The following is a 57,189-nucleotide window of genomic DNA, read 5'->3' as shown; positions in this document are numbered from 1 at the left end:
TGGCCGAGATCGTCGCCGCCTTCTCCGACCGCGTGCTCGGCCCCGACGGCGCGCTCGACCGGGCCGCGCTCGGCGCGGTGGTCTTCGCCGACGACGGAGCCCGCCGTCGGCTGGAGGCGATCACCCATCCCCGGGTGCGAGCGCGCTCCGCCGAGCTGGCCGCCGCCGCGGCCCCGGACGCCGTCGTGGTCAACGACGTGCCGCTGCTGGTCGAGGTCGGGCTCGCCCCGACGTACCACCTGGTGGTCGTCGTGGAGACCGCGGTGGCGACCCGGCTGGCGCGGCTGGAGCGCGACCGGGGGATGGACCGGGCGGAGGCCGAGCGGCGGATCGCCGCGCAGGCCGACGACGCACGCCGCCGGGCGGCAGCCGACGTGGTGCTGCGCAACGACGCCAGCCTGGACGAGTTGCACGCCGCCGTGGACCGGCTGTGGCACGAACGGCTGGTGCCGTACGAGGCGAATGTGCGCCACGGGCGGGCGGCCCGCCCCGACCGGGTGGTGCTGACGGGCCCGGACCCGAGCTGGCCGGAGCAGTACGCCCGGCTGGCCGCCCGGATCCGGCACGCGATCGCCCCGGCCGACCTGCGGATCGACCACATCGGGTCGACGGCCGTACCCGGCCTGGCCGCCAAGGACGTCGTCGACATCCAGCTCACCGTGCCGAGCCTGGCGGAGGCGGACGGCCCGCTGGCGGAGCGGCTCGCCGCCGCCGGCTTTCCCCGGCTGCCCGGGGACTGGTGGGACAACGCCCGCGTGGCTCGGGCCGGTGGCGCCGGATTCGCTGGGCCGGGCGAAGGATCGGCGGACGCGGTCGGCGGCCGGTGGGAGAAGCGGCTGCACGGCAGCGCCGACCCCGGCCGCCCGGTGAACCTGCACCTACGCCCGGCCGGCTCGCCCGGCTGGCGCTACGCGCTTCTCATGCGCGATCACCTGCGGGCCGACCCGCAGCAGCGGGAGGCGTACCTGGCGCTGAAGCGGCGGCTGGCTGCCGGCGGGCCGGGCGTCGCTGGGTACGCCGACGGCAAGGAGCCGTGGTTCGACGAGGAACACCAACGGGCCGAGGAGTGGGCCGCCCGTACCGCCTGGCGGCCCTGAACCCGCGCCGGCCCTGATCCGCCCCGGCCCTGATCCGCCCCGGCCCCGGCCCGCCCGCCCGGCCTGGCGGCCCTGACCCGCGCCGTCGCCGGCCCGTCCGGGTGTGCCCCCGTCAGCGGGCGGGGGCGGCCACCGGCGGCAGCGCCGGCGTCGGGCCCGGGACCAGATCGAGCTGGGCGTACGTCCCGAGGCGGGTGCGCAACTCGAGGCGGCGGAGCAGGCCGTCCCGGTCGATCCAGTAACGCAGCAGCCCCGGACGGGCGGCCACCTCGACCACGTCGACCGTCCGGTCAGCGACGCGGTCGCCCCGGATCCGGCGCGCCGACGTGGGCGGCACCGCCGCCTCGCCGGCCTGGAGCGCGGCGGCCAGCAGGGCGTCCACGTCGTCGGCCCCGGGCGGGTGCCGCTGCCAGGCGTCGCGCGGGGGCGGCAGCGGGGGAGGGCCGGCGACGGGGTTGCGGGTGTTCGCCGCCGCCCACACCCCGGCCGGGTCGTAGCGGCGCAGCGTCCGTCCGTCCGGCGCGTCCGGGTCGCCGACCGCCAGGTACGCCGCGCGGGCCGTCCAGCTCACCCAGCCCGTACCGCGCGGCGTGACCCCCGGCGCGACCGGCGCGGTGAGCGTCACCGCCGCACCACCCTCAGCCCGTAGCCGGGCCGGCAACCGGGCGAGCCGGTCCTCCTCGGGGCCGGTGAGCGCCCGGGGCAGCCCCGGCCGCCCGCCCAGGGCAGCCGCCGGCCACAGCGTCGGTCGGTTGGTCCGATGCAGTTCCAGGCTCACCGGTACGCCGCCGGGCAGGCGTCCCTCCAGCCGGTGCAGGCGCGCGTCCCGGTCGACCCACCAGCGGGCCGGCCCGTCCAGCGCCCGTGCGGCGGCGGACGGCCTCGGGGCGGCCGGCAGGCTGGGCAGTGGGCCGGGCCAGGTCGGGCCGGGCGCAGCCGTCCCCGGGCCGGCGGTGTCCCGCCGACCGGTGGTGTCGGGCAGCGGGGCCTGGAGGACGTCCACCGGCTGGCCGCCGGCCTCGGCGCGGCCCAGCCAGCGGCCTTCGCCGGCGGGCAGCGCCCCGGCCGGCTCCGGGCGGGGCGCGGCGAGCGCGAAGAGCAGGTCGAGCGCGGGGCGCAGGGCCCGGGTTGAGGGGTCCCGCACCCGCCATCCGTCGGCCGGCGGCACCAGTGGCGGGGGTGCCGGGGCGGGCACCGCCGCGGGGTCGGGCCGGGCGAGCAGCAGCCGGGGAGTGGCCTGGACGAGTCCCCGGTCCGCCCCGGCCCCGGGGCCGCCGACGTCGACGTACGCCAGCGACCGGGACCAGTCGATCCAGCCCACGACGTCGATGCGCCCGCCCGCGTCGCCGAGGGTGAGCCGCAGTCCCGACCGGACGTCCCGCTGGTTGGTGACCCGCACGGCGGCGAGCCGCTGCGCCTCGGCGTCGCTCAGCGGCCGGGAGGGCTCCGGCTCCGCCGGCGCCCAGGTCAGCAGCACGGCGGCGAGCCCCGCCGCCGAGGCGACGGCGGCCACGCCCAGCGCGACCCGCAGGGCGCGTCGGCGGCCGGCGGCGGGCCGGTGGGCCGGGTTGACCAGCGTGTCGGCGGGGGGCGCGTCGATCTCGCCGAACCTGGTCGTCGGGTCGGCGTGGTCGGCCACCGGATCGTTGGGAGTGGTGCGGTCGGCCGTCGGGCCGGCGGTGCGGTTCGGCCGGGACGAGTTCTCCACGGGGGGATGAACTTGCGGCGCGCCGGACAGGTGACGCCCGTGCGGCGGGGCGGAAGCCGGCGGCGCCGCCGACACGCGGCGGTGGGACGGTGGGTGGCGCTCGCGCCCGTGGGCGGGCCGTGCCGGGCGCCCGCGCGGCGGTGGGACGATCGGCGGCGCTCGCATCCGTGGGCGGGCCGCCGGACGCCCGCGCCGCGGGCGGCGAGAGGGCCCGCCACGGGTGGGTGACTGGGGCGCTCGCGGCGGCCGGTCTGCGCCTCGGCGCGACCACCTCGGGTGCGCACGCCGGTCGTCCCGGGTGCTGCGACCTCCTGTGCCGGGGGCGCGCCGGCCCTTCGAGGGGCTCGGCCGCCGGCCCGGACGGCCGCCGCGAGCGGCCTACGGAAGCACACTAGCGCGGTGAGATGTGCCACACAATGCGAATATTGAAGCCGATCACGGACTGTCCGTAGTCGGTCCGGGTTGTCGGACCCCCGGCGTACCGTGGAGGTCATGGCGCTCGACATTCCCCGGCTCGACGGCCGCTTCCAGGTCGTCAGTGAGTTCCAGCCGGCCGGCGACCAGCCGGCCGCCATCGACGACCTGGAGCGTCGGGTGCGTCGCGGCGACCGCAACACCGTCCTGCTCGGCGCCACCGGCACGGGCAAGAGCGCCACGACGGCCTGGCTCGTCGAACGGCTGCAGCGGCCGACGTTGGTGCTGGCCCCCAACAAGACGCTCTGCGCCCAGCTGGCCAAGGAGTTCAGCGAGCTGCTGCCGCACAACGCGGTGGAGTACTTCGTCTCCTACTACGACTACTACCAGCCCGAGGCGTACATCCCGCAGACCGACACCTACATCGAGAAGGACTCCTCGATCAACGAGGAGGTCGAGCGGCTGCGGCACTCGGCGACGATGTCGCTGCTCACCCGCCGCGACGTGGTCGTCGTGGCCACGGTGTCGGCGATCTACGGCCTGGGCACCCCGGAGGAGTACCTCGACCGTGCGGTCCGGGTCGCCGTGGGGCAGGAGCTCGACCGGGACCAACTGCTGCGCCGCCTGGTCGACATCCAGTACACCCGCAACGACGTGGCCTTCCAGCGGGGCACCTTCCGGGTGCGCGGCGACACGCTGGAGATCATCCCGGCCTACGAGGAACTGGCCGTCCGGATCGAGCTGTTCGGCGACGAGGTCGAGAAGCTCTACTATCTCAACCCGCTCACCGGCGACGTGGTCCGCGAGGTCGACCACCTGCTGATCTTCCCGGCCACGCACTACGCGGCCGGCCCCGAGCGGATGGAGCGGGCGATCCGCGACATCGAGACCGAGCTGGCCGAGCGGCTCGCCGAGCTGGAGCGGCAGGCCAAGCTGCTGGAGGCGCAGCGGCTGCGGATGCGCACCACCTACGACATCGAGATGATGCGCCAGGTGGGGTTCTGCTCGGGCATCGAGAACTACTCCATGCACATCGACGGCCGGCTGCCCGGCAGCCCGCCGCACTGCCTGCTCGACTACTTCCCCGACGACTTCCTCACCGTTGTCGACGAGTCGCACGTGACGATTCCGCAGATCGGCGGCATGTACGAGGGCGACGCGTCCCGCAAGCGCATGCTGATCGACCACGGATTCCGGCTGCCCAGCGCCGCCGACAACCGGCCGTTGCGCTTCGACGAGTTCCTGGAGCGGGTCGGCCAGATGGTCTTCCTCTCCGCCACCCCCGGTCCGTGGGAGCTGGAGCAGGCGCAGGGCGAGTTCGTCGAGCAGGTGATCCGGCCGACCGGGCTGATCGACCCGGAGGTGATCGTGAAGCCCACCAGGGGCCAGATCGACGACCTCATGCACGAGATCAAGCTGCGCACCGAGCGGGACGAGCGGGTGCTGGTCACCACCCTGACCAAGAAGATGGCGGAGGACCTGTCCGACTACCTGCTGGAGAACGGCATCCGGGTGCGCTACCTGCACTCCGAGGTCGACACGCTGCGCCGGGTCGAGTTGCTGCGCGAGCTGCGCAAGGGCGACTACGACGTGCTGGTCGGCATCAACCTGCTCCGCGAGGGCCTGGACCTGCCCGAGGTGTCCCTGGTGGCGATCCTCGACGCCGACAAGGAGGGCTTCCTGCGCAGCGGCCGGTCGCTGATCCAGACGATCGGCCGGGCCGCCCGGAACGTCTCCGGCCAGGTCCACATGTACGCGGACAAGATCACTCCGTCGATGGCGGACGCGATCGAGGAGACCAACCGGCGCCGGGCCAAGCAGATCGCGCACAACGAGGCGCACGGGATCAGCCCCGAGCCGCTGCGTAAGAAGATCCACGACATCCTCGACGACATCTACCGGGAGGCGGAGGACACCGACTCCCGGATCGGCGGCGCGGTGCGGCAGCTCTCCCGCGGCAAGGCGCCGGTCAAGGAGACCCGCAGCCGTGGCCGGGCGGGGGCGACCGGCCCGTCCCGGGAGGGCATGGCCCGGGCGGACCTGGCCCAGCTCATCCAGGAGCTCAACGACCAGATGCTGGCCGCGGCGCGGGAACTCCAGTTCGAGCTGGCCGCGCGCATCCGTGACGAGATCGCCGACCTCAAGAAGGAGTTGCGGGGGATGGACGCGGCCGGCGTGAAGTGACGCCCCCACGTGCGCGGCGAGGCCGGGCCCTGGCACCCGGGGAGCGCCCCGCCGCCGCTCAGCCCGGCGCCCCGCCCCCGCCGACCACCGCGGGCCGCCGCCTCACCCCGCCGCCACTCAGCTCGCCGCCGCGCTCCCGCAGGCCACCCCCGGCCGCCGTGTCACCCCGCTGCCGCGCCTGCCTGCCGACGGCGGCCGGCATAATTGCGGTCAGCGAGCAAGGTATTGCACACAGTGATCGAGGTGCGTAGTCTCCGTCCTGGGGAGGCGGGGATGCCGTTGCCAACGAGTCCGGTGATCCGACGTGCGCGGCTGGGCGCTGAGCTGCGTCGGCTGCGCAGACGCGAGGAGCTCACGCTGGAGCAGGTCTGCGGCCGCCTCGGCTGGGCCTCCACCTCGAAGCTGTCCCGCATCGAGCTGGGCCAGAGCCGGCCCGACCTCGCCGACGTGCTCGATCTGCTGGACGCCTACCGGGTCGCCCCGCAGGAGCGGGACATGCTGATCGCCATCGCCCGGGACGCGGCGACCGGCCGGGGCTGGTGGAAGGCGCTCGGCGGGATGGGGGAGCGGCAGCGCGCCTACGCCGAGCTGGAGGGCGGCGCGGCGACGGTGGTGGAGTACCAGCCCGCCGTCATCCCGGGCCTGTTGCAGACCCCGGCGTACGCCCGGCTGCGGCTCGGCGTCGCCCGGCTGCTCGACTGCGACGTGGACGTCGAGGCGGACGTGCGCGCCCGGCTGGTCCGGCAGGAGGTGCTGCACCGGGTTGATCCGCCCCAGTACACGGCACTGTTGGAACTGGCCGCGTGCGACCCGGGCGGGGTGCCGGACGGGATCTGGCGCGAACAGCTGCGGCACCTGGTCACTCTGGCGGCGAAGCCGCACGTGACGATCCGGATGATCCCGCCCGGCGTGACCGCGGGCGGTGTCCACCCCCTGACCCCGTTCTCCCGGTACTCGTTTCCGGACCCGGCCGACCCCCGCACCGTCATGCTCGAGGCGTTGACCACCGACGTCCGGCTGGGCTCGCCCACCGACCTCGCCTGGTACGACGCGGTGGTCGATCGGCTGCTCGACGCCGCCCTGCCGGCCGCCGAGACGGTGGCGCTGCTGGCCCGGCTGGTCGAGGACCCCGGGCTGTTGGGCCGCACGGCCGACGATCCGGCGCCGCCCGTCGTGGGCCGTTCGGGCGGTCACCCGCCGTCGGGCCGTGCCGAGGACCCGGCGGCGTTGCCCCGCCCCCGGCCGTCGACCGACTGAGGGCCGGCAGCCGGGGCGTGCGGGCACGGTCGTCTGTCGGCGGAGCGGGAGCCGATGGTGTCGCGCCGCCGCCGGGCCAGGCGCCCCCGAGCCCGCCGGGACCGGCGGCCGGCGCGTGCGCGCGTACGGTAACCGGGGGGTACGACAGCGAGGGCTGGACGCGGAGCCGGGGGGCCGGAGGGGCCGGCGCCGGGCTCAGGCCGGGACGTCGACGAAATGCTCGACCAGCGGCGGGCCGGCGAAGTGCGGGCCGATCAGCGCCCGCCACTGCTGGAACCGCTCGGTGGCGCGGAAGTTCTCCTCGTGGGCCGCGACGGAGTCCCACTCGACGAGCAGCACGAACCGCGACGGCGACTCGACTCCCCGGGTCATCCGCACCGACCGGCAGCCGGGCGTGCCGGCGAGGACCGGCCGCCCCTTCGCGTACGCGGCGGCGAAGTCGTCCTCGTGTCCGGGCGTCACGTCGATCAGCGCGACCTCAAGCACCATGCCGGAGAGCCTGCCATGTGCCCGTCGACGCCCGACGCCCACCCGAGGTGAACTGGCCTCCTAGGAAGCCTCGTCGGCAGAGACATCCGTCACCATTTCCGAGGTGGAACGCCCGGGCGAGGAGACGGGGATCTCAAGCCGCGGGAGGCGGAGGTGCGGTCCGGGCAGGTCATGGTGAACAATGGGGCCGAAGGAGGGGAGTATTCCCCCGCGACGGAGTCGTCAGCACGGTCGACCGCCGACCCCCTCGGTGGCGCGACCCGGCTCCGTCGGTCACCGGCCGGCTCGTGGGGCGGTGGCGGAAGAGACCTCCGACAGTCACCACTGTCCGCGTCGCCGCACCACACGCCCCGTACGGAGCGTACGGTGTGCCCGACGCCGCGTGTCTGCCGGAGGATCAATTGAACGTGTCCGGATTGGTGTGGGCGGGAACGCTCGTCGCGCTGACGGCTGTCCTGCTCGTCGACCTGCTCATCATCGGTCGGCGACCGCACGAGCCCAGCGTGCGGGAGTCGAGCCTCTGGGTCGGCTTCTACGTCGGGCTGGCGCTGCTCTTCGGGGTCGCCGTCTGGCTCACCGCGGGCCCCAGCGCGGCCGGCCAGTTCTACACCGGCTGGCTCACCGAGTACAGCCTCTCGGTGGACAACCTCTTCGTCTTCGTGATCATCATGGCCCGCTTCGCGGTGCCCCGGCAGTACCAACAGAAGGTGCTGCTGATCGGCATCGTGCTGGCGCTGGTGATGCGCGGCGGGTTCATCGCCGCCGGCGCGGCCCTGATCTCCCAGTTCACCTGGGTCTTCTACATCTTCGGCGCGTTCCTCATCTACACCGCGATCAACCTGATGCGGCAGGGTGAGCCGGACGAGGACGAGTTCAGCGAGAACGTCCTGATCCGGTGGAGCCGCCGGGCGCTGCCGATCTCGAAGGACTACGACGGCGCGAAGATGACCACGCACGTGAACGGCCGCCGGCTGTTCACCCCGATGCTGATCGTCATGATCGCGATCGGCACCACCGACCTGATCTTCGCGCTGGACTCGATCCCGGCCATCTTCGGCATCACCCAGGAGCCGTACCTGGTCTTCACCGCGAACGTCTTCGCGCTGATGGGGCTGCGCCAGCTGTACTTCCTGCTGGGCGGGCTGCTGGACCGGCTGATCTACCTCAGCATCGGGCTGGCCGTGGTGCTCGGCTTCATCGGGGTCAAGCTGGTGCTGGAGGCCCTGGCCGACAACCACCTGCCGTTCGTCAACGGCGGGGAGCCGGTGGGCTGGGCCCCGCACATCCCGATCTGGCTGTCCCTGGTGGTCATCCTCGGCACGCTGTCGGCGGCGACCGTGGCCAGCCTGCTCAAGTCGGCCCGGGACCGGCGGCGGGAGCTGGCCGCCGCCCGCTGACGGCCCACGACGCGGAAAAGGGGCGCCCCCGGGGCCGGGTGGCGCCCCTTTTTCAGACCCGGTGCGCGCCGACCAGGGTGGCGCTGCGCTCCTCGGGCAGCGCCTCCTCCAGCACCTCGCGCTGCCGGTAGCAGGCGTGCAGCATCCGCCGGTCGTCGCCCTGCGGTGCGGCGCTGACGATCCCGATGTGGTGGATCTTCCTGCCGGGGCGGGCGAAGAAGTAGAGGTCGCCGGGACGTTCGGCGCCCGGCGGCAGGGGGGTGGTGGCCCCGGCCTGGTCGACGGCGTCGCGGGGCAGCATCACCCCGAACCGCCGCCACGCCAGGTGCACCAGGCCCGAACAGTCGATCCCGTACGCCGACACGCCGCCCCAGACGTACCCGACGTCGCGGAGCCGGGCGGCGACGGCGAGCACCTCCGCCGCGGACGGCGGCGCGGCCGGCAGGGGCACCACGTGCCCGTCGGGCAACCAGAGCGGGCGGTCGTACCCGGGGGCGCGCACGGGACGCCAGCCGTCGACGGGCGGGCCGGCCGGGGTGAGCCGGGTGCCGAGGACGACGCCGGGCAGGAGCGGCTCGCCGCCGGGCGCGGCGTGCAGGGCGGTGACGGTGGCGTCGACGACCAGCGGGGTGTCCGCCGGGGTCGGGGCGTCGTCGGCGGGCGGGGCGAGCTGTGCCGCCGGCAGCCATCCCGGGTAGCCGCGGGCGTCGAGCCTCGGCGCCGGCTGCTCGACGGCCACGACGTGCGCCCAGCCGTCGGGGCGCAGCTCGGTGACCAGCACCCGCTCGCCGAGCAGGAGTTGGCTCAGCACGCACTCGCCGACCTGCTGGTCGGCGTCCATTCCGGAGATCCAGGCGGTCACGTCGGCGTGCGCGTCGAGGGCGGGACGGTCGACGGGGCGGACCGTCTCGGGGGCGGTCCAGAGGGTCGCGACCGCGACCCGGACGACGGCCTCGCGGCCCGGTTGCAGTTCCACGTCCACCCCCAGCGTGAGGCGTCACCCTCAGGCGAGGGTATGAAACTTTTCGCCGCTACTCAACTCGCTGGCTGCATGTTTGCTTCGGTCAGGGCGGTGACGCCGAGCCCGGGCGCGTCGGGCAGCACCACGGTCGCGCCGTCGTACCGGATGCCGCCGCGCACCGGCGACCACGCCAGCCACCAGGCGGCGTCGAGGTCCGACACGGCGGTGGTGCCGTAGGCGGCGACCAGGCTGGCGGCGGCGCCCAGCCCGATCTGGCTCTCCATCATCGACCCGACGATCGTGCCGACGCCGTGCGCGGCGGCCAGGTCGAGCAGCGTGCGCGCGGCGTGCAGGCCGCCGCACTTGGCCAGCTTGACGTTGACCATGTCGGCGGCCCGCCGCCGGATCACCTCGACCAGGTCCCGCACTCCGAACACCGACTCGTCGGCGAGGATCGGCAGGCCGACCCGGTCGCTGACCCAGGCCAGGCCGTCGAGGTCCCAGCGGGCCACCGGCTGTTCCACCAGCTCCACGTCCAGCCCGGCGTCCTCGATGCCGCGGATCACCCGGACCGCCTCGCGGGGCGTCCAGCCCTGGTTGGCGTCCAGGCGGATGCGCACCTGCGGGCCGACGGCGGCGCGGACCGCGCGGACGCGCTCCAGGTCGCCGGCCGCGTCGGTGCCCACCTTGAGCTTCAGCACGGAGAAGCCCTCGGCGCGCCGCTTCCGGGCGGCGGCGGCCAGGTCGGTGGCGTCGCCGGCGGCCAGGGTGACGTCCGTCGGCACGCGCAGGGCCGTGCCGCCGAGCAGCCGCACCAGGGGTACGCCGAGCCGGCGCGCCGCCAGGTCGTGCAGGGCGGTGTCGACCGCCGCCTTGGCGGCCTCGTTGCCGGCGACCGCCCGGGACACCTCGGCGCAGCGGGCCACCAGGTCGTCGGCGTCCCAGCGGACGAGGGCCGGACCGAGCATCTCGCGGACGCACGCCTCGGCGCCGGCCAGCGACGCGCCGGTCACCTGCCACACCTGCGGCGCCTCGCCGAACCCGGAGCGCCCGTCGTCGTCGATCAGCTCCACCACGAGGGTGTCGACGGTGGTGGTGCGGCGCAGCGCGGTCACGAACGGGGTGTGCAGGGGCGCGGAGAGCCGGTGGGTGCGTACCGCGGCGATCGTCATGTGCGGCACCCTATACGGGTCGGGGCGAGGGCAGGGGAGGCCGGATGGCGGGGCGGGACTGGACGCTGGTCGGGGCGCCGAACGCGCGTGACCTGGGAGGGATGGTGGGCGCGGACGGCCGGCGGGTGCGGGCGGGTCGGCTGATCCGGACGCCGGCGCTGGGCCGGCTGACCGACGAGGATCTACCGGTGCTGGAGAAGCTGGCGCCGGCCTGCGTGGTGGACCTGCGCGACGACTCGGAGATCGTGGCGGGTCCGGCGGACCGGCTGGTCGGCGAGCTGCGGGTGGTGCGCCTGCCGGTGTACGACGCGGCGCATCCGGTGTTCACGGCGGTGGCGGAGGTGCTGCTGGGGCACGACCTGGGCGCGGAGGCGACGCTGGCCGTGCAGGGCAGCCCGGCGGCGATGGCGGCCATCTACCGCTGGTTCGTGACGGGGGAGGGAGCCCGGGCGAGCTTCGGGGCGGCGGTCCGGCTGGCGGCGGAGGCGGAGAACCTGCCGCTGCTGTTCCACTGCACGGCCGGCAAGGACCGCACCGGCTGGCTGTCGGTCGTCCTGTTGACGGCGCTGGGGGTGGACGAGGCGGCGATCCGGGCGGACTACCTGCGTACCAACGCGCAGACCGAGAGCCTGCGGGAGGTCGTCCTGCAGGCGATGCAGGCCCGGCAGCCGGTGTTGGCGGAGGCCGCGATCCGGCCGCTGCTGGAGGTACGCGGGGAGTACCTGGACGCCGCGTACGACGAGGTGCGGCGGGTGCACGGGTCGTTCGACGCGTACCTGCGGGACGGGCTGGGGCTGACCGGGGCGCACCTGGCGGCGCTGCGGGACAACCTGCTGGACTGAGGCGGGGCCGCCGGGCGGCCCCCGTCAGTCGGCGGCGGTCAGGTCGTGGCGGGCGGCCCAGACCCGGGCGGAGATGTCGGCGAGCAGGCGGCAGGCGTCGTCGTCGGCCCCCTCGCCCTCGGCCAGGTCGGTGGTGGTGCAGACGACGAGCACGTACGGCGGGGCGTCGGGCGGGTAGACGACGCCGGCGCCGTGCCGGACGCCGCGTACCCAGCCGTTCTTGTGGGCGATCGGGACGCCGTCGGGCAGCCCGGCGGCGAGGTCCTCGCGGAACTGCTGGGCGTGCAGGACGTCGAGCATGGCGGCGCAGGCGGCGGGGGTGGCGAGCGGCCCGGGTCGGGCGGCGCCGGCGGCCAGCCCGCCGAGCAGGGCGGCCAGGTCGGCGGCGGTGACCAGGTTGGTGATGCCGGCCTCCCGGGCCGCGAAGTCCTCGATGCCGCGGCCGGTGACGCTGCGCCGGGCCCCGGCGAGCTGCCAGGCACGGGCGACGGCGGGCAGGCCGACGTCGCGGAGGCAGATGTTGGTGGCCAGGTTGCTGGAGCGCACGATCATCCGCTCGGCGAGCCAGCGCAGCGGCGCGGTGCCGCCCTCCCGCTGCCAGACCGTCTCGTCGTTGTCGTAGTCCCGGTCGCAGGAGAAGCGGGGTGCGCCGGGCAGCGCCGAGTCGAACCGGTTGCGGACGGCGACGGGGGCGTCGAGGTCGAGGGTGCCGGCCTCGGCCGCCCGGTGCAGCGCCAGCAGGACGGCGACCTTCATCGTGCTCGCCGCGTAGTGGGTGGCGTCGGGGTGCCGGGTCCAGGTGGGGGCGGCGTCGAGGTGGCCCGCGTACGCCGAGACGGTGCCGGGCAGCGTGTCCAGGTGGGCGTCGAGCTCGTCCCAGGTCATGCCGGTGACCGTAACCGATCGAGCGGGACCGGGTACGGCGCGGGGCCGGGAGCCTCGTCGGCTCCCGGCCCCGGTGGTCGTCGCCCGGTCAGCCGGCGTGCTTGCGGCGGGCCGCCGTGCGGGCCCGGGCGGTCTGGTCCAGCACCACCTTGCGGATGCGCACCGCCGCCGGGGTGACCTCGACGCACTCGTCCTCGCGGCAGAACTCCAGGGCCTGCTCCAGCGACAGCTTGCGCGGCGGGATGAGCTTCTCGGTCTCGTCGGCGGTCGACGAGCGCATGTTGGTGAGCTTCTTCTCCTTGGTGATGTTGACGTCCATGTCGTCGGAGCGGGAGTTCTCCCCGACGATCATGCCCTCGTACACCTCGGTGCCCGGCTCGACGAAGAGCTGGCCGCGTTCCTGGAGGTTGGTCATGGCGAACGCGGTGACGCTGCCTGCGCGGTCGGCGACGAGCGAGCCGTTGTTGCGGGTACGCAACTCGCCGAACCACGGCTCGTACGACTCGAAGACGTGGTGCAGGATGCCGGTGCCCCGGGTCTCGGTGAGGAACTCGGTGCGGAAGCCGATCAGGCCGCGCGCGGGGACCAGCCACTCCATCCGGATCCAGCCGGTGCCGTGGTTGACCAGTTGCTCCATGCGGCCCTTGCGGGTGGCCAGGAGCTGGGTGATCGCGCCGAGGTAATCCTCCGGTGCGTCGATGGTCAGCCGCTCGACGGGCTCGCAGGTCTTCCCGTCGATCTCCTTGGTGACCACCTGGGGCTTGCCGACGGTCAGCTCGTACTGCTCGCGGCGCATCTGCTCGACGAGGATGGCCAGGGCCAGCTCGCCGCGGCCCTGCACCTCCCACGCGTCGGGCCGCTCGGTGGGCAGCACCCGCAGGGAGACGTTGCCGACGAGTTCCTTGTCGAGGCGGTCCTTGACCATGCGGGCGGTGACCTTGGCGCCCTTGACGCGGCCGACCAGCGGCGAGGTGTTGGTGCCGATGGTCATCGAGATGGCGGGCTCGTCGACGGTGATCAGCGGCAGCGGGGTCGGGTTCTCCGCGTCGGCCAGCGTCTCGCCGATCATGATCTCGGGGATGCCGGCGACGGCGATGATGTCGCCGGGGCCGGCGGAGTCGGCGGGCTTGCGTTCCAGGCCCTCGGTCATCAGCAGCTCGGAGATGCGTACCCGCTGGGTGCTGCCGTCGGTGCGGCACCAGGCGACGGTCTGGCCCTTGCTGATGGTGCCCTGCCGGACGCGGCACAGCGCCAGCCGGCCCAGGAACGGGGAGGCGTCGAGGTTGGTGACGTGCGCCTGCAGCGGCGCGTCCTCCTCGTAGGCGGGCGGCGGGATGGTGTCGAGCAGGGTGCGGAACAGCGGCTCGAGGTTGTGGCTGTCCTGCGGTACGGCGCCGTCGGCGGGCTGGGTGAGGGAGGCGATGCCGTCGCGGGCGCAGGCGTAGACGATCGGGAAGTCGATCTGCTCCTCGTCGGCGTCCAGGTCGAGGAACAGCTCGTAGGTGTCGTCCACGACCTCCTTGATCCGGGCGTCGGGGCGGTCCACCTTGTTGATCACCAGGATGATGGGCAGCCGGGCGCGCAGCGCCTTGCGCAGCACGAAGCGGGTCTGCGGCAGGGGGCCCTCGCTGGCGTCGACGAGCAGCACCACCCCGTCGACCATGGTCAGGCCGCGCTCGACCTCGCCGCCGAAGTCGGCGTGGCCGGGGGTGTCGATGATGTTGATGGTGACCGGCTCCGACCCGTCCGCCGGCAGGTACCGCACGCCGGTGTTCTTGGCCAGGATGGTGATGCCCTTCTCGCGTTCGAGGTCCATCGAGTCCATCACGCGCTCGGTCGTCTCGCCGCGGGCGCCGTACGCGCCGGCCTGCCGCAACATGGCGTCGACCAGGGTGGTCTTGCCGTGGTCGACGTGAGCGATGATGGCGACGTTGCGGAGGTCGGTGCGTAGCTGCATACCCTCCATACTCCTGTCTGCGGTTTGCCGGGCGCGTGCCGGGGTCACCCCCGGATCGCCCCGGATCTGTGCCGAAACTGCTGTTTCGACCGTTCGTGGGTCGGCCTGCAACCCCGCGTCGGTCGGGGGTCGGAGGAATGCCCTGCCGACCGCGCCGCAGGGGCTGTCGCCCCTGTTCGTCCAGGTGACCGCCACGGCGACCGGTTGCGGCGGGGACCGCGGTGGGATCGCGGCCCGCCGGCGCCGGCCGGGGCGCCCTGTCGCTGGTCGGCTTACTAGCGTACGCGCGGGGGCGCCGGCTTGTTCCCGCGCCGGGGTCGTGACCGGTGTGCCGGTGACCGGGGACACACCGGTGCCGGCCGAGGGCGGCGGGACGATCCGTCGCCGCCCGGGACGCGTCGTGGGCGTGGCCGGAGTGCGACCCGGGGCGTCGGGGCACCCGTGGGCCACCCGTCCCTGTTAGGGTCCGACGACGGGTGACGGGGGGAGACACGGATGGGTGCCGGTTGGCGTCGGGTGGTGCCGGCGGTGACGGTCGGCCTGCTGCTGGCCACGGTCGGGGTGGGCTGCGCCGACCCGGAGAGCCAGCCACCGGGGGCGGCCGCGCCGGTGGGCCTGTCGACCGAGCTGCCCGCCGGGCCCACGCAGGAGCCGGCGGGCGTGGAGGGGATGGGTGCCGCGCCGAGCCCGACCCCGTCGGCCAGCGCCACGGCGACGCCGACCCGCAAGCCGCAGCCGACCCGGACGGCGGGGCCGCGCCGCACCCCGAAGCCGCCCACGGAGACGAAGGTCCCGCCGCCCCCGCCGAAGCCGGTGCCCGGCTGCGAGCCGACCCGCCGTGGGGAGAAGGCCACCCGGGCGCAGGTGAAGGCGGCGCTGACGGATGCGGCGGACCGGACGTACTGGCCGACGTCGGCGCCCGACATCCGGATCCCGCTGGCGCTGATGAAGGCGACGGCCTGGCAGGAGAGCGGCTGGCAGTCCGACATCATCGCCTGCGACGGCGGCATCGGGCTGATGCAGGTGATGCCGGACACCGCGACGTGGATGAACCAGCGGTTCGGCCAGTCGTACGACGTCGACGACTACCGGGACAACGCCTACCTCGGCGGCACCTACCTGGCCTGGCTGACCAAGTACATCGGTGACATGTACTTCGACTCCGACTACCGCCTCGACGCCGACCTGTGCGGCGAGGAGCTGACCTCGTGCCTGCTCAACGTGGTCATCGCCGCGTACAACGCGGGGCATCACGCGGTGGCGCGCGAGGGTGAGCCGCTGACCGTCCCGAATCCCCGGTACGTGGGCAACGTCCGCGCGCTGATGACCGAGTGCGAGTGCCTGGCGTACTGATCGCCGATGACTCTCGGTTGTGTACGGGCGGAACGTGCCGCCCTCGGTCGGCTGCCGGCTGCCTGACCCGGCCCGGGCGGTACGCCTTGCTCTATTCGAAAAATGCCGCTCTGAGCTGGTAAGACGTTCGATGTCGTGGCTACTCTGGGGCGAACCGCCCGGTGCCGTGCACCATTCGGTCGGGCCCGGTTCCGGACCCGCAACTTCTCACGCGGTGTGACCGCCCTGCCCGGCCGCCCCACCGTACGAAAGGGGGGCTCCGATGACCCGGGCCCCGGCGAATCTCCTGGCAGTCCGAAGTCTCCTGCTCACTCACCTCAACGTCGACAAGGACGTCTCGCGCCCGCAGGACCTCGAACCGAACGAGGTCGGCATCGTGGGTGACGCCCAGCACGTCGGCGGCTACCACTGCGGCTCCGACCGCGTCGTGGACGGCGACTACTCGGTCGTGGAGTCCACGCGGGACAGGTCCGGGCTGACCCTCGACGCGTCCGCCGTGGACGTCGGCATGTTCACCGTCACGGCCGGCGGTCGTACCCACAACCTGCGCTCGTTCTCCGTCTGGTGCGTGCAGCAGTGCGTCGCCGGCACGGCCGACACCCGGGACATCCGCGAGATCATCTACTCCCCGGACGGGAAGACGGTCAAGCGGTGGGACCGGCTCGGCAAGCGGACCACCGGGCCCAGTTCCCACCTGACGCACACCCACTTCAGCTTCTTCCGCGACTCCACGAAGGCGGGGCGGGACCAGACTCCGCTGTTCCGCCGCTACCTGACCACCATCGGACTCATCGAGGGGGACGACATGAGCGCGCAGGCCGAGAACGAGATCCATCAGGTGTTCGTCGGGCTGTTCCGGGGCGGCAACAGCATGGGCCGCAAGGTTGACCCGGACGGCACCGGACCGGCCGCCGCCAGCAACAGCCTGGTGGCCAAGCTGGACTACACGATGCTGCGGTTGGACGCCGCGATCGCCCAGCTCACCGCGCTGTCCGACAAGGACTTCACCGACGAGGAGGCCATCGTCGCCGGGGTGTTGGCCAAGCTGACTCCGGAAAAGATCGCCGCGGCGCTGCCGCCGACGGTGGCCAGGGAGGTGGCCGACGAGATCGCCAGGCGGTTGGCCGCCTGAACCCGGCAACGGCGGCGGCCGGTCGCCGCCGCCGTTACCGGCACGGGCTACATCGGGCGGACGTTGTCCGCCTGCGGGCCCTTCTGCCCCTGGATCACCTCGAACTCGACCTTCTGGCCCTCGGTCAGCTCCCGGTAACCGCCGCTCTGGATGGCCGAGTAGTGGACGAACACGTCCGGACCCCCGCCGTCCTGCTCGATGAAGCCGAAGCCCTTTTCCGAGTTGAACCACTTGACCGTGCCGGTTGCCATGCATCTCTCCCTGTTCCAAGCGGGAAACCACCGACGGCCGGCCGGTGATCGCCCTGTACCTCCCCGACAGTAACGGGCGAAAGGCAGATCTGCTGGGCGAAGTGCCGCAGGCGGGTACCGAAACTGTCGCGCCCGGTGGGGACGCCGCCGCGTCGGGGTGACCCCGAGGCGGAATCAGGGGCCGGTGGGGGATCGGACCGGATGTGTCCGTCCCGGGTTCGGCCATAGCGTGCGGACATGGCGGATTGGACGGCCCAGGTCGGCGAGCTTCCCACCACCCTGCTCATGGGGGTGCTCGGGGTGGTGATGCTCTTCGACGCCGTACCGCTGCTGGGGGTGCTGGTCCCCGGCGACGTCGTGGTCCTCGCCGCGGTCGGCGTCGGGCGACCGGCCACCGGGGCGGCCACCGTCGCCGCCGTGGTCGCCGGCTGCCTGGCCGGCTGGTCGCTGAGCTTCCTCGCCGGCCGGCGGTACGGCGACCGGCTGCGCCACAGCCGGGTGGGCGGCTGGATCGGGGAGCCCCGCTGGGCCGCCGCCGAGGCGATCCTGCGCCGGGGCGGCGGGCGGATGGTGCTGGTCGCGCCGTTCCTGCCGGTGTTCAACGCGCTGCTGCCGCTGGCCGCGGGCGGCCTGCGGATGTCGTACGGGCGGTTCCTGGCCTGCGCGACGGCCGGCGCCGCGGCATGGTCCGGCCTCTACGTGCTCCTCGGGACCCTGTCCCGGTCGCTGGCGGGGCTGCTGCCCGGGAGCGCCTCGCCGATGGTGGTCACGACGGCGGTCGGCCTGCTCCTGGCCGCCGTGGTGCTGCTCGGCGCCCGCCGCCGGCTGCGCGCCCTCACCGGGGTCTCGTGAGCGGGGGGATCCGCGGCGCCGGCCGGCGTGCGCCCCGGCCCCGGGCGGCGCGACGGCGTTCGCGTGCCGCGCCGGCCCGTCCGGGGGGCGGGCCGGCGCGCCGGTCTCACCAGCCGCGCGCCCGCCACTGCGGCAGCGAGGGACGCTCGGCGCCGATCGTGCTGTCCCTGCCGTGCCCCGGGTAGAACCAGGTCTCGTCCGGCAGCCGGTCGAACAGCCGGTGCTCGACGTCGTCGATGAGCTGCCCGAAGCGCTCCGGGTCCCGGTCGGTGTTGCCCACCCCGCCGGGAAAGAGCGAGTCGCCGGTGAAGAGATGCGGGGTGCCCTCCGGGTCGCGGTAGAGCAGGGCGATCGAGCCGGGGGTGTGGCCCCGCAGGTGGATGACCTCCAGCGGGCAGTCGCCGACGGTCACCGTGTCGCCGTCGGACAGCGTCTCCGCCTCGATCGGCAGACCGGCGGCGTCGTCGGCGTGCACCAGCGGGCGGGCGCCGGTCTTGGCGACCACCTCCTCCAACGCCACCCAGTGGTCCATGTGCTGGTGGGTGGTGACCACCGCGGCCAGGCCGCCGTCGCCGAGCAGGTTCAGCAGCCGCGGCGCCTCGTTGGCCGCGTCGACGAGCACCTGTTCGCCGGTGGACCGGCAGCGCAGCAGGTAGGCGTTGTTGTCCATCGGACCCACCGAGAGCTTGGAGATGGTGAGCCGGTCGAGCTCGCGTACCGCCGGCGCGCCGCCGGGGGTGACGTCTCCGCTGTAGGTCATCGGTTGTCTAGATCCATTCCGGTGGGGTCGGCAGGGGGCCGTCGGGGGTGACGGTGAGCGATTCGCCGGCGCCGCGGCCGATCAGCCAGGCGGCGAGCTCGGGGGCGGGGCCGGTGATCGTGGGCGCCCCGGCGGGGTCGCCGACGGCCAGTTCGTGGCGGGTGCCGTCGAAGCGCAGCACCATGGCCGGCGCGTCCGCCCGCTCACCCAGGCCGGCGGCCACCTCGTGCAGCAGCCGGTGGCCGAACGCCTCCGGCCAGTCGGTCGGCCGGTATCCGGCGGCCAGGTCCACGTGGTGCACCTCGACCTCGCGCAGCCGGCCCCAGACCAGCATGGTCGCCGGCCACGGGCCGCGGCGGGTCTGCACCGTGGCCGCCCACGCCTCGACCGGCATCGCGGCGACCGCCTCGGCGAACCGCTGCGCCGTGCGGCGCAGGTCGTCCAGGTGCGCGGCGGGCGGCCGGGAGGCCCCCGCCTCGATGTCGGCGGACCGGGCGTCGGGGCTGGCGTACATCGGGACCTGCTCGCCGGTGCGGGCGGCGGTGAGCAGGTTGACCAGCGCGTCGGCGTTGCGCGCCAGGTGGGCCAGCACGTGCCCGCGGGTCCAGCCGGGCAGCAGGGACGGCGCGGCGACGCCCGCCGCGTCGAGGGTTGCGGCGGTCGCCAGCAGGCGGGCCGTGGCGTCGTCCACCTCGCCGGTCAGGAGCAGCGGATCCGCGGTCACCCACCGACCCTAACGTCCCGCCGCCGCGGCATCGCCGTGGAAATCGCTTTCGGCGCGTCGGCGCGCCACCTACCGTCGGGCTCGGTACGCGGCAGCCGGGACGTCGGAGGAGGTGGTGCCCATGCCGGTCGGAGCACGCGCGTCGCGCCACCGTTTCTTCCTTCGACACCGATGAGGTTCCCATGACCATCGATCTGACCGCCCTCGGCTGGGACGCCGAGCGGGCGGCCCACGTACGCCGGCGCACCGACCAGCGCCCGGGCCGGGTGGCCCGGGTCGACCGCGGCGTGTGCACCGTGCTCGACGCCGACGGCCCCGTGCGGGCCACCCTGGGGGCGGCGGTGCTGTCCGCCGCCGCCCGCGACCTCACCCGGCTGCCCTGCGCGGGCGACTGGGTGCTGCTGCGCACCTGGCCGGACGGCCCGGTGACCGTCGAGTCCGTGCTGCCCCGGCGCACCGCGCTGGTACGCCGCACCGCCGGCAAGGACGCCAGCGGGCAGGTGCTCGCCGCCAACCTCGACGCCGCCGCCGTCGTCGAGCCGGTGCACCCCGAGCCGGACGTCCCCCGCATCGAGCGGCTGCTCTCCCTGGCCCACGAGTCGGGCGCCACGCCGCTGGTGGTGCTCACCAAGGCCGACCTGGCCGCCGACCCGGCGGCGATCGCCCGGCAACTCGCCGGGGTCGCCCCCGGCGTGCCGGTGCTGCCCGTCAGCGCGGAGCGGGGCGTCGGCCTCGACCCGCTGCGCCGGTGGGTCGCGCCGGGCCGCACCCTCGGCCTGCTCGGCCCGTCCGGCGCGGGCAAGTCGAGCCTGGTCAACGCCCTGGCCGGGGCGGTGGTGATGCCGACCCAGGCGATCCGCCGGGTCGACGGCAAGGGCCGGCACACCACCACCTGGCGGGCGCTGGTGCCGGTGCCGGGCGGCGGGGCGGTGCTGGACACTCCGGGAGTACGGGCGGTTGGCCTGCTCGACGGCTCGGCCGGGCTGGACCGGGCCTTCGCCGACATCGCGGAGCTGGCCGTCGGCTGCCGGTACGCGGACTGCTCGCACGAGGCGGAGCCGGGCTGCGCGGTCCGTGACGCCCTGGCCGCGGGCGAGCTGAGCGTCCGCCGGTACGACAGCTGGCGCAAGCTGCAGCGCGAGGTGGCGTACGAGACGCGGCGCCGGGAGGCCCGGGTGGCCGCCGAGCGCCGGGGCGGCTGGCGCGGCGGGCGGCGCCGCACCGCCCGCCCGTGACGGAGGGTGATCAAGAGGGGTGCGGACTCCAAGATCCGCGCAACTTCCTTGAAGGTGTGGCCTCGGGTGCGTCGGCAGGCCACTGCTTCCGGGAAAGTGCGCGGATCTTGATCCGGCGGCGCGGCGGGGCCGCCCCGGGTTCGGCGCGTCCGGTGTGAGCTGGGGGAATGTGCGGGCGCGGAAAGTTGTCGTACCTCGGGGCTAGAGTTGCCGAGGCGCTTCTTCTGCGTCCGCACAACCGCTCTGGGCCGTCCCGGAATCGTCCGGACCTCCCCGGAGCGGACAGATCCTCCTCCTCTTCCTCACCGGGAGTACACGGACAGTGGCCGACCGACTGATCATCCGTGGCGCGCGCGAGCACAATCTGCGTGACGTCAGTCTCGACCTGCCCCGGGACGCCCTGATCGTCTTCACCGGGCTCTCCGGCTCCGGCAAGTCGAGCCTGGCCTTCGACACGATCTTCGCCGAGGGGCAGCGCCGCTACGTCGAGTCGCTGTCGTCGTACGCCCGGCAGTTCCTCGGCCAGATGGACAAGCCGGACGTCGACTTCATCGAGGGGCTCAGCCCGGCCGTCTCCATCGACCAGAAGTCGACCTCGCGCAACCCCCGCTCCACCGTCGGCACCATCACCGAGGTCTACGACTACCTGCGGCTGCTCTTCGCCCGCGTCGGCGAGCCGCACTGCCCGGTCTGCGGCGAGCGGATCTCCAGGCAGACCCCGCAGCAGATCGTCGACCGGGTCCTCGCCATGGCCGAGGGCACCCGGTTCATGGTGCTCGCCCCGGTCGTGCGCGGCCGCAAGGGCGAGTACGTGGACCTGTTCGCCGAGCTGCAGGCCAAGGGGTACGCCCGCGCCCGGGTCGACGGCGTGGTGCACCCGCTGACCGAGCCGCCGAAGCTCAAGAAGCAGGAGAAGCACACCATCGAGGTGGTGATCGACCGGCTCACCGTCAAGGCGAGCGCCAAGCAGCGGCTGACCGACTCGGTCGAGGCCGCGCTCGGGCTGTCCGGCGGGCTGGTCCTGCTCGACTTCGTCGACCTGGCCGAGGACGACCCGGATCGGGAGCGGCGCTACTCCGAGCACCTGGCCTGCCCCAACGACCACCCCCTGGCCATCGAGGACCTGGAGCCCCGGGTCTTCTCCTTCAACGCCCCGTACGGCGCCTGCCCCGAGTGCACCGGCCTCGGCACCAAGAAGGAGGTCGACCCGGAGCTGGTCGTCCCCGACCCGGAGCGCACCCTGCGCGACGGCGCGATCCAGCCCTGGTCCACCGGGCACAACCTGGAGTACTTCCTGCGCCTGCTGGAGGCCCTGGGCGAGGCGGAGCACTTCGACGTCGACACGCCCTGGCGGGCGCTGCCGTCGCGGGCGCAGAAGACGATCCTGCACGGCTCCGACGACCAGGTGCACGTGCGCTACCGCAACAAGTACGGCCGCGAGCGGTCCTACTACACCGGCTTCGAGGGCGTGGTGCAGTGGATCGAGCGCCGGCACTCCGACACCGAGAGCGAGTGGTCCCGGGAGAAGTACGAGGGCTACATGCGGGACGTGCCCTGCGCGGCCTGCGGCGGCGCCCGGCTCAAGCCCGAGGTCCTCGCGGTCACCCTGGCCGGCAAGAGCATCGCCGAGGTGTGCAACCTGTCGGTCGGGGAGTGCGCCGACCTGCTCGCCGGCATCGAGCTGACCGATCGGCAGAAGCTGATCGCCGAGCGGGTGCTCAAGGAGATCAACGCCCGGCTGCGGTTCCTGCTCGACGTCGGCCTGGACTACCTCTCCCTGGACCGTCCGGCCGGCACGCTGTCCGGCGGCGAGGCCCAGCGCATCCGGCTGGCCACCCAGATCGGCTCCGGCCTGGTCGGGGTGCTCTACGTGCTCGACGAGCCGTCGATCGGCCTGCACCAGCGGGACAACCACCGCCTCATCGAGACCCTGGTCCGGCTGCGCGGCCTCGGCAACACCCTGATCGTGGTGGAGCACGACGAGGACACCATTCGCACCGCCGACTGGATCGTCGACATCGGCCCCGGCGCGGGCGAGCACGGCGGCCGGATCGTGCACTCCGGCTCGGTGCCCGCCCTGCTGGAGAACGCCGAGTCGGTGACCGGGGCGTACCTGTCGGGGCGCAGGCAGATCCCCACGCCGAAGCAGCGCCGGCCGCAGACCCCGGGCCGGGAACTGGTGGTGCACGGGGCGCGCGAGCACAACCTGCGCAACCTGACCGTATCGTTCCCGCTCGGCCAGCTCATCGCCGTCACCGGGGTCAGCGGCTCGGGCAAGTCGACCCTGGTCAACGACATCCTGCACGCGGTGCTGGCCAACCAGATCAACGGCGCCCGGCACGTGCCGGGCCGGCACACCCGGATCACCGGGCTGGAGCACGTGGACAAGGTCGTCGGCGTCGACCAGTCGCCGATCGGCCGTACGCCCAGGTCGAACCCGGCCACGTACACCGGCGTCTGGGACCACGTCCGCAAGCTGTTCGCGGAGACGACGGAGGCCAAGGTCCGGGGGTACGGGCCGGGCCGGTTCTCGTTCAACGTCAAGGGCGGCCGGTGCGAGGCGTGTTCCGGCGACGGCACGATCAAGATCGAGATGAACTTCCTGCCCGACGTGTACGTCCCGTGCGAGGTGTGCAAGGGCGCCCGGTACAACCGGGAGACCCTGGAGGTGCACTACAAGGGCAAGACCGTCTCCGACGTGCTGGAGATGCCGATCGAGGAGGCGGCGGAGTTCTTCTCCGCCATCCCGGCCATCCACCGGCACCTCAAGACGCTGGTCGACGTCGGCCTCGGCTACGTCCGGCTGGGCCAGCCCGCGCCGACGCTCTCCGGCGGCGAGGCCCAGCGGGTCAAGCTCGCCTCCGAGCTGCAGAAGCGGTCCACGGGGCGGACGGTCTACGTGCTCGACGAGCCGACCACCGGCCTGCACTTCGAGGACATCCGCAAGCTGCTGATGGTGCTGGAGGGCCTGGTCGACAAGGGCAACACGGTGATCACCATCGAGCACAACCTCGACGTGATCAAAACGGCCGACTGGCTGATCGACATGGGTCCGGAGGGCGGCCACCGGGGCGGCACCGTGCTGGCCACGGGCACCCCGGAGGAGGTCGCGGAGGTGCCGGAGAGCCACACCGGCCGGTTCCTGCGCCAGGTGCTCAAGCTCGACGGCGAGGCCAGGGGCGCCGCCGCGGCCACCGGCCGGGCCGCGAAGGCCAACGGCGGCGGCACCCGCTCCCGGGCCGCCCGGAAGGTGCCCGCGGGCACGCGTTGAGCCGACGGCCGGGCGAGGGGCGGGGCCATCCCGCCCCTCGCCCCTTTCTCCGCCAAGGAGCTTGTCCAAACTTCGCTGTCGCTGGTGGGTGCCGGTTGACAGGACGACCGACGCCGCTCAACCCGGGGCCAGCCAGATGGTTATCTTCTGGGTGGTGGGGACGCGCGGCAACCCACGTCAGCTCACCGCCGTGGTCAAGGCCGTCCAGACCCTCCACCACCTGACCCGCGACCCGTTCGGCACCAGCCGTGTCGACACCGTTCCGTGATCTGGACCAACCCCCGATGATCGTCCCCGTGGACCCCGAAGTTGATCACCCTGCCGGCCTCGGGTCGAGCCGCGACCATCGCCTTGTCAACCACCACCTACCAGGGAGAACGAGGTCTGGACACGCTCAATTGGCCCGCGGACTCGCCGCCACGTCCCTGGCCGGGTCCGCGGGTTCCACGGCGTAGCGGAGGGAGTGCTGCTGCCAGTCGTGGGCTCCGCGCATGACGGTGTGCAGGGCGTCCGTGCGGAACCGGTCGACCGCGTGGCGCTCGACCGGGCCGAGGGCGAGGTGCTCGGCGAGCTCGGGCAGCGCCGCTTCGAGGCGGAGGAAGCGCTCGATGCGGGTGCGGATCATGGCGCACACCGTATCGATCGCCTCGCCCCGGGTGCGGCCGTCCTGCTGCTCCAGTAACACGAGGTTGTGGTCGCCGACTGCCTCCTCCTTCTCCACGGAGACGATTTCGTTGTCGAGCACGACGACCTCAGCGGCGATCAGGCGCATCGCGGCCATGGCGTCGCTGTCGTAGACCCTGGTCGGCACCTCATAGTGCCCGATACGTTCGGCCAGGTCGAGAATGGGTTGGACGCCCGCGGTGTGGCTTCGCACCGTGAGGTGTTCTGCCCGGGTGGGGCCCGAGGCGCGGGCGCGGTGCTCCGCCTCGGTCGCATGTCCTGACAGATAGGCGCGCCAGTTGGCGGCCGCACGGGCGCACCAGGCCGCCGACATGCCCTCACGGCTGCGCTTCCACAGGTCGGCGAACGCACGCACGAGCGGCATCGGGTGCACGGCACCCGGCTCCCGCGGGTCCCGCAGCTCGCCGAGGACGGCGTCGATCAGCTGTGCAGCCCGCTGCGGGTTGCGGCCCCAGGTCCCGTCGAACTGGTCGTCGAACAGGAAGAACCAGCTCATCTGGTCGACGGCAAGGTCGAGGTCGGCCCCGGTGGCCGCCGGGTGGAAGCGTCCCGCGAGCTCCGGGTAGCGGCCCTGCAGGTGCCGCAGTTCCGCCGCCTCGTCGGGCAGCAGGCCGTAGGAGCGCGGCCAGGCCAGGTGGCGCGTCGCGGCGGGCCCGACCCATGGGCTGATCCGGGTGGCGAACGGAATATACGTGGCAACGCCCTGTGGCATTGATGTCCTTCCCTGTCCTGTGCCGGGCTCAGCGCGGGATCGGCAGCATGGACAGTCCGTCGGCCTGCACCAGCGCCACCGGCACTTCCCGCACCCGGCACCCGGGGGCGCGCTCCATGCGCCACCGCCGGATGATCGTAACGGCGGCGATCAGGATCACGCGCTGGGCGAAGTGCTCGCCGAGGCACCCGTGCTTGCCGGTGGCGAACGGCATGAAGGCGGTGCGGGGCAGGTCCGCGGTGCGCCCATCGAGCCAGCGCGCCGGGTCGAAGCGCATGCCATGGTCGAAGTGCTTGGAGTCGCGGTGCAGGGTGGTGAGGCTGAACGCGATGTCCGCGCCCGCCTCGATGCGGTAGCCGCCGAGGTCGGCGGCCTGGACCGCGCGGCGGGTGAGCAGCCAGGTGGGCGTGTGCAGGCGGATCGTCTCCTTGACCACGGTCCATGTGTATTCCAGCGTGTTCAGGTTCTCGAAGGTGAGTGGCGCGTCGCCGATCTTCTCGCACACCTCCTCGTAGACGCGGCGCTCCACCTCGGGGCACTGGTCGAGCTCGTGGAAGAGCCACGAGAGCGTCGTGCCGGGTGCTTCGGCCCCGGACACCACCAGATTGACGACCTCGTCGCGCAGCTGCTCCGGCCCCATCTGGTCCTGGACGTCCATGACCATGTCGAGAATGGTCATCCGGTCGCCTCCGTCCCCCTTCCTGGCCTCGTATCGGGAGACGATGTCATCGACGGCGGCGGTCATCTGGGACCTGGCTCGGTTGAACCGGCGGTTGACCGGGAACGGGAGTTTCTCGAACCACGTCGCCGGATACAGCGACTGGGCGACGATTCCGGCCATGAAGGCCCATGTCGCTTCCTTGACCTGGCTGGCCGCCGTATCGGCGAGTTCGCTGCTGAACAGCGCGCGGGTGAACATGTCCAGGCCCAGGCTGTGCATCTGCCGGTTCATGTCGAACGCGGCGCCCGGGACCCACGCGCCGGTCTTGACCTCGGCCTCTGCCACCATGGCATCGGTGTACTGCGCGATGCGCCGACGGTGCAGCGCCGGCTGCACCAGGCGCCGCTGCCTGTGGTGCAGGTCCCCCTCGGCCACCACCAGGCCCTGGCCGAGCACCTTGGCGGCCTTGTCGAAGATGATGCCCCGGGTGAAGTTCTCGACCCGCGCCACCAGGATCTCGTCGACCAGGTCGAGCGAGTTGACCACATGCACCGGGCGCCGGCCAAGATAGATGGTCACCACATCGCCCAGGGGTAGCAACGAGGCCATGAAGTCGAGCGGGGAGCGCAGCAGCGCGGGAAGATGGCCGACCCCCGGCAGTCGGTGTGGCGCGACCGGTGGGGTGACGCCGTGGGATGTGTCCAGAAGGCTGGGAGAAGTAGTCACATTGCTTCCAAGTGGTTTCGGGAGTACATTACGAAACGTGGTGGCCTCGATTGCGGCGAACGCCCTCTGCGAAGAGAGTACAATAGAGCCACTTCGATGGCAAGCACCGATTCGCGGCCTTGAATGCACCTCTGCTGCGTCAACGTATCGAGAAAGCGCTCGGTCATTAGCTGAGGGTTGGCCGCGCGTCAGTCCTTCCCTTCCCCGATGCTCGACGAGATGAGGAGCGCGAGGAACCCTGGCACTCCAATGGCAAGGGCGATCGCCTGGACTTTCAGTAAGGGGCCGATATAGATCAAAATTGCCAGCGGGGCTATGGGCGGCGACGTTCGACCCCGTGGAGTGTAAGCGCCGTGGAAAGATGCGTCACGAAGGCTATCCGGAACATCATGGCCTGCTGAGGATCAAGTCTGGATCGATTGGCTATCTGCGGATCGTCGTGTTGCGACAGTTCACCTTCCGTGAGAACCGCAGATCGGTCGACTGCTGATTCCATGGCGAGTGTCGACGCCAGAAAGGTGACCCGGGCTTGACCGGCCTGGACGGCGCCAATATCGGCGAACGCCTCGCGAATCGTGTCCGAGATTGCCATGGCCGGGGTGGCGGTGAGGTTCGCGCTGGTCGCGCGGAGTTGAGCATTGATGTCAGGCGTCGCGATGAAATTTGAGCGATGCCCTTGATCCACGAGGTCTGGACACGCTCAATCATCGGCAAAGGGCCGGGGTGTCCGCATGGGCGGTTGGTGAACCGTCGGGCACAGTGGTGCGTGCATCACGGTTGGCCGTACGAGCGCGGCCGACTGACGAGAGGGGCACAGATGAGTGACGAGCAGGCGCAGACCGGGCCAGGCACTCGGACACGGCGGGCGCTGCTCGCCGGCGCCGGGGCGGTGGGCGCGGCGGTCGTCCTGTCGGCCTGCGGCGACGACGGGGACACCGACGACGGCGGCGCCCCGGGCAGCGGTGGCCCGCAGGCCACGGCCTCCGACGGGGCCTCGACCGGCGCGCTCGCCCGCACCACCGACATCCCGGTGGGCGGCGGCGTGATCTACGCCAGCAAGGGCGTGGTGGTCACCCAGCCCGTGGCCGGGCAGTTCAAGGGCTTCGACTCGATCTGCACCCACCAGGGCTGCCCCGTCTCGAACGTCGACGGCGGCACCATCAACTGCACCTGCCACAACAGCAGGTTCTCGATCGCCGACGGCTCGGTGAAGGGCGGCCCGGCGACCAAGCCGCTGCCCCCCAAGGAGATCCGCGTCGACGGAGACCAGATCACCCTGGCGTGACCCGGCCCCGGCCGGCGCGGGCGCCGCGCCGGCCGGGACCGGCGGATCGGCGCGGTCGGACTGTCGGGCGCGGCGGCTAGTCTCGCAGTGTGGCTGACCCCTCGACGTACCGTCCCGCGCCCGGCACCATCCCCGAGTCCCCGGGGGTCTACCGGTTCCGCGACGGCACCGGCCGGGTGATCTACGTCGGCAAGGCGAAGAACCTGCGCAGCCGGCTCAACTCCTACTTCGCCGACCTGTGGGGGCTGCACCAGCGCACCCAGCAGATGGTGACCACCGCCGAGTCGGTCGACTGGGTCACCGTCGCCACCGAGGTCGAGGCCCTCCAGCTCGAATACACCTGGATCAAGCAGTACGACCCGAGGTTCAACGTCCGCTACCGCGACGACAAGTCGTACCCGTACCTGGCCGTGACCCTCGACGAGGAGTTCCCGCGGCTGCAGGTGATGCGCGGCGCGAAGCGCAAGGGGGTGCGCTACTTCGGGCCGTACTCGCATGCCTGGGCGATCCGCGAGACGCTCGACCTGCTGCTGCGGGTCTTCCCTGCGCGGACCTGCTCGTCGGGGGTGTTCAAGCGGGCCGGGCAGGTCGGTCGGCCCTGCCTGCTCGGCTACATCGGCAAGTGCTCCGCGCCCTGCGTGGGCAGCGTCACCGCCGACGAGCACCGCAGGATCGTCGACGGGTTCTGCGACTTCATGGCCGGGCGCACCGACACCATGGTCCGCCGGCTCGAACGCGAGATGATCGAGGCCAGCGAGCAGTTGGAGTTCGAGCGGGCCGCCCGGCTGCGCGACGACGTCGCGGCGCTGCGCCGGGCCATGGAGAAGCAGACCGTGGTGCTCGGCGACGGCACCGACGCCGACGTCGTCGCGTTCGCCGACGACCCCCTCGAAGCGGCCGTCCAGGTGTTCCACGTCCGCGACGGCCGGGTCCGTGGCCAGCGCGGCTGGGTGGTGGAGAAGACCGAGGACCTGACCGCCGGCGACCTCGTGCACCACTTCTGCACCCAGGTGTACGGCGGCGAGCAGGGCGAGGCCGACGTGCCCCGCGAGCTGCTGGTGCCCGCCCTGCCCGGCGACGTCGACGCGCTCGCCGACTGGCTGTCGGGCCGCCGGGGCAGCCGGGTGTCCCTGCGGGTGCCCCAGCGGGGCGACAAGCGGGCGCTGCTGGAGACGGTGGAGCGCAACGCGCGCGATGCGCTGGCCCGGCACAAGCTCAGGCGGGCCGGCGACCTGACCACCCGCAGCCGGGCCCTCGACGAGATCGCCGAGGCCCTGGGCATGCGCACCTCGCCGCTGCGCATCGAGTGCTTCGACGTCTCCCAGATCCAGGGCACCGACGTCGTGGCCAGCATGGTGGTCTTCGAGGACGGCCTGCCCCGCAAGAGCGAGTACCGCCGGTTCGTCGTCCGGGGCGCCACCGACGACCTGTCCGCCATGTCGGAGGTGCTGCGCCGGCGCTTCGCCCGCTACCTCGACGTGCGCGCCGAGACCGGCGAGGTCGGCGTGGAGACCGCCGCCGATCCGGACCGGCCGGGCGGCGAGGACGCCGCCCCGCCCACGTCTGACGAGCCGCGGTTCGGCGCCCTCGACCCCACGACGGGGCGGCCGCGCAGGTTCGCGTACCCGCCGCAGCTGGTGGTGGTCGACGGCGGCCCGCCGCAGGTCGCGGCGGCCGCCCAGGCGCTGGCCGAGCTGGGCGTCGACGACGTCGCGCTGTGCGGGCTGGCCAAGCGGCTGGAGGAGGTGTGGCTGCCCGACGACGACTTCCCGGTCATCCTGCCGCGCACCTCCGAGGCGCTCTACCTGCTGCAACGCGTCCGCGACGAGGCGCACCGGTTCGCCATCACGTTCCACCGGCAGCGTCGTTCCAAGCGGATGACCGCCTCGGCGCTGGACAGCATTCCCGGGCTGGGGGAGGTGCGGCGCAAGGCGCTGCTGCGGCACTTCGGCTCGCTCAAGCGGCTCGCGGCGGCGTCGGTCGAGGAGATCACGGAGGTGCCGGGCGTCGGCCGGCGCACCGCCGAGGCGATCATGGCGGCGCTCAACCCGGATGCGGACGCCCCGGCCCCGGCGGCGTCGGCCCCGGCCGGGCCCGACGAGCCGGCTTGATTCCCCCACGTCGCCGACATCGCGGTGTCCGGGCTGTCGGGACTCCGGCATGTCGGGGACGTCGGGGGGTGCGGGCCGTCGGGGCTCCGCCATGTCGGCGACATGAAGTCGGTCACGGGCAGGGTCGACGGTCGGCCGGCCGGCGCGGGATAGAGTCGCTGACTGACCCATGCGCGGCCGGGCACCGGCCGCCGCGTACGGCCCGGGGGAGTAGGCAGTGAACGAGGCGCGGACCGACCACGACGCGGTCGTCGGCCAGCCGGCTGCGGCGGAGCCGGACACCACCCTGGTGGTGGTGACCGGGCTGTCCGGTGGCGGTCGCAGCACCGTGGCCCGGGCGCTGGAGAACGTCGGCTACTACGTGGTGGACAACCTGCCCCAGGCGCTGATGCTCGACATGGCCGAGCTGGCCGTCAAGGCCGGCGGCGCCGCCCGGCGTACCGCGATGGTGCTGGACGTGCGCTCGCGCGCCTTCTCCACCGACCTGGCCGGGGCGATCCGGGAGCTGAAGGAGCGCGGCTTCTCCCCCCGGGTGGTCTTCGTCGACGCCGACGACGAGGTGCTGATCCGCCGCTTCGAGAGCGTCCGGCGCTCGCACCCGTTGCAGGGCGACGGCCGGCTCGCCGACGGCATCGCCGTCGAGCGGGGCCTGCTGGAGGAGGCCCGGGACCAGGCCGACGTGATCATCGACACCAGCCACCTGAACGTCAACCAGCTGCGCCGCCGGATCGAGGAGCTGTTCGGCGGCGAGGACGCCCGCCGGCTGCGGATCACCGTGCTCTCCTTCGGCTTCAAGTACGGCCTGCCGCCCGACGCCGACTTCGTCCTCGACGCCCGGTTCCTGCCGAATCCGTACTGGGTGCCCGAGCTGCGGGAGCACACCGGCCGGGAGGAGGCCGTCAGCTCGTACGTGCTGGGCCAGGAGGGCGCGGAGGCGTTCGTCGGGGCGTACGCCGACCTGGTCAACGCCACCACGGTCGGCTTCGAGCGGGAGGGCAAGCGCTACCTGACCGTGGCGGTCGGCTGCACCGGCGGCAAGCACCGCAGCGTCGCCATCGCCGAGGAGTTGGCCGGCCGGCTGCGCCAGTCGGGCATCGCCGCCAACGCCCAGCACCGGGACCTGGGGCGGGAGTGACCGCGACGAGGGTGGTCGCCTTCGGCGGCGGACACGGGCTGTCGGCGTCCCTGCGGGCGCTGCGCCGGTGCGCCCCGGAACTCGACCTGGACATCACCGCCGTGGTCACCGTCGGCGACGACGGGGGCTCCAGCGGCCGGCTACGCGCCCGCCGGGGCGGCCTGCCGCCGGGCGACCTGCGCCAGGCGCTGGTGGCCCTCGCGGGCGACCACCCGGCCACCCGGCGCAGCGCGAAGCTGTTCCAGCACCGCTTCGCCGGCACGCCCGGCGACCCCGCGGACAGCGACGACGGGCTGGCCGGGCACGCGGTCGGCAACCTGGTGCTCTGCGGCCTGGTCGAGCTGCTCGGCGACCCGGTGGCCGCGCTGGAGCACGCCGGGGCGATGCTCGGCGCGGTGGGCCGGGTGCTGCCGATGTCCCGCCAGCCGGTGGGCATCGAGGCCCGGGTGCGGGGCGCCGATCCGGCGTACCCGGACGAGGTGCGCACGCTGCGCGGGCAGCACCAAGTGGCGGTGACCACGGGGCGGGTGGAGTCGCTGCGGCTGACCCCGGCCGCGCCCGCCGCCTGCACCGAGGCGGTGGCGGCGACCGCCGAGGCGGACTGGCTGATCTTCGGCCCGGGCAGCTGGTACACCAGCGTGCTGCCGCACCTGCTGGTGCCGGGGCTGGCCGCCGCGATCGTCGCGAGCCCGGCCCGCCGGCTGGTCACGCTCAACCTGGCGGCGGAGAAGGAGACCCTCGGGCTGTCCCTGGCCGACCATCTGGACACCCTGCGGCACTATCTGCCCGAGCTGACGGTCGACCTGGTGCTGGCCGACTCCAAGGCGGTGGGTGATCCCGGACCGGTCCAGCGTGCGGCAGAATCGCTGGGTGCCCGGCTGGTCCTCGCCCCGGTCGCCGTCACCGACGGCGAACCCCGTCACGATCCGGCCGCTCTGGGCGCCGCGCTGGTGCCTGTCCTGCGCGCCGATCGTTAGACACGTACGTAATCTCCGGCGACACGCCGGAACCGGTCCGTGAGGGGGCGCACAATGGCGATGACGGCTGCGGTCAAGGACGAGCTGAGCCGGGTGGACGTGCCCAAGCCCTGCTGCCGGCGGGCGGAGATGGCGGCGCTGCTGCGGTTCGCCGGCGGGCTGCACATCGTCTCCGGTCGGGTGGTGGTCGAGGCCGAGCTCGACACCGGGGCGGTGGCCCGGCGGCTGCGCCGGGAGGTCGCCGAGGTGTACGGCTACTCGAGCGAGATCCACGTACTGGCCTCGGGCGGGCTGCGCAAGGGCAGCCACTTCATCGTGCGGGTGGTCAAGGACGGCGAGGCCCTCGCGCGGCAGACCGGGCTGCTGGACGTGCGGGGCCGCCCGGTGCGCGGCCTGCCGCCGCACGTGGTGGCCGCGAACGTCTGCTGCGCCGTGTCGGCGTGGCGGGGGGCGTTCATGGCGCACGGCTCGCTGACCGAGCCGGGCCGCTCCAGCGCCCTGGAGATCACCTGCCCGGGCCCGGAGTCGGCGCTCGCCCTGGTCGGCGCGGCCCGCCGGATCGGCATCACCGCGAAGAACCGCGAGGTGCGCAACGTCGACCGGGTGGTGGTCAAGGACGGCGACGCCATCGCCGCGCTGCTCACCCGCATCGGCGCGCACTCCAGCGTCCTCGCCTGGGAGGAGCGCCGGGTGCGCCGTGAGGTCCGGGCGACGGCCAACCGCCTGGCCAACTTCGACGACGCCAACCTGCGCCGCTCGGCGCGAGCGGCGGTCGCCGCCGCCGCCCGGGTCACCCGCGCGCTGGAGATCCTGGCCGACGACGCCCCCCACCACCTGACCTCCGCGGGGCGGCTGCGCCTGGAGCACCGGCAGGCGTCGCTGGAGGAGCTGGGCGCGCTCGCCGACCCGCCGCTGACCAAGGACGCCATCGCCGGGCGGATCCGCCGGCTGCTGGCGCTGGCCGACAAGCGGGCCCGGGACCTGGGCATCCCGGATACCGAAGCGGCCGTCACGCCCGACATGCTCGTGGTCTGATAGGACGGTGGAGGGGATCACCACCCCGCGCGGCGCGGTGTCGCCCGCTCGGATAGGGTCGCTGCGTACGGCAAGGGGGCCGGCACTGGCACTCCTCGCCGTACTCACCGCCTCCGGCGGTCAGGGTCTCTCGACCGCGGCGGGGCGGCCGACTTGAACTGTCAACGGCCGGCTCCAACGGTCGGCGCACACCATCTCGCCGGCCCAGGGCGGACGCCGGCGGATCAGAACGCGAGGAGATGGGACCTGTGACCATCCGGGTTGGCATCAACGGCTTCGGCCGCATCGGCCGCAACTTCTTCCGGGCCACGCTGGCGTCCGGCGCGGACATCGAGGTCGTGGCCGTGAACGACCTGACCGACAACGCGACGCTCGCCCACCTTGTCAAGTACGACAGCATCCTGGGCCGCCTCCCGCACGAGGTCAAGGCGACCGAGGACGAGATCACCGTGGGCGGCCACACCATCAAGGCGTACGCGGAGCGGGACCCGGCGAAGCTGCCGTGGGGCGACGCCGGCGTGGACGTGGTCATCGAGTCCACCGGCTTCTTCACCGACGCCACGAAGGCGAAGGCGCACATCGACGGCGGGGCCAAGAAGGTCATCATCTCGGCGCCGGCGAAGAACGAGGACGTCACGGTCGTCATGGGTGTCAACCACGACCAGTACGACCCGGCCAAGCACACCATCATTTCGAACGCCTCCTGCACCACCAACTGCCTCGCCCCGATGGCGAAGGTCCTGCACGACACGTTCGGCATCGAGCGGGGCCTGATGACGACCATCCACGCGTACACGCAGGACCAGAACCTGCAGGACGCGCCGCACTCGGACCTGCGCCGGGCCCGGGCCGCCGCGCTGAACATCGTTCCGACCTCCACCGGCGCCGCGAAGGCGATCGGCCTGGTGCTGCCGGAGCTCAAGGGCAAGCTCGACGGGTACGCGCTGCGGGTGCCGATCCCCACCGGCTCGACCACCGACCTGACCGTCACGGTCGGCCGGGAGACCACGGTGGACGAGGTCAACGCCGCGCTCAAGGCCGCGTCCGAGGGCCCGCTCAAGGGCATCCTCAGCTACAACGAGGACCCGATCGTCTCCGCCGACATCGTGACCGACCCGGCGTCCTGCATCTTCGACGCGCCGCTGACCAAGGTGATCGGCAACCAGGTCAAGGTCGTCGGCTGGTACGACAACGAGTGGGGCTACTCGAACCGGCTCGTCGACCTGGTCAAGCTGGTGGGGCAGTCACTGTGAGCGCGAGGAGTGAGCTTGCGAGCCCCAGCCGCGAGCGCGAGGAGCGAGCGGAGCGAGCCCCGCAGTCGCGAGCAGAGGCAAGCGCAGTCGTGAGCGGAAGGTCGGCTCTGTGACGATCAAGACGCTCGACGATCTGTTCGCCGAGGGGGTGTCGGGTCGGCGCGTGCTGGTGCGCGCCGACCTGAACGTCCCGCTCGACAAGCAGACCGGCGCGATCACCGACGACGGACGCATCCGGGCGGTGCTGCCGACGTTGACCGCCCTGACCGGGGCGGGCGCCAGGGTCGTGGTGTTCTCGCACCTGGGCCGCCCGAAGGGCGAGCCGAACCCGCAGTACAGCCTCCGCCCCGTCGCCGCCCGCCTCGGCGAGCTGCTCGGCGCCGAGGTCCGGTTCGCCGAGGACACGGTCGGCGACTCCGCCCGGTCCGCGGTGGACGCGCTCGCCGACGGCCAGGTGGCACTGCTGGAGAACCTGCGCTTCAACAAGGGGGAGACCAGCAAGGACGACGCCGAGCGCGGCGCGTTCGCCGACCAGCTCGCCGCGCTCGGCGAGGCGTACGTCGACGACGCGTTCGGCGCGGTGCACCGCAAGCACGCCAGCGTCTACGACGTGCCGGCCCGGCTGCCGCACTTCGCCGGCCGGCTGGTGCTGCGCGAGGTGGAGGTGCTGTCCAGGCTGACCGGGGAGCCGGAGCGGCCGTACGTGGTGGTGCTCGGCGGCTCGAAGGTCTCCGACAAGCTCGGGGTGATCGAGGCGCTGCTGCCGAAGGTCGACCGGCTGCTCATCGGCGGCGGGATGTGCTTCACCTTCCTCAAGGCCCAGGGCCTGGAGGTGGGCACCTCGCTGCTGGAGGAGGAGATGGTGCAGACCTGCCGCAACCTGCTGGAGCGGTCCGAGGGCAAGATCATGCTCCCGGTCGACGTGGTGGCGGCGGACGCGTTCTCGCCCGACGCCGCGCACGACGTGGTCCGCGTCGACGGCATCCCCAGCCACCGGCTCGGGCTCGACATCGGCCCGGAGACGGTCGCCGGGTTCGCCGCCGCCCTCACGGAGGCCGCCGGCGCGCGGACGATCTTCTGGAACGGCCCGATGGGCGTGTTCGAGATGGCGCCGTACGCCGACGGCACCCGCGGCGTCGCCCAGGCGATCGCCGAGTCCAAGGCGTTCACCGTCGTCGGGGGCGGCGACTCCGCCGCGGCGGTGCGCGCGCTCGGGCTGGACGAGAAGTCGTTCGACCACATCTCCACCGGCGGCGGCGCCTCCCTGGAGTACCTGGAGGGCAACCCCCTCCCCGGCATCGCGGCGCTGGAGGACTGATGGCGGCCCCCACCACCCGCCGGCCCCTGATGGCCGGCAACTGGAAGATGAACCTCAACCACCTCGAGGCCAACCTGCTGGTGCAGAAGCTGGCCGCGAGCCTGACCGAGAAGCAGCTCACCGAGGTCGAGACCGTGGTGCTGCCGCCGTACACCGACCTGCGTACCGTGCAGACCGCGGTGGACGGCGACAAGCTGCTCATCGGCTACGGCGCGCAGGACCTGTCGCCGTACCAGTCGGGGGCGTTCACCGGGGACATCTCGGGGCCGATGCTGACGAAGCTCGGCTGCACGTACGTGGTGGTCGGCCACTCCGAGCGGCGGACGTACCACCACGAGGACGACGCCACGGTCAACCTCAAGGTGGCGGCGGCGCTGTCCAACGGGCTCACCCCGATCCTGTGCGTCGGCGAGGGCCTGGAGGTCCGCGAGGAGCTGCGGCACGTGCCGCACTGCTGCGACCAGCTCGACGCCGCGCTGCAGGGGCTCACCGGTGAGCAGGTGACCAAGGTGGTCGTGGCGTACGAGCCGGTCTGGGCGATCGGGACGGGCAAGACGGCCACTCCGGAGGACGCCCAGGAGGTGTGCGGGGCGGTCCGTAAGCGGCTGGCCGAGAACTTCGGCCAGGCCACCGCGGAGCAGGTCCGGATCCTCTACGGCGGGTCGGTGAAGTCCTCCAACGTCGGCGCGATCATGGCCCAGCCGGACGTGGACGGGGCCCTGGTGGGCGGCGCGAGCCTCGACGCCGAGGAATTCGCCAAGATCTGCCGGTTCCCGGAGCACATCAGCGCCTGACGGCTCGCTATCCTTGACTCCGCCCGTCCGCCGGTCGGTGCCGCCGTGCCCGACCTGCCCGGGCGAGGATCGCTACGAGAGGACTGACCCCAGCCATGCCGATCTGGTTCGCATACACGTTGATCGTGTTGCTGATCATCACGAGCGTCCTGCTCACCATGCTGATCCTGCTGCACCGAGGCAAGGGCGGCGGGCTGTCGAGCATGTTCGGTGGTGGCGTCAGCTCCAGCCTCGCCGGCTCCTCGGTGGCCGAGAAGAACCTCGACCGCTACACGGTGCTGGTGGGCATCGTCTGGTTCGCCTGCATCGTGGGGCTGGGGCTGTGGTTGCGCCTCCAGCTCGCCAGCGGGGCCTGACAGCGAGCCTGTCGAGTCGTACAGACTGCGCGCGGTCCGTCATTTGACGGGCCGCGCGCAGTCGTTTCCGCCCCTCAGCGGAGGCTGCGCAGGCGGGGCGGGACGCCCGCCGCCGCGGCCCGGTCGAGCAGCCAGAGCGTACGGCTGACGCCGTGCGCCCCGGCGGCCGGCAGTTGGACCGGCCCCGCCCCGGCCAGCGCCATGCTCACCGCCCCGGCCTTGTCCGCGCCGCTGGCCACCAGCCAGACCTCGTCGGCGGTGTTGATCGTCGGCAGGGTCAAAGTGGTGCGCACCGGCGGCGGCTTGGGGCTGCCCCGCACGGCGCTGACCGGCCGGTTGTCGTGGTGCACCGGGTGCTCCGGGAAGACCGAGGCGACGTGCCCGTCCTCGCCGACGCCGAGCATCAGCACGTCGAAGTGGGGGAGCGTGGCGTGGCCCGGCCGCGCGGCGCGGGCCAGTTCGGCGGCGTACCCGGCGGCGGCGGCCTCCGGGTCGGCGCCGGCCGGGCCGTCGGAGGCCGGCATGGGGTGCACCCGGGCCGGGTCCAGGGGCATCGCGTCCAGCAGCGCCGCCCGGGCCTGCGTCTCGTTGCGATCCGGGTCGCCGGCCGGCAGGAAGCGTTCGTCGCCCCACCACACGTCGACCCGGGACCAGTCCACCGCGTCCCGGGCCGGCAGCGCGGCCACCGCCCGGTACACGGCCGCGGCGATCCGCCCGCCGGTCAGCACCACCGACGCCTGGCCGCGGTCGGCCTGGGCGTCGAGCAGCTTCACCACCAGCCGGGCCGCCACCGCCTGCGCGAGCAGGTTGGCGTCGGCATGGACGGCGACACTCGCCTCACTCATCTGTTTTTGCCTTCGTTTCCGACCGCCCTCGCGGTCCCTGTTCGTCGTGCCCGCGGGCCGGCGGCCCGCCGTCGCGGCCCCCGCGGTGGCCACCGGGCCACCGCCGGGCGGGCCGCCCGTCCGTGACCTCAGGGGGTCGCGCTGGTCCCCGAGTGGGCGGTCACCCCCGCCTCGGCGCGCTGCGCGGTCGCCGGGTCCTTCCAGACGTGCACCCGCTGCCCGGGGCGCTGGTCCAGCCCGGAGACGCCGGCCATCGCGCCGAGCGCCTCGGCGTACACCTGGTCGGCGTCCAGCCGGCGCAGCTCCTCGGCCAGTTCGTCGCCGAGCGGCCGGCGCACCAGCGGCAGCTGACGGTCCTGTTGCCCGCTGCGCCGGAACGTCGCCACGCTGTCCTCCCGGGTCAGCGTCAGCGCGTCGCCGTTGGCGCAGGTCAGCTGCACCTCACGCATCCGGGGGAAGCCGTCGGTCCGCTCCCACTGCGGACTGATCCCCAGCCGGCTGCCCAGCCAGCCGCACATCAGGGCGGCGGTCGGGTCGGCCGGCGGCGCCACCACCCGGGCCGCGGTGACCCGCGCCTCGGTGGTGTCGAAGGCGCCCGCGACCAGGGTGCGCCACGGGGTGATCCGGGTCCACGCCAGGTCGGTGTCGCCGGGGGCGTAGTCCCGGGCGCGCCGGCGCAGCGCCTCGATCGGGTCGGCGGCCTGCGCCGCGTCGGTGATCCGCCGGTCGGCGACCACGCCGAGGAAGTCCGTGGCGATCTCCTCCGGCGGCTCGCCGTGCCACCACGTCACCACCGGCACGTCCGGCACCAGCAGCGGCATCACCACCGACTCGGCGTGCAGCGCGAGCCGGCCGTACATGCGCATGACCACCGCCTCGCACGGGCCGAGCCGGCCCCCGACGACGATCTCCGCGTCCAGCCGGTTGCGGTCCCGCTCGACGTCCGTGCGGACCACGACGAGCAGCCGGCACGGGTGGGCGGCGGCGGCGATGGTGGCGGCTGCCTCCGCCTCCCGTACCCGCTTCTCGTCGGCGACGACGATCAGGGTGAGCGCCATGCCGCTGGCCACCCCACCGGCGCTGCGCCGCTCCGCGGCGAGCGCCTTGACCACCTCGTTGCCGGTGGTGTCCCACAGGCCGATCACTGGAGCCTCCTGGTTCGGTAGCAGTGCTCGCTCACGCTCTCCGCCAAGCCCGGCCCTCGCGGGCCAGCATCTCGTCGGCGGCCCGGGGGCCCCACTCGCCGGCCCGGTACGGCTCGGGTCGGGTGCCGGCCCAGGCGTGCTCCAGCGGGTCCACCACCGCCCAGCTCTGTTCGACCTCGGCGGCGTCGGGGAAGAGGGTACGGTCGCCGATCAGCACGTCCAGCACCAGCCGCTCGTACGCCTCGGGGCTGGACTCGGTGAACGCCTCACCGTACTGGAAGTCCATCGCGATGTCGCGGACCTCCATCGTGGTGCCCGGCACCTTCGAGCCGAACTTCAGCACCACGCCCTCGTCCGGCTGCACCCGGATGACGAGCTGGTTGTTGCCGAGCATCTCCATGTCGGCCGGGTCGAACGGCAGGTGGGGCGCCTTCTTGAACATGATGGCGACCTCGGTGACCCGCCGGGGCAGCCGCTTGCCGGCCCGGATGTAGAACGGCACCCCCGCCCAGCGGCGGTTCTGGATGCCCAGCCGCACCGCCACGTAGGTCTCGGTGGTGGAGTCCGGCGGGACGTCCTCCTCCTCCAGGTAGCCCTTCGCCCGCTGGCCCCCGACCCAGCCCGGCAGGTACTGCCCGCGCACCGTGTCCCGGGCGACGTCCTTCGGCACCGTGATCGCCTTGAGCACCTTCAGCTTCTCGGTGCGGATCTCGTCGGCGTCGAAACTCGTCGGCTCCTCCATCGCCACCAGCGCCAGCAGCTGGAGCAGGTGGTTCTGCAGGACGTCCCGGGCGGTGCCGACGGAGTCGTAGAAGGCGGCCCGGGTGCCGATGCCGACGTCCTCGGCCATGGTGATCTGCACCGAGTCGACGTACCGGGCGCTCCACAGCGGCTCGAACAGGCTGTTGGCGAAGCGCAGGGCCAGGATGTTCTGGACCGTCTCCTTGCCCAGGTAGTGGTCGATCCGGAAGACGTCCGGCCGGGTGAAGACGTCGTCGACCAGGTCGTTGAGCTCCTTCGCCGACGGCAGGTCGTGCCCGAACGGCTTCTCCACCACCACCCGGCGCCACCCGCCGGACTTCGCGTTGTCGGCCATGCCGGTGCGGGCGAGCTGCTTGAGCACCACCGGGAAGGCGGCCGGGGGGATGGAGAAGTAGAAGGCGGCGTTGCCGTGGATGCCGTGGGAGTCGCGCAGGTCGTCCAGCGTGGCGGCCAGGTGGTCGAAGGCGGCGTCGTCGTCGAACGAGCCGCCCACGAACTTGATGTTGCCGGCCAGCCGGGCCCAGACCTCCTCGCGCCAGGGGGTCCGGGCGTGCTGCTTGGCCGCGTCGTGGGCCAGCGACTCGAAGTCGCCGTCGCCCCAGTCGCGCCGGGCGAAGCCCAGGACCACGAAACCGGGTGGCAGGAGACCCCGGTTCGCCAGGTCGTAGACCGCCGGCAGCAGCTTCTTCCGCGCCAGGTCACCGGTCACGCCGAAGATCACCAGAGCGCACGGCTCCGGGATCCGGGGCAGCCGCCGGTCCTGGGGATCGCGCAGCGGATTCACGCCGGCTCACTCCTCGCGCTCACGGTCGCTGGCTGAGTTCGCGACTGCGGGGCTCGCAAAACCGGCTCACTCCTCGCGCTCACGGTCGCTGGCTGAGTTCGCGACTGCGGGGCTCGCAAAACCGGCTCACTCCTCGCGCTCACGATGCCACCTCTGTTCAGCTCCACATCGTCCATCGTCATGCCCGTAACCGCCGGGCCGTATCGAGCAGCTGGGCCACCCCCGCGGCCCGGTCGGTCAGGTGCAGCCGCAGCAGCGGGCGCCCCCGGCCGGCCAGGGCCTGCCGGTCGCCGGCGGCCTGGGCCGCCTGCAACTCCCCGAAGGAGTACGGCTGCCCGGGCACCGGCAGATCATCCTCGACCGTACCGGTCAACTGGAGGAAGGCGCCCACCCCGGGGCCGCCCTTGTGGTACTGGCCGGTCGAGTGCAGGAACCGCGGCCCCCAGCCGAAGGTGACCGGCCGGCCGGACGCCTCGGCGAGCAGCGGGCGCAGACCCGCCACCGCGGCGTCGCCGATCCGGTCCAGGAACGCCATGACGGCCAGGTAGCCGTCGCCGCCGATCCCGTCGAGCAGGTGCCGCAGCACGCCGGTCAGGTCGCCGGGGGCGCCCGCCGGGGCGTACACCTCGATCGCGCCCTCGGTGAACGCCGGGGTCTCCGCCGGCGCGCCGGAGGCCAGGATGCGCCGGGTGTTGTCCTTGCTCTCCGCGACGTTCGGCTGGTCGAACGGGTTCACCCCGAGCACCACGCCCGCCACCGCGGTCGCGTACTCCCAGGTCAGGAACTGGGCGCCGAGCGGGCCGTTGACCGCGACGTCCGGCTGGCAGCCGCCGCCGGGGACGGTCCCGGCCGCCAGCGCGCCGCCGTAGGCGACGGTCAGCACGTCCGGGCCGGCGCCGCCGGGGGCGGCGGGGGACTCCAGCACGACCGGCAGGATACCGAGTCCGGCCTTGCCGGTCGACTCGGCGATCAGCTGCTCGATCCAGTCGCCGAGCCCGTCCAGGCCGGTGCCGTCGCCGACCAGGGCCAGCTTGTCCCGGCCCAGGGTGGCCGCGGCGCCGAGGGCGGCGCCCAGCGCCAGGCCGGGATTGTCGGCGTCGCGCCCCAGCGCCCCGGCGAGCGCGTCGGCCTGGTCCAGCAGCTCGGTCACCTCGACCCCGGCCAGCGCGGCCGGGACCAGCCCGAACGCGGTCAGCGCCGCGTACCGGCCGCCGACCTGCGGGTCGGCGAGCACCGGAACGGCGCCCAGCTCGGCGGCGGCGGCCTCCAGCGGGGAGCCCGGGTCGGTGACCACGACGAAGTGCCGGCCTGCCTCCGCCTCGGTCAGCCCGGCGTCCAGGAACGCCTGCCGGTACGCGCGCAGGTGGCTGTCGGTTTCCACCGTCGAGCCGGACTTGCTGGCCACCACGACGACGGTGCGCTCCAGCCGGTCGGCCAGCGCCCTGCGGACCTGGCCCGGGTCGGTGGTGTCCAGCACGGTCAGCGGCCGGCCCACCGTGCGGGTGATCACCTCGGGGGCCAGCGACGAGCCGCCCATGCCGGCGAGCACCACGTGGTCCAGGTCGGCCAGCTCGGCGGTCAGCTCGGCGAGTTGGGGGAGCAGTTCCCGGCTGCGCCGGTGGGTGTCCAGCCAGCCGAGGCGGATGCGCGCCTCGGCCGCGGCCTCCGGGCCCCACAGCGTCGGATCCTTGGCGGTCAGCTTCGCCGCGACGCCCCGGCGGACCAGGGCGTCGCGGGCGGAGGCGGGCGCGGACCGGTCGACCGCGTCCGCGCCGTACACGGCCAGCCCGGCCGCCGCCTCCACGGGACCGGACAGCAGGTCGCTCACGTCGCCGTTCCTTCCCGCCGGAGGGCGTCGCGCGCCCCGGGCAGCCCGTGGCGGGCGGCACGGCGCGTCCCGGGCGCCTGACGGCCCGCTGGGGTAGTCCGCCGGCCCGGCCCGCGGCGCGCTCCGGGGTCACCTCGGCCGGGCGCGCGGCGCGCCCCGGGGCGGTGCCCCGAGGCGCGTCCGCGGCCGTCCGTCACGCGGTGCCCCCCGCCTTCTTGGCGGCCTGGCCCGGCCGCCCGCTGCCCTGGCCCGCCGCCTTGAGGGAGCGCCGGACCCCGTCGAGCAGCTCCACCCAACTGGCCTCGAACTTCTCCACGCCCTCCCGCTCCAGGGTGGCGATCACGTCGGACATGTCCACGCCGGCCGCTGCCAGGTCGGTGAAGACCTTGCGGGCGTCGTCGTACGCGCCGGTGACGGTGTCGGAACGGGTCTCGCCGTGGTCGGCGAAGGCGTGGATGACCGCCTCCGGCATGGTGTTGACCGTTCCGGGCGCGATCAGCTCCTCGACGTAGATGACGTCCCGGTAGTCCGGGTTCTTCGTCGAGGTGGACGCCCACAGCGGGCGCTGCGGGTGGGCCCCGGCGTCGGCCAGGGCCTGCCACCGGGCGGAGGAGAAGACCTCGCAGTAGCGCTCGTACGCCAGCCGGGCGTTGGCTACGGCGGCCTTGCCGCGCAGCGCCTTGGCCTCGTCCGAGCCGACCTTCTCCAGCCGCTTGTCCACCTCGGTGTCGACGCGGGAGACGAAGAACGACGCCACCGAGCCGATCTTCGACAGGTCGTGGCCGTTGGCCTTCGCCTGCTCCAGGCCGGCGAGGAAGGCGTCCATCACCTGCGAGTACCGGTCCAGCCCGAAGATCAGCGTGACGTTGACGCTGATCCCCTCGGCCAGGGTCGCGGTGATCGCCGGGAGCCCGGCCTCGGTGGCCGGGATCTTGATGAAGAGGTTCGGGCGATCGACCAGCCACCACAGCGCCTTGGCCTCGGCGACGGTCTTCGCCGTCTCGTGGGCCAGCCGCGGGTCCACCTCGATGGAGACCCGGCCGTCGACGCCGGCGGTGGCGTCGTACGCCGGGCGCATCACGTCGCAGGCCCACCGCACGTCGTACGTGGTGAGCATGCGCACCGCCTCCTCCACCTCCAGCCCCCGGGTGGCGAGGTCGCGCAGCTGCCAGTCGTACTCGGCGGCGTCGCCGAGCGCCTTGGCGAAGATCGTCGGGTTGGTGGTCACCCCGACCACGCGCTTCTCCCGGCGGAGCTGGTCCAGCCCGCCGGAGCTCAGCCGCGTCCGGGAAAGATCGTCGAGCCAGACCGCCACCCCGGCGGCGCTCAGCTCAGTCAGCCTGTCCGTCATGCCGTCCACGCTCCCCTCAGTTGCCGGTCGTGAAACCGGTGATCTCGCCCACCCGGGTCAGCGCCGCGTGCGCGGCGGCCACGATCCGGTCGGGGGTGAACCCGAACTGCTCGAAGAGCACGGTGTGCGGGGCGCTCGCGCCGTAGTGCTCCAGGCTGACGCTCTCGCCGGAGTCCCCGACGATGGCGCGCCAGGGCATGCCGATGCCCGCCTCCACGCTCACCCGTGCCTTTACCCCGCGCGGCAGCACCGACTCCCGGTAGGCCTCGTTCTGGGCGAAGAACCACTCCTGGCACGGCATCGACACCACCCGGGTGGGGGTGCCGTCGGCCTCCAGCCGCTCCCTGGCGGTGAGGCAGAGCTGCACCTCGGAGCCGGTGCCGACGAGGATCACCTGCGGCTGGCCGGTGGACGCCTCGGCCAGCACGTAGCCGCCCTTGGCGGTGCCCTCGGCGCCGGCCAGGGTCGAGCGGTCCAGCGTCGGCAGCGCCTGCCGGCTGAGCGCCAGCGCGGTCGGCCGGTCGGTGTGCTCCAGGGCCTGCCGCCACGCCCACACGGTCTCGTTGGCGTCGGCGGGGCGGACCACGTCCAGGCCGGGGATGGCCCGCAGCGCGGTCAGGTGCTCCACCGGCTGGTGCGTCGGGCCGTCCTCGCCGAGGCCGATCGAGTCGTGCGTCCAGACGTAGACCACCGGGAGCTTCATCAGCGCGGCGAGCCGCACCGAGGGGCGCATGTAGTCGCTGAAGACGAGGAACGTGCCGCCGTACGGGCGGGTACCGCCGTGCAGGGCGATGCCGTTGAGGATGGCGCCCATGGCGTGCTCGCGGATGCCGAAGTGCAGCGTGCGGCCGTACTCGTGGCCCGGGAACTCCTTGGTGGCCCAGGCGGCCGGGATGAAGGACGGCTCGCCCTTCATGGTGGTGTTGTTGCTCTCCGCCAGGTCGGCCGAGCCGCCCCACAGCTCGGGCAGCACCGGCGCGAGGGCCTCCAGCACCTTGCCGGACGCGGCCCGGGTGGCGATGCCCTTGGCGTCGGCCGGGAAGGTCGGCAGGGCGTCCGCCCAGCCCTGCGGCAGGGCCCGCGCGGCCATCCGGTCCCACAGCGTCTTGCGCTCCGGGTTCGCCTTCACCCAGTCCGCGTACGCCGCGTCCCACCCCTGCTGGGCCCGGGCGCCGCGCTGCAGCACCTGGCGGGCGTGGCCGAGGACCTCGTCCTCGACCTGGAAGGTCTGGGCCGGGTCGAAGCCGAGTAGCTGCTTGGTCGCGGCCACCTCCTCGGCGCCCAGCGCCGAGCCGTGGATCTTGCCCGTGTTCTTCTTGTTCGGCGCGGGCCAGCCGATGATGGTCCGCAGCGCGATGAAGGAGGGGCGGCCGGTCTCGGCCTTGGCCGCCAGCAGCGCCTGGTACAGCGCCTCGACGTCCTCGTGGTACTCGCCCTGGTCGGCGTCGCCGGCACGCCAGTCGACGGTCTGCACGTGCCACCCGTACGCCGCGTAGCGGGCCGCCACGTCCTCGCTCTTGGCGATGCGGGTGTCGTCCTCGATGGAGATCTCGTTGTCGTCGAAGATCAGCGTGAGGTTGCCCAGCTGCTGGTGGCCGGCGAGCGCGCTGGCCTCGTGGCTGATGCCCTCCTCGATGTCGCCGTCCGAGGCGATGCACCAGATGTCGTGGTCGAAGACCGAGGCGCCCGGCTCCGCCTCCGGGTCGAACAGGCCGCGCTCGCGGCGGGCCGCCATGGCCATGCCGACCGCGTTGCCGATGCCCTGGCCGAGCGGGCCGGTGGTGGTCTCCACGCCCGGGGTGTGGCCGTGCTCGGGGTGGCCCGGGGTCAGCGAGCCCCACTGCCGCAGCGCCTTCAGGTCCTCCAGCCCCAGCGGGTAGCCGGAGAGGAAGAGCTGGATGTAGAGGGTCAGGCTGGAGTGGCCGGCCGAGAGCACGAAGCGGTCCCGCCCGGGCCAGTTCGGGTCCGCCGGGTTGTGCCGCATCACGCGGTTGAACAGCAGGTACGCCGCGGGGGCGAGGCTCATCGCGGTGCCGGGGTGGCCGTTGCCGGATTTCTCCACGGCGTCCATGGCCAGCACGCGGACGAGGTCGACGGCCCGGCGGTCGAGGTCGGACCAGTTGAGTGCGGGTTGCTCGGGTCGGTTGGCAGCCACGATCGTTGTGCTCCTCGGCAGTTGGGCGGAACCCTCGGTAGTGACCCTATCGAGTGGTTCTAAACGCTCGCCCGGGGATCTACATGCTGGTCTGTGCCGGTCCGACCGGGTCGGACGATCCACCGGGGGTGTGACCGTCCGCACCGTTGTCGGGTCGCCCGGGCAGCGAAAACGACGACGCGTAGTCTGTGGGTCGGTGTGTGGGCCCGGACGGGGTCCGACCGACCCGACCTCCCCCTGTGGTCCGCCCGAAGGTGGACCGCGGCGACTCCGCCGACGCCGGAAGGTGGCAATCCGTGAGCATGATCACCGAGCGCCCCGTCAGCGACCCTGCCGGGCAGCCGGTGCGCACGGTGGCCGGGGCGCCGGCGGCGGCCCGGCGGGACGCCCGGGCGGTGGTCTCCGCGTACGTCGCCCTGACCAAGCCGCGCATCGTCGAGCTGCTGCTGGTCACCACCGTCCCGGCGATGATGCTCGCCGAGGGCGGGCTGCCGTCGCTGTGGCTGATGGCGGTGGTGCTGGTGGGCGGCTCGCTCGCCGCCGGCGCGGCCAGCGTCCTGAACTGCTACATCGACCGGGACATCGACCAGGTGATGCGGCGCACCAAGCGCCGCCCGCTGCCGACGCACTCGGTGTCGCCGCGCAACGCCCTGGTCTTCGGGCTGGTGCTGGCGGTCGTCTCGGTGGCCTTGATGGCCGCGTTCACCAACTGGCTGGCCGCCGGGCTGACCCTGGCCGCGATCGCCTACTACGACCTGGTCTACACGCTCTGGCTCAAGCGCACGACGCCGCAGAACACCTTCTGGGGCGGCGCGTGCGGCGCGGCCCCGGTGCTGATCGGCTGGGCGGCGGTCACCGGCTCGCTGGCCCCGGCCGCCTGGGCGCTGTTCGCGGTGGTGTTCTTCTGGCAGATGCCGCACTTCTACCCGCTGGCGATGAAGTACAAGGCCGACTACGCTCGGGCCGGCATCCCGATGCTGCCGGTCGTGGCCTCCGCCCGCCGGGTCAACGCCGAGATCATCCTGTTCGCCTGGCTGACCCTGCTGTCGTCGCTGGCCGTGTGGCCGCTGGGGATGAGCCCGCTCTACGGCGTCACCGCGCTGGTCGCCGGCGGGATCTTCGTGGCCGAGGCGCACAAGCTCTGCCGCCAGGTGGCCCGGGGCGGGGCGGTCCAGCCGATGCGGCTGTTCCACTGGTCGTACGTCTACCTGACGATCGTCTTCGCCGCCGTCGCGGTCGACGCCCTGATCTGACCCCGGACGGCAAGCCGGCCGGGGCCGCGTCGCGGGCGACTTGCGCCGACAAATCACCACCATGGATGACTTTTCCGTCCATGTCGCCCATCGGGCGTATTTCGGTATGAGTCTGGTCCGCTCAACTTGCAACGGATCGGACAACTTTTTGCCGACCATTTGCCCCCAAAAATCCGCATATAATCGGGCAAGTTACCTGTGGTCTTCCTTAAACGTGCAGGTAATCGGAATCACAATTCGTTCATGCTTCTCGCGCAGGACGGCCAAAGTCTGCTTAGGCTTCGCGTCATGGCAGATGGTTCCGATACGACGCTGACGGCTGAACAGACCGCCGGGCAGGCGCCCAACGGCCTGGTCGCGGGCATCAAGTCGTTCGCCGCCGGGCACGGCGGGGCGAAGGCGGTCATCGAGTACGTCGGCAAGCGTGGGGCGCGCATCGTCCTCGTGGGCGCGGACGGGGCGTGGGCGGACCAGTTCGCCGACGACACCGACGTCGCGCGGCAGGCCTGCGCCACGGCCGGAGTCGCCGTCGAGAACGCCTGGGAGCGGGAACTGATGGACCAGATGCGGCCGAGCAACGACCTCTGGCGGTCCATGGCCCGGCGCACGATGGCCCGTTGACATAGGTTGACCACCCACCACCAGTCGACCCGGGGGGAACCCCGGGTCGCTCTCGTCACGTGCACCGAGCTGCCCGACCTCGATCCGGACGACCGGCTGCTGCTCGCCCCGCTGGCCGGGCGGGGCGTCACCGTCTCCGCCGCCGCCTGGGACGATCCGGCCGCCGACTGGGCGGCCCACGACCTGGTCGTACTCCGCTCGCCCTGGGACTACGCGCCGCGCCGCGACGAGTTCGTGGCCTGGGCCGACACCGTGCCCCGGCTGGCGAACCCGGCCGACGTGGTGCGCTGGAACACCGACAAGCGCTACCTGGCCGAACTGTCCGCCGCCGGGGTGCCGACCGTCCCCACCGCCTGGGTGGCGCCGGGGGAGTCCTGGGAGCCCCCCGCGGCCGGCGAGTACGTCGTGAAGCCGGCGGTCAGCGCCGGCAGCCAGGACACCGGCCGGTACGACCTGGCCGATCCGGAGCACCGGTCACTGGCGGCGGCGCACCTGCGCCGGCTGTCGGACGCCGGCCGGCTCGCCATGGTCCAGCCGTACCTGTCGGCCGTCGACGCCGACGGCGAGACGGCGCTGCTGTTCCTCGCCGGCCCGCACGGGCTCCGGTTCAGCCACGCCATCCGCAAGGGGCCGATGCTGACCGGTCCCGACCTGGGCGTGGCAGGGCTCTACAAGCCCGAGGTGATCACGCCGCGCACGGCCACCCCGGAGCAGTTGGCCGTGGCGGAGCGGGTCCTCGCGGCGGTGCCCGGTGGACCGCGGCGCCTGCTGTACGCCCGGGTCGACCTCATCCCGGGCCCGGACGGCGGGCCGGTGCTGGTCGAGCTGGAGCTCACCGAGCCGAGCCTGTTTCTCGGGTACGCCGACGGCGCCCCCGACCGCCTGGCCGACGCCGTCCTCACCCACCTGCGCCTGGCCCCGCCGCTCGGTTGAGGGGGCAACTTCACGGAAGTTGTCCCCTCGTGCGCCGTTCGAGGCCACTACTTCACAGAAGTTGCGCGGATCTTGACGGGCGCGGCGCCCCGGAGGGGCGCGCAACCGGGCGCGGTGGGGTCAGGCGGCGGTGGGGATCGGGGCGGCCGGGGCGGCGTCCGGCGCGGTCGGGGTCGGGGTCGGGGTCGGGGTGACCGGGGTCGGGCGGCGTTCGCGGGTGGACCACTGGACCGCGAGGGTGGCCAGCAGCACCAGGCACGAGCCGAGCATGTGGGCGCCGACCAGCACCGCCGGCAGGTGGGTGAAGTACTGCACGAAGCCGATCACGCCCTGCCCCAGTTCGACCGCCACGAGCACGACCGCCGCCCGCTCGGCCCGCCGGGCGCCCACGGCGCGGAACGCGAAGATCAGCGCCACGGACAGCCCGATCAGCAGGAACACGCCGTCGGCGTGCACCTGCGAGATCGCCTCCGGGTCGAGCCCGTTGCGTGCCGCGCCCTGGTCGCCCGCGTGCGGGCCGCTGCCGGTGACCCAGGTGCCGATCACCAGCACCGCGGCGCTGACCACGGTGGTGAGCAGCGCCAGCGCCCGCAGCGGCGCCGGCACGGTGGGCACCGTCGGGCCGTCCGGCTCGCCGATGCGCCGCCAGAGCGCGTACGCCAGCCCGATAACGACCATCGAGGCGAGGAAGTGCAGCCCGACCACCCACGGGTTGAGGTTGGTCAGCACGGTGATCCCGCCGATGACCGCCTGCGCCGGGATGCCGAACAGCACGGCGACCGCGAGCGGCAGCAGCCCCCGTCGTCGGGGCCGGTGCAGGAGCACGCCCACCACGACGACCAGCGCGATGATCCCCACGGCGAAGGTGAGCAGCCGGTTGCCGAACTCGATCGCCCCGTGCACGCCCATCTCCTGGGTGGCGACGTACGAGGCGTCGGTGCACCGGGGCCAGGTCGGGCAGCCGAGGCCGGAGGCGGTCAGCCGGACGGCCCCGCCGGTGACCACGATGGCCACGTTGGCGATGATCGACGCGTACGCCAGCCGGCGCAGCAGGGCGGCGGAGACCGGGTGCCGGGCGGAGTGCTTCACGCGACAAATCCTACGCACCGTAGTGGAGCCCGATCGGGTGACTCCGGCGTACCGGTGGCTCGCGTCACCGGGGGTGGGATTGCGGGCCCGCCGCGAATTACGTAACGTTGCCGTTGTGAAAAACGCGGCGGCGCTCTCCGGGCGGCAGCCGGCCACCACGCCGGCCGTCGGCGACGGCTCGGGGTCGCGGCGCGGCGTCGGCGACGGCTCGGGGTCGCTGCGCGGCGTCGGACGCGCCGAGCTGGAGTTGTCGCAGGCCGCGTCCGCCGATCTTTCCACCCGGGACCGGGTCACCCAGCTGCTGCTGGAGCGCGGGGCGACCACCGCCGCCCAGCTCGGCGTGGCGCTCGGGCTCAGCCCGGCGGCGATCCGCCGGCACCTCGACGCGATGCTCGCCGACGGCGACGTGATCGCCCGCGAGCAGGCCGTACGGGGCGGCCGGGGGCGCGGCCGCCCGGCGAAGGTGTTCCTGCTGACCGACGCGGCCCGCGTGCGCTGCGGCACCCACCACTACGACAACATGGCCACCGCGGCGCTGCGCTGGATCGCCCGTAACGGTGGGCCCGAGGCCGTGGAGGCGTTCGCCGCCGAGCAGGTGGAGGCGCTGGAGGCCCGCTGCCGGGCCGCCATGGAGGACGCCGGCGAGGACCCCCTCGCGCGGGCCGAGGCGCTCGCCGGGGCGCTCACCGCCGAGGGCTACGCTGCCAACGCGTCGACGATCGCCTCCGGCGGCCAGCTCTGCCAGCACCACTGCCCGGTGGCGCACGTGGCCGCCGAGTTCCCCCAGCTGTGCGAGGCCGAGACCGGGGTCATCTCCCGGCTGGTCGGCACCCACGTGCAGCGCCTGGCCACCATCGCGCACGGCGACGGGGTCTGCACCACGCACATCCCGGCCCAGCCGGCACGTGTCCAGTCCGGTAACACCGTCACCACTGTGAGGACAGATAGATGACCGAGCAGATCGTCCAGCCCCTGACCCAGGATGAGCAGCTCGCCGCCCTCGGTCGCTACGAGTACGGCTGGGCAGACCCCGACGTCGCCGGGGCGTCCGCCCAGCGCGGCCTCAACGAGGCGGTGGTGCGGGACATCTCCGGCAAGAAGAACGAGCCGGCCTGGATGCTCGACCTGCGACTGAAGGGCCTGCGGCTGTTCGGCCGCAAGCCGATGCCGGCCTGGGGCGCCGACCTCACCGGGATCGACTTCGACAACATCAAGTACTTCGTCCGGTCCACCGAGAAGCAGGCCACCAGCTGGGAGGACCTGCCCGAGGACATCAAGAACACCTACGACAAGCTGGGCATCCCCGAGGCGGAGAAGCAGCGGCTGATCGCCGGTGTCGCGGCGCAGTACGAGTCCGAGGTCGTCTACCACAAGATCCGCGAGGACCTGGAGGAGCAGGGCGTCGTCTTCCTGGACACGGACACCGCGCTCAAGGAGCACGAGGACCTGTTCAAGGAGTACTTCGGCACGGTGATCCCGGTCGGCGACAACAAGTTCGCCGCGCTGAACACCTCCGTGTGGTCCGGCGGCTCGTTCATCTACGTGCCGAAGGGCGTGCACGTGGAGATCCCGCTGCAGGCGTACTTCCGGATCAACACCGAGAACATGGGCCAGTTCGAGCGGACGCTGATCATCGTCGACGAGGGCGCGTACGTGCACTACGTCGAGGGCTGCACCGCCCCGATCTACTCCTCGGACTCGCTGCACAGCGCCGTGGTGGAGATCATCGTGAAGAAGAACGCCCGGTGCCGCTACACGACCATCCAGAACTGGTCGAACAACGTCTACAACCTGGTCACCAAGCGCGCCGTCTGCCACGAGGGCGCGACCATGGAGTGGATCGACGGCAACATCGGCTCCAAGGTCACCATGAAGTACCCGGCGGTCTACATGACCGGCGAGCACGCCAAGGGCGAGGTGCTGTCGGTGGCCATGGCCGGCGAGGGCCAGCACCAGGACGCCGGGGCCAAGATGGTGCACGCGGCGCCGCACACCAGCAGCACCATCGTGTCGAAGTCGATCGCCCGGGGCGGCGGCCGCACCTCGTACCGCGGGCTCGTGCAGGTGCTGGAGGGCTCGTTCAGCAGCAGGAGCACCGTCAAGTGCGACGCGCTGCTGGTGGACACGATCTCCCGCTCCGACACCTACCCGTACGTCGACATCCGCGAGGACGACGTGGCGATGGGGCACGAGGCGACCGTCTCGAAGGTCAGCGAGGACCAGCTCTTCTACCTGATGAGCCGGGGCCTGAGCGAGGACGAGGCGATGGCGATGATCGTGCGCGGCTTCATCGAGCCGATCGCCAAGGAGCTTCCGATGGAGTACGCGCTGGAGCTCAACCGCTTGATCGAGCTCCAGATGGAGGGCGCGGTCGGCTGACGCCGCCCGCGAGCCCCGATCCATCGGGCCGGGCCGCACGGGCCCGACCGACCCTCCGATCAATGACACCGTCGTCGTAGAACAGACCAAGGAAGAGATGACTACCCAGGCTTCCGCGCCGCCCAGCACCAAGTCGCAGGCGCTCCGCTCGTACGACGTCGCCGACTTCCCGGCCCTCACGGGCCTGGAGGAGGAGTGGCGCTTCACCCCCCTCAAGCGCCTGCGCGGCCTGGTCGGTGGCGACGGCTCCAGGTCGCAGCGCGGCGCCGGACGCGCCGAGCTGGAGTTGCCGGAGGCGCAGGCCGCGACCGGCGCGGTCCGCCACGAGTACGGCGACCTGCCCGAGGGCGTCGCCGTCAGCCGGATCGGCAGGGACGATCCGCGGGTGGGCAGCGTGCTCACCCCGTTCGACCGGGTCAGCGCGCTGGCCCACGGCGGCGCGGCCGAGGCGCTGCTGGTCCAGGTCGCCGCGGACGCGGTGGTGGGCGAGCCGGCGCGCCTGCGGGTGGTCGGCGAGGGCGCCGACGCGCTCGCCTTCGGCCACACCTTCGTCGAGGTGGGCCGGTTCGCCGAGGTGACCCTGGTGGTGGAGCACACCGGCTCGGCCACGCTGGCCGACAACGTCGAGGTGGCGGTGGCCGACGGCGCGAAGCTGACCCTGGTCACCGTCGCCGACTGGGCCGACGACGCCGTCCAGGCGCAGCACCTCAAGGTGAGGCTGGGCCGCGACGCCAAGGTGGTCCACGTGCAGGTCACTCTCGGCGGCGACCTGGTCCGGCAGTACACCTCGGTGGAGTACACCGGCCGGGGCGGCGAGGCCGAGCTCTACGGCGTCTACTTCGCCGACGGCGGCCAGCACCTGGAGCACCGCCAGCTCGTCGACCACAACGTGCCGGACTGCCGCAGCTACGTCGGCTACCGGGGCGCGCTGCAGGGCGAGGACGCCCACACGGTCTGGGTGGGCGACGTGCTGATCCAGGCGGAGGCGACCGGCACCGACACGTACGAGATCAACCGGAACCTGCTGCTCACCGACGGCGCCCGGGCGGACTCCGTGCCGAACCTGGAGATCGAGACCGGCGAGATCGCCGGCGCCGGCCACGCCAGCGCGACCGGCCGCTTCGACGACGAGCAGCTGTTCTACCTGATGGCCCGGGGCATCCCGGAGGGCGAGGCCCGCCGCCTGGTGGTGCGCGGCTTCTTCGCCGAGCTGATCAACAAGATCCCGGTCGAGGAGCTGCGGGAGCGCCTCGGCGACGCGATCGAGGCCCGCCTCAGCAAGGCCGGCGCCTGATGATCAGGATCTGCGGGACCGAGGACGTGCCGAAGGGCACCGCGATCAGCGCCGACGTCGACGGCACCCGGATCGCCGTCGTGCACGGCGAGGACGACCAGTTCTACGCCGTGTACGACGAGTGCTCCCACGCCGCGGTCGCCCTCTCCGAGGGCGAGGTCGAGGGCTGCGCGCTGGAATGCTGGCTGCACGGATCCCGTTTCGACCTGCGTACGGGCGAGCCGACCGGGCTGCCCGCCACCGAACCCGTCCCCGTCTACCCCGTCGAAGTCCGCGACGGCGACATCTACGTCAGCCTCACGCCGAGCAATGGAGTGACCCGATAATGAGCACCCTGGAGATCCGCGACCTGAAGGTGTCGGTCAAGCTGCCCGAGGGTGAGCTCAAGCCGATCCTGGCCGGGGTCGACCTGACCGTGAGGTCCGGTGAGACCCACGCCATCATGGGCCCCAACGGCTCCGGCAAGTCCACCCTGGCGTACTCCATCGCCGGCCACCCGAAGTACGAGATCACCGGCGGCTCGGTGACCCTCGACGGCTCCGACGTGCTGGCCATGTCCGTCGACGAGCGGGCCCGCGCCGGCCTCTTCCTGGCCATGCAGTACCCGGTCGAGGTCCCTGGCGTCTCGGTGGCCAACTTCCTGCGTACCGCGAAGACGGCGATCGACGGCGAGGCGCCGAAGCTGCGCACCTGGGCCGGCGAGCTGCGCGGCGCGATGGAGAAGCTCCAGATGGACCCGGCGTTCGCCCAGCGCAACGTCAACGAGGGCTTCTCCGGCGGCGAGAAGAAGCGGCACGAGATCGTGCAGCTGGAGCTGCTCAAGCCGAAGGTGGCGATCCTCGACGAGACCGACTCCGGCCTCGACGTCGACGCGCTGCGCGTGGTCAGCGAGGGGGTCAACCGGGTCCGCGACACCGGCGACACCGGCCTGCTGCTGATCACCCACTACACCCGGATCCTGCGCTACATCAAGCCGGACTTCGTGCACGTCTTCGTCGCCGGCCGGATCGTCGAGGAGGGCGGCCCGGAGCTGGCCGAGAAGCTCGAGGACGAGGGCTACGAGCGGTACGTGGCCGGGGCCGGCTCGGCGCGGGTCTGAACTCCGATGACCTCCATCGCGATCCCGGCGGGCATGCCGCAGTACGACGACGTGCCCCGCTTCGACGTGGCCGCCGTACGCGCGGACTTCCCGATCCTCGACCGGGAGGTCAACGGGCACCGGCTGGTCTACCTCGACAGCGCCAACACCTCGCACAAGCCGCGGCAGGTGCTCGACGTCCTCGCCGAGCACTACGCCCGGCGCAACGCCAACGTGTCGCGCTCGGTGCACACGCTGGGCACCGAGGCGACCGAGGCGTACGAGGGGGCCCGGGCGAAGATCGCCGCGTTCGTCAACGCGCCGAGCGTGGACGAGGTGGTGTTCACCAAGAACTCCACCGAGGCGATCAACCTCGTCGCGTACGCGTTCTCCAACGCGTCGCTGCGGCCCGACGCCGACCCCCGGTTCCGCCTCGGCCCGGGGGACGAGGTGGTGATCTCCGAGATGGAGCACCACTCGAACATCGTCCCGTGGCAGCTGCTGTGCGAGCGTACCGGCGCGACCCTGCGCTGGTTCCCGGTCACCGACCACGGCCGGCTCGACGAGTCGGGGCTGGAGGACCTGGTCACCGAGCGGACGAAGATCGTCTCGCTGGTGCACACGTCGAACATCCTCGGCACGGTCAACGCCACCGCCCGGATCACCGAGCGGGTCCGCCAGGTGGGGGCGCTGCTGCTGCTCGACTGCTCGCAGTCGGTGCCGCACATGCCGGTGGACGTGGTCGACCTCGACGCCGACTTCATCGTCTTCACCGGGCACAAGATGTGCGGCCCGACCGGCATCGGCGTGCTGTGGGGCCGGGGCGAACTGCTCGCCGCGATGCCCCCGGTGCTCGGCGGCGGGTCGATGATCGAGACGGTGTCCATGGCGCGGTCCACGTTCGCCGCGCCGCCGGCCCGGTTCGAGGCGGGCACCCCGCCGATCGCCGAGGCGGTGGCGCTCGGGGCGGCCGTGGACTACCTCACCGGCCTGGGCATGCGGGCGGTGCAGTGGCACGAGAAGGAGCTGACGGCGTACGCGCTGGACGCCCTCGCCACCGTGCCCGGCCTGCGGATCTTCGGGCCGACCGTGCCGGTGGGCCGGGGCGGGACGATCTCGTTCGCGCTCGGCGACATCCACCCGCACGACGTGGGGCAGGTGCTGGACTCGCTCGGCGTGCAGGTCCGGGTGGGGCACCACTGCGCGAAGCCGGTGTGCACCCGGTTCGGCGTACCGGCCATGACGCGGGCGTCGTTCTACCTGTACACCACGACGGACGAGATCGACGCGTTGGTGTCCGGTCTCGAGCAGGTGCGGAAGGTGTTCGACTGATGCAGCTCGACCAGCTCTACCAGGAGATCATCCTGGACCACTACAAGCACCCGCACGGCCGTGGCCTGCGCGACGCCGAGGACCCGGCCGACCGGGTCGCCGAGGCGCACCACGTCAACCCGACCTGCGGGGACGAGGTGACCGTACGGGTCGCCACCGACGGCGACGTGCTGCACGACATCTCGTACGACGGCATGGGCTGCTCGATCAGCCAGGCGTCGGCGAGCGTGCTGCACGAGCTGCTGCGCGGCCGGGACGCGGGGGAGGCGTTCGCCGTGCACGAGGCGTTCGTCGAGTTGATGTCCGGCCGGGGCCAGGTCACACCGGACGAGGACGTGCTCGGGGACGGGGTGGCGTTCGCGGGTGTCGCCCGCTACCCGGCCCGGGTCAAGTGTGCGCTGCTGCCGTGGATGGCGTTCAAGGACGCCGCGGCACGCGCGGGGGTGGGCGCGAGCCCGGAGGTGAAGGCATGAGCGAGCGTCAGCGAGCGAATCATCGGCACAGCACCGGAACCGCTCATGCCGGCGCCGAGCGAAGCGAGGGGACGGCATGAGCGAGGACAGCACGACCACGCCGGAGGCGGGCGCCGTGGCGACCGACGGCACGGCGACGCCGGCCACCGAGGGTACGGAGACGCTGGCCGCCGACGGGGCCACCCCGGCCGGCGGCGGCAAGGCGGCGTTGGGCGACATCGAGGAGGCGATGAAGGACGTCGTCGACCCCGAGCTGGGCATCAACGTGGTCGACCTCGGCCTGGTGTACGGCGTCCACGTCGACGACGACAACGTCGCCACCCTGGACATGACGCTGACCTCGGCGGCCTGTCCGCTGACCGACGTCATCGAGGACCAGACCCGGCAGGCGCTGACCACCGGCCCCGGCGGGGGACTGGTCAACGACTTCCGGATCAACTGGGTCTGGCTGCCGCCGTGGGGCCCGGACAAGATCACCGATGAGGGTCGGGACCAGCTGCGCGCCCTCGGCTTCAACGTCTGACCCGGCCCCGCGCCGGATCTCCGTCGAGCGCGACGCCCCAGTGGGCGCCGCGCTCGACGCGTTCCCGCCCGTCGCCGCGGTCGTGGCCGCGGGCCGACAGCGGGTGACGTCCAGGGCCCTCGCCACCGCGCTGCTGTCCATCGCCATCATCGCCGCCCTCGCCGTCGGTACGCTGCTGGACGGCTGACCAATTGCGGTTTGGGTGCGGCCGGGTGGTGCCGTACGGTCGGGCGGTGACCAGCCGACCCGCTTCGTGGGTTGGTTTGGGTGCGGCCGGGTGGTGCCGTACGGTCGGGCGGTGACCAGCCGACCCGCTTCGTGGGTTGGTTTGGGTGCGGCCGGGTGGTGCCGTACGG

50 protein-coding genes and 1 pseudogene (1 of these 51 only partly in view) are annotated in these 57,189 nt (G+C 73.0%); 32 read left to right on the top strand and 19 right to left on the bottom strand.

Annotated elements, in window-relative coordinates:
- Positions 1-1,097: the 3' portion of a dephospho-CoA kinase gene (gene coaE, locus ACGFIZ_RS06965; protein WP_393416621.1), read on the top strand. 136 nt of this gene lie to the left of the window's left edge; 1,097 of the gene's 1,233 nt are visible here — the last part of the coding sequence; its start codon lies beyond the left edge, outside the window; the stop codon is at positions 1,095-1,097.
- Positions 1,098-1,209: 112 nt separating this feature from the next.
- Here coaE and ACGFIZ_RS06960 read toward each other — a convergent pair whose 3' ends face one another.
- Positions 1,210-2,805, bottom strand: coding sequence for a hypothetical protein (locus ACGFIZ_RS06960; protein WP_393416619.1), 1,596 nt, complete (start codon positions 2,803-2,805; stop codon positions 1,210-1,212).
- A gap of 492 nt (positions 2,806-3,297) precedes the next feature.
- On the opposite strand from ACGFIZ_RS06960, the gene uvrB reads away from it, so the two are divergent.
- Together uvrB and ACGFIZ_RS06950 are read left to right on the top strand one after the other, a co-directional pair.
- On the top strand, positions 3,298-5,403 hold the full coding sequence (uvrB, locus tag ACGFIZ_RS06955; RefSeq protein WP_393416617.1) for an excinuclease ABC subunit UvrB: 2,106 nt from the start codon (positions 3,298-3,300) through the stop codon (positions 5,401-5,403).
- 273 nt (positions 5,404-5,676) lie between these two features.
- Positions 5,677-6,528: pseudogene (locus ACGFIZ_RS06950) on the top strand (DUF5753 domain-containing protein); the annotation flags it as partial.
- 327 nt (positions 6,529-6,855) lie between these two features.
- On the opposite strand, the gene ACGFIZ_RS06945 reads toward ACGFIZ_RS06950, so the two are convergent.
- Entirely contained in the window at positions 6,856-7,149 is a 294-nt protein-coding gene (locus ACGFIZ_RS06945) for an antibiotic biosynthesis monooxygenase family protein (protein ID WP_393416615.1), read from the bottom strand.
- Positions 7,150-7,550: 401 nt separating this feature from the next.
- Here ACGFIZ_RS06945 and ACGFIZ_RS06940 point away from each other — a divergent pair, with 401 nt between their 5' ends.
- Positions 7,551-8,546 (top strand): TerC family protein, encoded by a 996-nt coding sequence (locus tag ACGFIZ_RS06940; protein WP_393416613.1) that lies wholly within the window; start codon positions 7,551-7,553, stop codon positions 8,544-8,546.
- Between the two features lie 52 nt (positions 8,547-8,598).
- Here ACGFIZ_RS06940 and ACGFIZ_RS06935 read toward each other — a convergent pair whose 3' ends face one another.
- Both ACGFIZ_RS06935 and ACGFIZ_RS06930 read right to left on the bottom strand, forming a co-directional pair.
- Entirely contained in the window at positions 8,599-9,522 is a 924-nt protein-coding gene (locus ACGFIZ_RS06935) for an NlpC/P60 family protein (RefSeq protein ID WP_393416611.1), read from the bottom strand.
- Positions 9,523-9,581: 59 nt separating this feature from the next.
- A complete protein-coding gene (locus tag ACGFIZ_RS06930; RefSeq protein WP_393416609.1) occupies positions 9,582-10,679 on the bottom strand; it encodes a mandelate racemase/muconate lactonizing enzyme family protein in 1,098 nt (365 codons plus the stop codon).
- 44 nt (positions 10,680-10,723) lie between these two features.
- Here ACGFIZ_RS06930 and ACGFIZ_RS06925 point away from each other — a divergent pair, with 44 nt between their 5' ends.
- Positions 10,724-11,521, top strand: coding sequence for a tyrosine-protein phosphatase (locus ACGFIZ_RS06925; RefSeq protein ID WP_393416607.1), 798 nt, complete (start codon positions 10,724-10,726; stop codon positions 11,519-11,521).
- A 24-nt stretch (positions 11,522-11,545) separates the two neighbouring features.
- Here the strand turns inward: ACGFIZ_RS06925 and ACGFIZ_RS06920 are convergent, their stop codons facing one another.
- Positions 11,546-12,406, bottom strand: coding sequence for a serine hydrolase (locus ACGFIZ_RS06920; RefSeq protein ID WP_393416605.1), 861 nt, complete (start codon positions 12,404-12,406; stop codon positions 11,546-11,548).
- A gap of 88 nt (positions 12,407-12,494) precedes the next feature.
- Complete coding sequence (typA, locus tag ACGFIZ_RS06915) at positions 12,495-14,363, bottom strand: translational GTPase TypA (RefSeq protein ID WP_393416603.1); 1,869 nt, start codon at positions 14,361-14,363, stop codon at positions 12,495-12,497.
- A gap of 495 nt (positions 14,364-14,858) precedes the next feature.
- On the opposite strand from typA, the gene ACGFIZ_RS06910 reads away from it, so the two are divergent.
- Both ACGFIZ_RS06910 and ACGFIZ_RS06905 read left to right on the top strand, forming a co-directional pair.
- Positions 14,859-15,716 carry a transglycosylase SLT domain-containing protein gene (locus ACGFIZ_RS06910; RefSeq protein ID WP_393416601.1) on the top strand — a complete coding sequence of 286 codons (858 nt, stop codon included), beginning with the start codon at positions 14,859-14,861 and terminating at the stop codon, positions 15,714-15,716.
- Between the two features lie 262 nt (positions 15,717-15,978).
- On the top strand, positions 15,979-16,848 hold the full coding sequence (locus ACGFIZ_RS06905) for a hypothetical protein (RefSeq protein WP_393416599.1): 870 nt from the start codon (positions 15,979-15,981) through the stop codon (positions 16,846-16,848).
- 47 nt (positions 16,849-16,895) lie between these two features.
- Here the strand turns inward: ACGFIZ_RS06905 and ACGFIZ_RS06900 are convergent, their stop codons facing one another.
- On the bottom strand, positions 16,896-17,099 hold the full coding sequence (locus ACGFIZ_RS06900; protein ID WP_145772852.1) for a cold-shock protein: 204 nt from the start codon (positions 17,097-17,099) through the stop codon (positions 16,896-16,898).
- Between the two features lie 237 nt (positions 17,100-17,336).
- Here ACGFIZ_RS06900 and ACGFIZ_RS06895 point away from each other — a divergent pair, with 237 nt between their 5' ends.
- The gene (locus ACGFIZ_RS06895; protein WP_393416597.1) at positions 17,337-17,951 is read left to right on the top strand and encodes a DedA family protein; all 615 of its coding nucleotides are present in this window, start codon (positions 17,337-17,339) and stop codon (positions 17,949-17,951) included.
- Positions 17,952-18,057: 106 nt separating this feature from the next.
- Here ACGFIZ_RS06895 and ACGFIZ_RS06890 read toward each other — a convergent pair whose 3' ends face one another.
- Both ACGFIZ_RS06890 and ACGFIZ_RS06885 read right to left on the bottom strand, forming a co-directional pair.
- Positions 18,058-18,711: an MBL fold metallo-hydrolase gene (locus tag ACGFIZ_RS06890; protein ID WP_393416595.1), complete on the bottom strand. Its 654-nt coding sequence runs from the start codon at positions 18,709-18,711 to the stop codon at positions 18,058-18,060.
- Positions 18,712-18,718: 7 nt separating this feature from the next.
- Positions 18,719-19,435, bottom strand: a complete 717-nt coding sequence (locus tag ACGFIZ_RS06885) for a maleylpyruvate isomerase family mycothiol-dependent enzyme (protein WP_393416593.1) — start codon at positions 19,433-19,435, stop codon at positions 18,719-18,721.
- A 182-nt stretch (positions 19,436-19,617) separates the two neighbouring features.
- Between ACGFIZ_RS06885 and rsgA the strand changes: the two genes are divergently transcribed.
- The 3 genes from rsgA (at position 19,618) to ACGFIZ_RS06870 (ending at position 24,209) form a co-directional block, all read left to right on the top strand.
- Positions 19,618-20,670 (top strand): ribosome small subunit-dependent GTPase A, encoded by a 1,053-nt coding sequence (gene rsgA / locus ACGFIZ_RS06880; protein WP_393416591.1) that lies wholly within the window; start codon positions 19,618-19,620, stop codon positions 20,668-20,670.
- 322 nt (positions 20,671-20,992) lie between these two features.
- Positions 20,993-23,941, top strand: a complete 2,949-nt coding sequence (uvrA, locus tag ACGFIZ_RS06875) for an excinuclease ABC subunit UvrA (RefSeq protein WP_393416589.1) — start codon at positions 20,993-20,995, stop codon at positions 23,939-23,941.
- Positions 23,942-24,077: 136 nt separating this feature from the next.
- Positions 24,078-24,209 carry a hypothetical protein gene (locus ACGFIZ_RS06870; protein WP_393416587.1) on the top strand — a complete coding sequence of 44 codons (132 nt, stop codon included), beginning with the start codon at positions 24,078-24,080 and terminating at the stop codon, positions 24,207-24,209.
- A 126-nt stretch (positions 24,210-24,335) separates the two neighbouring features.
- On the opposite strand, the gene ACGFIZ_RS06865 is transcribed toward ACGFIZ_RS06870, so the two are convergent.
- From ACGFIZ_RS06865 to ACGFIZ_RS06855, 3 genes are all read right to left on the bottom strand, one after another.
- Positions 24,336-25,337, bottom strand: a complete 1,002-nt coding sequence (locus ACGFIZ_RS06865) for a pentalenene synthase (protein WP_393416585.1) — start codon at positions 25,335-25,337, stop codon at positions 24,336-24,338.
- Between the two features lie 28 nt (positions 25,338-25,365).
- Complete coding sequence (locus ACGFIZ_RS06860) at positions 25,366-26,724, bottom strand: cytochrome P450 (protein ID WP_393416853.1); 1,359 nt, start codon at positions 26,722-26,724, stop codon at positions 25,366-25,368.
- A gap of 313 nt (positions 26,725-27,037) precedes the next feature.
- The gene (locus tag ACGFIZ_RS06855; RefSeq protein WP_393416583.1) at positions 27,038-27,409 is read right to left on the bottom strand and encodes a hypothetical protein; all 372 of its coding nucleotides are present in this window, start codon (positions 27,407-27,409) and stop codon (positions 27,038-27,040) included.
- 132 nt (positions 27,410-27,541) lie between these two features.
- On the opposite strand from ACGFIZ_RS06855, the gene ACGFIZ_RS06850 reads away from it, so the two are divergent.
- The 9 genes from ACGFIZ_RS06850 to secG all read left to right on the top strand — a co-directional run bounded on the left by ACGFIZ_RS06850 (position 27,542) and on the right by secG (position 36,988).
- Positions 27,542-28,009: a Rieske (2Fe-2S) protein gene (locus ACGFIZ_RS06850; protein ID WP_393416581.1), complete on the top strand. Its 468-nt coding sequence runs from the start codon at positions 27,542-27,544 to the stop codon at positions 28,007-28,009.
- 89 nt (positions 28,010-28,098) lie between these two features.
- Positions 28,099-30,120 carry an excinuclease ABC subunit UvrC gene (uvrC, locus tag ACGFIZ_RS06845; RefSeq protein WP_393416579.1) on the top strand — a complete coding sequence of 674 codons (2,022 nt, stop codon included), beginning with the start codon at positions 28,099-28,101 and terminating at the stop codon, positions 30,118-30,120.
- Between the two features lie 217 nt (positions 30,121-30,337).
- Complete coding sequence (rapZ, locus tag ACGFIZ_RS06840; protein ID WP_347668435.1) at positions 30,338-31,255, top strand: RNase adapter RapZ; 918 nt, start codon at positions 30,338-30,340, stop codon at positions 31,253-31,255.
- Positions 31,252-32,232, top strand: a complete 981-nt coding sequence (gene yvcK, locus ACGFIZ_RS06835; RefSeq protein WP_393416577.1) for a uridine diphosphate-N-acetylglucosamine-binding protein YvcK — start codon at positions 31,252-31,254, stop codon at positions 32,230-32,232. The genes rapZ and yvcK overlap by 4 nt, the downstream gene beginning before the upstream one ends.
- Before the next feature lie 54 nt (positions 32,233-32,286).
- Positions 32,287-33,267, top strand: coding sequence for a DNA-binding protein WhiA (gene whiA, locus ACGFIZ_RS06830; RefSeq protein WP_347668433.1), 981 nt, complete (start codon positions 32,287-32,289; stop codon positions 33,265-33,267).
- A gap of 248 nt (positions 33,268-33,515) precedes the next feature.
- The gene (gene gap / locus ACGFIZ_RS06825; protein WP_393416574.1) at positions 33,516-34,520 is read left to right on the top strand and encodes a type I glyceraldehyde-3-phosphate dehydrogenase; all 1,005 of its coding nucleotides are present in this window, start codon (positions 33,516-33,518) and stop codon (positions 34,518-34,520) included.
- Positions 34,521-34,629: 109 nt separating this feature from the next.
- Positions 34,630-35,838: a phosphoglycerate kinase gene (locus ACGFIZ_RS06820; RefSeq protein WP_393416572.1), complete on the top strand. Its 1,209-nt coding sequence runs from the start codon at positions 34,630-34,632 to the stop codon at positions 35,836-35,838.
- Positions 35,838-36,632 (top strand): triose-phosphate isomerase, encoded by a 795-nt coding sequence (gene tpiA, locus ACGFIZ_RS06815; RefSeq protein WP_393416570.1) that lies wholly within the window; start codon positions 35,838-35,840, stop codon positions 36,630-36,632. Before ACGFIZ_RS06820 ends, tpiA begins: the two co-directional genes overlap by 1 nt.
- Positions 36,633-36,727: 95 nt before the next feature.
- Positions 36,728-36,988 (top strand): preprotein translocase subunit SecG, encoded by a 261-nt coding sequence (secG, locus tag ACGFIZ_RS06810; protein WP_347668429.1) that lies wholly within the window; start codon positions 36,728-36,730, stop codon positions 36,986-36,988.
- A 74-nt stretch (positions 36,989-37,062) separates the two neighbouring features.
- Here secG and pgl read toward each other — a convergent pair whose 3' ends face one another.
- The 6 genes from pgl to tkt form a co-directional block, all read right to left on the bottom strand.
- On the bottom strand, positions 37,063-37,833 hold the full coding sequence (gene pgl / locus ACGFIZ_RS06805) for a 6-phosphogluconolactonase (protein ID WP_393416568.1): 771 nt from the start codon (positions 37,831-37,833) through the stop codon (positions 37,063-37,065).
- A gap of 128 nt (positions 37,834-37,961) precedes the next feature.
- The gene (locus ACGFIZ_RS06800) at positions 37,962-38,978 is read right to left on the bottom strand and encodes a glucose-6-phosphate dehydrogenase assembly protein OpcA (protein ID WP_393416566.1); all 1,017 of its coding nucleotides are present in this window, start codon (positions 38,976-38,978) and stop codon (positions 37,962-37,964) included.
- 31 nt (positions 38,979-39,009) lie between these two features.
- A complete protein-coding gene (gene zwf, locus ACGFIZ_RS06795) occupies positions 39,010-40,524 on the bottom strand; it encodes a glucose-6-phosphate dehydrogenase (protein WP_393416564.1) in 1,515 nt (504 codons plus the stop codon).
- A gap of 178 nt (positions 40,525-40,702) precedes the next feature.
- Positions 40,703-42,352, bottom strand: coding sequence for a glucose-6-phosphate isomerase (locus tag ACGFIZ_RS06790; protein WP_393416562.1), 1,650 nt, complete (start codon positions 42,350-42,352; stop codon positions 40,703-40,705).
- Positions 42,353-42,545: 193 nt separating this feature from the next.
- A complete protein-coding gene (gene tal / locus ACGFIZ_RS06785) occupies positions 42,546-43,703 on the bottom strand; it encodes a transaldolase (protein ID WP_393416560.1) in 1,158 nt (385 codons plus the stop codon).
- Between the two features lie 16 nt (positions 43,704-43,719).
- Complete coding sequence (tkt, locus tag ACGFIZ_RS06780) at positions 43,720-45,858, bottom strand: transketolase (RefSeq protein ID WP_393416558.1); 2,139 nt, start codon at positions 45,856-45,858, stop codon at positions 43,720-43,722.
- 296 nt (positions 45,859-46,154) lie between these two features.
- On the opposite strand from tkt, the gene ACGFIZ_RS06775 reads away from it, so the two are divergent.
- The 3 genes from ACGFIZ_RS06775 (at position 46,155) to ACGFIZ_RS06765 (ending at position 48,665) form a co-directional block, all read left to right on the top strand.
- Positions 46,155-47,111 carry a heme o synthase gene (locus ACGFIZ_RS06775; RefSeq protein ID WP_393416556.1) on the top strand — a complete coding sequence of 319 codons (957 nt, stop codon included), beginning with the start codon at positions 46,155-46,157 and terminating at the stop codon, positions 47,109-47,111.
- A gap of 288 nt (positions 47,112-47,399) precedes the next feature.
- On the top strand, positions 47,400-47,732 hold the full coding sequence (locus ACGFIZ_RS06770; protein WP_393416554.1) for a hypothetical protein: 333 nt from the start codon (positions 47,400-47,402) through the stop codon (positions 47,730-47,732).
- 6 nt (positions 47,733-47,738) lie between these two features.
- Positions 47,739-48,665, top strand: coding sequence for a RimK family alpha-L-glutamate ligase (locus ACGFIZ_RS06765; RefSeq protein WP_393416552.1), 927 nt, complete (start codon positions 47,739-47,741; stop codon positions 48,663-48,665).
- A 120-nt stretch (positions 48,666-48,785) separates the two neighbouring features.
- Here ACGFIZ_RS06765 and ACGFIZ_RS06760 read toward each other — a convergent pair whose 3' ends face one another.
- Positions 48,786-49,772 (bottom strand): heme A synthase, encoded by a 987-nt coding sequence (locus tag ACGFIZ_RS06760; protein ID WP_393416550.1) that lies wholly within the window; start codon positions 49,770-49,772, stop codon positions 48,786-48,788.
- A gap of 199 nt (positions 49,773-49,971) precedes the next feature.
- On the opposite strand from ACGFIZ_RS06760, the gene ACGFIZ_RS06755 reads away from it, so the two are divergent.
- From ACGFIZ_RS06755 to ACGFIZ_RS06715, 9 genes are all read left to right on the top strand, one after another.
- Positions 49,972-50,706, top strand: a complete 735-nt coding sequence (locus ACGFIZ_RS06755; protein ID WP_393416851.1) for a helix-turn-helix transcriptional regulator — start codon at positions 49,972-49,974, stop codon at positions 50,704-50,706.
- Positions 50,703-52,133: a Fe-S cluster assembly protein SufB gene (sufB, locus tag ACGFIZ_RS06750; RefSeq protein WP_393416548.1), complete on the top strand. Its 1,431-nt coding sequence runs from the start codon at positions 50,703-50,705 to the stop codon at positions 52,131-52,133. Before ACGFIZ_RS06755 ends, sufB begins: the two co-directional genes overlap by 4 nt.
- Before the next feature lie 97 nt (positions 52,134-52,230).
- Complete coding sequence (gene sufD, locus ACGFIZ_RS06745; RefSeq protein WP_393416546.1) at positions 52,231-53,427, top strand: Fe-S cluster assembly protein SufD; 1,197 nt, start codon at positions 52,231-52,233, stop codon at positions 53,425-53,427.
- Complete coding sequence (locus ACGFIZ_RS06740) at positions 53,427-53,753, top strand: non-heme iron oxygenase ferredoxin subunit (protein ID WP_393416544.1); 327 nt, start codon at positions 53,427-53,429, stop codon at positions 53,751-53,753. The genes sufD and ACGFIZ_RS06740 overlap by 1 nt, the downstream gene beginning before the upstream one ends.
- On the top strand, positions 53,753-54,526 hold the full coding sequence (gene sufC, locus ACGFIZ_RS06735; protein ID WP_393416542.1) for a Fe-S cluster assembly ATPase SufC: 774 nt from the start codon (positions 53,753-53,755) through the stop codon (positions 54,524-54,526). Before ACGFIZ_RS06740 ends, sufC begins: the two co-directional genes overlap by 1 nt.
- Before the next feature lie 6 nt (positions 54,527-54,532).
- On the top strand, positions 54,533-55,837 hold the full coding sequence (locus ACGFIZ_RS06730; RefSeq protein WP_393416540.1) for a cysteine desulfurase: 1,305 nt from the start codon (positions 54,533-54,535) through the stop codon (positions 55,835-55,837).
- Positions 55,837-56,310: a Fe-S cluster assembly sulfur transfer protein SufU gene (gene sufU, locus ACGFIZ_RS06725; protein WP_393416538.1), complete on the top strand. Its 474-nt coding sequence runs from the start codon at positions 55,837-55,839 to the stop codon at positions 56,308-56,310. Before ACGFIZ_RS06730 ends, sufU begins: the two co-directional genes overlap by 1 nt.
- A gap of 76 nt (positions 56,311-56,386) precedes the next feature.
- The gene (locus ACGFIZ_RS06720; protein WP_393416536.1) at positions 56,387-56,833 is read left to right on the top strand and encodes a metal-sulfur cluster assembly factor; all 447 of its coding nucleotides are present in this window, start codon (positions 56,387-56,389) and stop codon (positions 56,831-56,833) included.
- 40 nt (positions 56,834-56,873) lie between these two features.
- Complete coding sequence (locus ACGFIZ_RS06715; RefSeq protein WP_393416534.1) at positions 56,874-57,020, top strand: hypothetical protein; 147 nt, start codon at positions 56,874-56,876, stop codon at positions 57,018-57,020.
- The last annotated feature ends 169 nt before the right edge of the window (positions 57,021-57,189 follow it).

Origin of the sequence: Micromonospora sp. NPDC048830, assembly GCF_043198215.1 — a bacterium.
In the GTDB taxonomy this organism is placed as follows: domain Bacteria; phylum Actinomycetota; class Actinomycetes; order Mycobacteriales; family Micromonosporaceae; genus Micromonospora.
This window is presented reverse-complemented; position numbering and strand designations above follow the sequence as displayed.

What these genes read in the sequence shown, in the direction of transcription:
- ACGFIZ_RS06870 (WP_393416587.1), top strand. Translation starts at nt 24,078, where the DNA reads ATGGTTATCTTCTGGGTGGTGGGGACGCGCGGCAACCCACGTCAGCTC.
- ACGFIZ_RS06900 (WP_145772852.1), bottom strand. Translation starts at nt 17,099, where the DNA reads ATGGCAACCGGCACGGTCAAGTGGTTCAACTCGGAAAAGGGCTTCGGC.
- sufD (WP_393416546.1), top strand. Translation starts at nt 52,231, where the DNA reads ATGACTACCCAGGCTTCCGCGCCGCCCAGCACCAAGTCGCAGGCGCTC.
- ACGFIZ_RS06920 (WP_393416605.1), bottom strand. Translation starts at nt 12,406, where the DNA reads ATGACCTGGGACGAGCTCGACGCCCACCTGGACACGCTGCCCGGCACC.
- ACGFIZ_RS06890 (WP_393416595.1), bottom strand. Translation starts at nt 18,711, where the DNA reads ATGACCTACAGCGGAGACGTCACCCCCGGCGGCGCGCCGGCGGTACGC.
- secG (WP_347668429.1), top strand. Translation starts at nt 36,728, where the DNA reads ATGCCGATCTGGTTCGCATACACGTTGATCGTGTTGCTGATCATCACG.
- sufB (WP_393416548.1), top strand. Translation starts at nt 50,703, where the DNA reads ATGACCGAGCAGATCGTCCAGCCCCTGACCCAGGATGAGCAGCTCGCC.
- ACGFIZ_RS06895 (WP_393416597.1), top strand. Translation starts at nt 17,337, where the DNA reads ATGGCGGATTGGACGGCCCAGGTCGGCGAGCTTCCCACCACCCTGCTC.
- ACGFIZ_RS06945 (WP_393416615.1), bottom strand. Translation starts at nt 7,149, where the DNA reads ATGGTGCTTGAGGTCGCGCTGATCGACGTGACGCCCGGACACGAGGAC.
- whiA (WP_347668433.1), top strand. Translation starts at nt 32,287, where the DNA reads ATGGCGATGACGGCTGCGGTCAAGGACGAGCTGAGCCGGGTGGACGTG.
- sufC (WP_393416542.1), top strand. Translation starts at nt 53,753, where the DNA reads ATGAGCACCCTGGAGATCCGCGACCTGAAGGTGTCGGTCAAGCTGCCC.
- ACGFIZ_RS06865 (WP_393416585.1), bottom strand. Translation starts at nt 25,337, where the DNA reads ATGCCACAGGGCGTTGCCACGTATATTCCGTTCGCCACCCGGATCAGC.
- ACGFIZ_RS06770 (WP_393416554.1), top strand. Translation starts at nt 47,400, where the DNA reads ATGGCAGATGGTTCCGATACGACGCTGACGGCTGAACAGACCGCCGGG.
- ACGFIZ_RS06720 (WP_393416536.1), top strand. Translation starts at nt 56,387, where the DNA reads ATGAGCGAGGACAGCACGACCACGCCGGAGGCGGGCGCCGTGGCGACC.
- sufU (WP_393416538.1), top strand. Translation starts at nt 55,837, where the DNA reads ATGCAGCTCGACCAGCTCTACCAGGAGATCATCCTGGACCACTACAAG.
- ACGFIZ_RS06925 (WP_393416607.1), top strand. Translation starts at nt 10,724, where the DNA reads ATGGCGGGGCGGGACTGGACGCTGGTCGGGGCGCCGAACGCGCGTGAC.
- ACGFIZ_RS06905 (WP_393416599.1), top strand. Translation starts at nt 15,979, where the DNA reads ATGACCCGGGCCCCGGCGAATCTCCTGGCAGTCCGAAGTCTCCTGCTC.
- tpiA (WP_393416570.1), top strand. Translation starts at nt 35,838, where the DNA reads ATGGCGGCCCCCACCACCCGCCGGCCCCTGATGGCCGGCAACTGGAAG.
- ACGFIZ_RS06850 (WP_393416581.1), top strand. Translation starts at nt 27,542, where the DNA reads ATGAGTGACGAGCAGGCGCAGACCGGGCCAGGCACTCGGACACGGCGG.
- ACGFIZ_RS06910 (WP_393416601.1), top strand. Translation starts at nt 14,859, where the DNA reads ATGGGTGCCGGTTGGCGTCGGGTGGTGCCGGCGGTGACGGTCGGCCTG.
- ACGFIZ_RS06740 (WP_393416544.1), top strand. Translation starts at nt 53,427, where the DNA reads ATGATCAGGATCTGCGGGACCGAGGACGTGCCGAAGGGCACCGCGATC.
- ACGFIZ_RS06930 (WP_393416609.1), bottom strand. Translation starts at nt 10,679, where the DNA reads ATGACGATCGCCGCGGTACGCACCCACCGGCTCTCCGCGCCCCTGCAC.
- ACGFIZ_RS06730 (WP_393416540.1), top strand. Translation starts at nt 54,533, where the DNA reads ATGACCTCCATCGCGATCCCGGCGGGCATGCCGCAGTACGACGACGTG.
- uvrB (WP_393416617.1), top strand. Translation starts at nt 3,298, where the DNA reads ATGGCGCTCGACATTCCCCGGCTCGACGGCCGCTTCCAGGTCGTCAGT.
- typA (WP_393416603.1), bottom strand. Translation starts at nt 14,363, where the DNA reads ATGCAGCTACGCACCGACCTCCGCAACGTCGCCATCATCGCTCACGTC.
- pgl (WP_393416568.1), bottom strand. Translation starts at nt 37,833, where the DNA reads ATGAGTGAGGCGAGTGTCGCCGTCCATGCCGACGCCAACCTGCTCGCG.
- rsgA (WP_393416591.1), top strand. Translation starts at nt 19,618, where the DNA reads ATGACCATCGATCTGACCGCCCTCGGCTGGGACGCCGAGCGGGCGGCC.
- tal (WP_393416560.1), bottom strand. Translation starts at nt 43,703, where the DNA reads ATGACGGACAGGCTGACTGAGCTGAGCGCCGCCGGGGTGGCGGTCTGG.